This is a genomic window from Roseateles sp. L2-2 (assembly GCF_050613215.1).
In the GTDB taxonomy this organism is placed as follows: domain Bacteria; phylum Pseudomonadota; class Gammaproteobacteria; order Burkholderiales; family Burkholderiaceae_C; genus Roseateles; species Roseateles noduli.
The window spans coordinates 2646281-2700658 of record NZ_CP192509.1 but is presented as its reverse complement, the minus strand read 5'-3'; the positions used below and the strand labels follow the sequence as shown (position 1 = coordinate 2700658).

Here is a 54378-nt window from a genome sequence, read left to right as displayed (position 1 = left end):
CGTCCGGGAGCGCCTGCACCTCGTCGATGCCGACGGCAGGCTCCAGGCGGGCGCGCCGGCGCTGCTGACGACGTGGTCGCTGCAGCGCCGCTGGGGCTGGCTCCTCAAGCCGCTGGGCCTTCCCGGGCTGCGGACCCTGACCTCGTGGGCCTACATCGCCTTCGCTCGCCTTCTCTATCTCTGGAACCGCCGGCAACGGCACTGGTGATTCACTCAAGACAAGGACAACAAGATGACCACGCACACCAATTTCGATGCCGCAGAGCTCGACAAGTTCCAGGCGCTGGCTTCCCGCTGGTGGGATGCCGGATCGGAGTTCTGGCCCCTGCATGCGATCAATCCGCATCGGCTCGAATGGATCGATCGGCTGGTTTCGCTACGGGACAAGGGCGTCCTGGACGTCGGCTGCGGCGGCGGCATCCTGGCCGAATCGATGGCGCACCGTGGCGCGGACGTGCTCGGCATCGACCTCGCGGACAAGGGGCTGAAGGTCGCGATGCTGCATGCGGCGCAGAGCAAGGCCTCCGTGGCCTACCGCCACATCGCCGCGGAGGACCTCGCGAGCGAATGCCCCGGCAGTTTCGACGTCGTGACATGCATGGAGATGCTGGAACACGTCCCGGATCCCGCGCAGGTGGTGGCCGCCTGCTCGGCGCTGGCGAAGCCGGGCGGATGGGTGTTCTTCTCCACGATCAACCGCTCGCCGCTGGCTTGGCTGATCGCGATCTTCGGCGCGGAGCGGGTGCTCAAGGTGCTGCCGCGCGGCACGCACGACTATGCCAAGTTCATCAAGCCCGCCGAGCTGAAGGCGATGGCGGCTGCGGCTGGCCTGGTGCTGCGAGAGGAAAAAGGGTTGCGCTACAACCCGATCACGAGAACCTTCCGTCTCTTCGGATGGACGGGGGTGAATTACATGCTGGCGATGCAGAAGGTGTGAGAGCGCGGCTCCGTCAGACCTCGCGGACCGGACGAAGGCCAACTCCTGCGAGCCAGTGCGAAGTCACTCGCAGTTGGCCAGCTCGATGATCGCGAAGCCCTCGCGCGCAATCTCCTCGACGACCGGGTCCGGCGCGATTTCCATGTGGCAGAAGCGGCACTCTTCGGCTGACAGCTGATGCGCAGGCAAGCCTCGTGCTGCAAGGTATCTGCGGCCGAAGGCCAGCACCTGCTCCTGCTCGCGGGACGCGTCCGGCACGAGGATGTCGAAATGCATCAGGCGGCCGTCGGGACGGGTGACATAGGTGTCGAACACGGCGATCTTCATGGGGTCCACATCGGGGAAGTTTTTCGATGGCCCAGTGTGGAAGACCGCGGCGCGGCGAATGCCACTGAACGTCCAGCACCCGCATCAGATCGTCCGGGCGTTCAACGTTGTCACGGAGCGGATCTACTCGACGATCTGGTCGGCTGGCGCGTGGCCAGCCAATCGATGCGCATGCACCTGCTTCAACCCCCGCTCCAGATGACGGGTGAAAGCGACGGCGTCGAACAATCTGCCCGCCGCCCTCCCTTTCCGGACCGACTCTTTCACCTTGGCAAACGCGTCCGCGTCCCGCGCCAGTTCGATCGCCTTGGCGACATAGGCTTGCGGATCTGCGGCAATCAGGTGTTCGCAGCCGATCGCGCTCAGCACGCTCGCGGCCATGCGCGCCGGGAAGCTCTTGCCCGCCACCGTCAACACGGGGACACCCATCCACAACGCATCGCTCGCTGTGGTGCCGGCGTTGTAGGGCAGCGTGTCGAGGAACAGATCCGCGAAGGCAAGACGCTCCAGGTACGCGTCGCGCGCGACTCTCGGCGCGAAGACGATGCGCTCGGCGGAGAGCCCGCTCGCCATCGCATGCCGGCGGAGGTTGGCGGCGGCGACGGCATCCTCTTCCAGGACCCAGAGCACCGCGTGGGGCGCGCCATGCAGGATCGCCGCCCATCGCTCCCACTGCTCCGGCAGGATCTTGCAGGGGTTGTTGAAACAGCACAGGACGAACGCGTCCTGCGGCAGGCCGACGTGATCGCGGGTCAGGCCGGTCGCGGGCACCGGGCGCTGGCGATCGTTGGCCTGGTACCAGGGCAGCAGAAGCAGCCGTTCGTCGTAGAAGGACCGTGCCTCTTCCGGGATAAGGACCTTGTCCGCGATCAGATAGTCATACGCGCGCGAGCCGGACGTTCCGAGGAACCCGAGGTAGAGCAACTGGAGAGGCGCCGCCCGTGCGGCGAAGATGCCCGGTCTCGCACCGTCGGTGAATCCCGTCAGATCGATGGCGATGTCCACCTCCAGTCGCCGGCAGAGGCTCGCCACCTCCAGGTCCGAGTACGAAGCGACATCGTGGAAGACATCGAACGCCGCGCGGAGTCGATGCTGCATGGTGTCGTCCTTCGCGTGGCCATAGTTGATCGCCACCACCTCGAAGGATTCGCGGTCGTGAAGCTCGATGACTTCGGCCATCAGGTACGAGACCGGGTGGGACCTGAAATCCCGGGAGACATACGCGATCCTGAGGCGACGGGATGACCTGGGGGACTCGATGCTGTCGTCGTCAGAATGCCCTTGCCGTTGCCCTTGCCCTTGCCCTTGCGCTTGCATCCACAGCCGGGACGCGCGCTGTTGCAGCGCGGGGTCGTCCAGGACCGTCTGGACGATCAGCGGCTGGATGCGTGGCCTGCCGTCGGCGAGGTCCTGCACCAGGCGGTGCAAGCCGTCGTCCCACTGCCGCCAGTCGAAGACGTGCATCGCCGCATACAGCCGGATGCTTCGCAGCCCCTCCAGGTCCGGTTCAATCGCCAGCGCGCGATCGAAGTCCGAGATCGCTTCCGAGAACCGACGGTTCAGCAGCAGCAGGCTGCCGCGGTTGTTCAACGCGGCGACCTGTCGGTCGTCGATGTCCAGCGCCTGGGTGAAGGCCGCGAAGGCCTCGTCGGCGCAACCCAGTTCCTGGAGCAGCACGCCGCGCGAGGTGTTGACCGCGGCATCCCGCTCGAATCGCGTGCCCATCCGGCCCAGCGTTGCCAGAGCCTCCTCGCGCATGCCCGCGTCGATACGCGTCCGGACGGCCTCCCCCAGCGGCCGGGCGTCTTCGGGCATCGTGTCCGCGGCGACGTCGAAGGCCATCAACGCGGCTTCGGCCGCCCCGATCAGGCGATAGGTGAGGCCGAGTCCGAGGAAGGCCGGTCCATACGCCGGATTCATGGTGGCGAGGTTTTCAAAGGCCTGGATGGCTTCTTCGTGACGACCCGCCTCGCGCAAGGCGGTGCCCAGGTTGAAAGCGATGTCCGCGTTGTCCGGTCGCAGTTGCACCGCTGCCGCGAAACAGGTGGCCGCGCCCTCCCAGTTCAGATGCTCGGCGAGCAGCGCGCCCAGTCGCGTGTAAGGCCGCCAGTCATCGGGAAACCGCTGCGTGGCCTGGTGCAGAGCGTCCGCCGCACCGGCGGCATCGCCCAGCCTCTGCCGGACTGATGCCAGCAGCACGAACACTTCAACCGTCGCATCGCCGGCGCGCGCCGCCTCGTCGAGGACGGTCCGGGCTTCGGCCAGCTTGCCTTGCTGCGCCAAGGCGCCGCCACGTGCCGCACGCGTGGACAAGGCGCCGGGCACCCGACCACGAACATTGCGCTGCGCACCCCGCGCCCCTTTCGAGCTCATCGCGTTCGCGCCTTGCTTGAGTGACTCACCCGGAAGGACATGCCGGCGAAGAGAACCAGTGCTGCCACGATCTTCATCACACGCCTCCCGTTGTTGCGTTCAATTCCTCCAGCACCCTCAGCGCGATCGCACCGGCGCCGGCGCCGAATCCCCTGTTTTGCGACGACAGGTTCTGCTCGTCCGTCACGTCGTTCCACTCGACGTCGCCCTCGACAACGAGGTGCCGGGCATCCGTCTCCATTTCGAAGCGGATGAAGCGGACCTCCGAGGTGAGCAGTTGACCGAACAAGCGAGGCATGCCGGGGAAGTCGATCTCCAAGCGGATCACGATCGCCCGATCGCAGTCCACGCCACGCTCTTGCGCCACCTGGCGCAATGCCACCGGCCACGGGGTCGCGCGCCAATGACTCGCGATGTCCCGGATCCGGAACTTCGCGAGCGCATTCTGCTGCTGGACGTTCTGCTGTCTCGACATGGTCAATGGTCGCCGGGCAGGACTTCCACCGATTCGCAGATCACGAACTTGCGGTCGAGCGTCAGGACCATCTTTGTGCCTGGCAGCGAATGTGAAGCCACCGTGCGAACGGTCAGGAGAGGGCTGACAGCCGCCGCCACGGCCTCCATCGCGACGTGGGGGCCGTGGGCCAACAGGCCGTAGCCTCCGGTCAAGTGACCGCGCAGCACCTCGGGTGAGCCGTTCAGATAGGTCGCGGGATCTCTCCAGCCACGCAGCTCCTTTGAGAGCACCGCGTGGGCGAGATAGAACACCTGTTCCGGCGATGCCGGGGCGGAGGAAAAGAACAATTGCGACTGCGGTCCCTGATGGTCCAAGAGCAGGACATGGTCCTTGGACTGATTGATCGATCCGAAATGACCTACGGCGACATTGAATTCCTTGGGCTGCAAGCACCTGAGCTCGAAGCGCTGCAGTCCTTCCGGCAGAAGAAGGCTGTCGTATTCAATCTGCAGACGAAGACCGCCCGCGTCGTCCAATGACACCGCCCTCAAGCAGGCATCAAGGTCTTCATGCACCGTGTCGATGAGCGTCTTCAGTTCCATGCCCGATAGCCTAGCCCAATGCATCTGGTCGCATGTCAGCGATCGCGCCAGCTCAGGACGTACTCGGATCGACCTGCTCCACCAGCGCCTGCCTCCATTCCCTCGGCGACTTCCCCACCCGCTGCGTGAAGACGCGCGACAGCGCCGAGGCATTCGCGTAGCCGAGCTGATCGGCGATCTGCTTGATCGAGCGGCCCAGCCGCAGCTGCTCCTGCGCCAGGCTCAACCGCCAGTCGGCGAGGTACGCCGCCGGCGTCTGCCCCACCAGCTCGCGGAAACGCGCCGCGAAGGCGCTGCGCGACATGCCCGCACGCTCCGCCATACGCTCCAGCGACCACGCCTCGCCCGGCGCTTCGTGGACCGCCGCGAGCGCAAGCGCGACGCGCGGGTCCGACAGGCCCGTCACGAGACCCGGTTGCACGCCCGCCTCCACCGGATGATCGATGAGCCAGCGCAGGAGCTGGATCAGCACAACCTCGAAAAGGCGGTCCGCCAGGACGCGTTGACCGCAGCGCAGCCGCTCGGTCTCCGAGAACAGCAGCTGCAGCGACATCTCCAGTCCCTCCACGCGCGCCAGCGGGAGCAGCACCAGCGGCGGCAGCGCGCGCACCAGCGGGTTGAGCGGACCACCGTCGAACTCCAGTTCCGCGCAGGTGAAGTCGGAGCCCTCACGCGGCGGATTGCGGAACTCGTGCGCGACCGGACGCGGATAGAAGAGCAGCGAGGGCTCGTCCACGCGCAGCTTGCGCGGCAAGCCCGCGCTCGCAGGGTGGCGCAGCTCCATCTCGCCACGCTTCATCACATGCAGGAAGCCCCGGCCCGGCAAGGGATCGAAAGGGTTCACCCCGCACAGCGGCCCGACGTGGAACAGCCGCGCACGAACGCGGAAGTGCTCCAGCAACGAAGACAGGCGGTCGATCGGCGGAAGCGATGCGGTCGATGAATCGGACTTTGCAGCCATGGACGTTTGGATGCGTTTGATGGATGAAACGCGGCCAATGGTACTCCCGCGAGGACCACACTGACGTCCAGCAGCAGACGAACACCACGCCACTGCCTGACGTCTCCAACGACGTCATCGCCATCCACCGACATCCACCGACATCAACCGCTGAAAGGAAACACCATGTCCACCACTTCCCGCGTCGCCCTCGTCGATCCCAAGCAAGCACAGGGCGACGCCAAGGTCGCGCTCGACCAGATCCAGGCCGCCTTCGGCGCCACCCCGGCGATGTTCCGCGCCGTGGCCAACTCGCCGGCCGCCATCAAGAGCCTGTGGGGCAGCTTCGGCGCACTGGGCGGCGGCGTGATCCCCGCCAAGCTCGGCGAGCAGATCGCCGTCGCCATCGCCGATCGCAACGCCTGCGAGTACTGCCTGGCCGCGCACACCGCGCTGGGTCGCAAGGCCGGCGCCACCTCCGACGAGATGGCCGCCGCGCAAATGGGCGAATCCGCCGATCCGAAGACCGCCGCCGCGCTGCGCTTCGCGCTCAAGGTCGTCAACGACCGCGCCCAGGTCAACGACGCCGACGTGCAATCGCTGCGCGATGTCGGCTTCGACGACGGCGCCATCGTCGAGATCCTCGCGCACGTCGCGCTCAACCTCTTCACCAACTACGTCAACGTCGCCTTCGCCGTGCCGGTCGACTTCCCGTCGGTGAAGCTGCGCCGCGCCTGAGCGCGCAGCCCCGACCGGCCCGCGCCCGTCGCAGGTCGGTCGGTCAAGGCAAGGCGGCGACGGGCCGGCGTGGCACATCCCTTGCAAACCCGCGAGGCATGCCCACGTCGACCGCCCTGCCCCCTCCCGCCGCGACCGCCGTTGCGGTCGACGACCAGGCCTCGCCCGACGAGGCCGCCCGCCGTCTCGCGCTGCTGCTGGCCAGCACCGGCGAGGGGATCTTCGGCATCGACATGGACGGGCGATGCACCTTCGTGAATCGCGCCGCCTGCGACACGCTGGGCTGGCGCACCGACGAGGTGCTCGGGCGCAACATGCATGCGCTCATCCATCACTCGCATGGCGACGGCAGCGGCTATCAGGAGTGCGACTGCCCCATCTTCAACGCCTTCCGCCGCGGCGATCCCTGCCGCATCGACGACGAGGTCCTCTGGCGCGCCGACGGCAGCGCCTTCCCGGCTGAGTACTCCAGCTACCCGCTCTTCGAGCACGGCCAGGTCCAGGGCGCCGTGGTCACTTTCGTCGACATCTCCAAGCGCAAGCTCGCCGAGGAGCAGCTGCGCGCCAGCCACGACCAGCTCGAACGCCGCGTCGCCGAGCGGACCTCGCAGTTGCGCGAGCTCGCCCATCACCTCGAAGCCGTCCGCGAGACCGAACGCAAGCGCATCGCGCGCGAGATCCACGATGAACTCGGCTCGCTCCTGGTCGCGCTGAAGATGGACGTCAACTGGCTGGAACGCCGCGTCGGCGACAACGTCCAGCGCGACGCCATGGTCGCGAAGTGCCACCGTATGGGCGGTCTCGTCGACACCGCCGTCGACGCGGTCGGCCGCATCATCACGGACCTGCGCCCCAGCATCCTCGACCACCAGGGCCTCTGGGCTGCCCTGGAATGGCAGGCGCAGGAGTTCCAGCTCGCCGGCAGCGACGAGCGCGAGGTTCGCTTCCGTATCTTCGTCGCCGCCGACGTCGTCCCGCCCGAGGGCGGGCTGGCGATCGCGGTCTTCCGGATCTTCCAGGAGGTGCTCTCCAACGTCGCCCGCCACGCACAGGCCTCGCGCGTCGACATCCGCATCGACGTCGACGCGCCGCCGCATCCGGTGCTCTACCTGCAGGTCAGCGACGACGGCATCGGCGCGCGCGACGAGGCGCTCAACGACGCGCGCAGCTACGGTGTGCTCGGCATGCGCGAGCGCGCGGCGCAGTTCGGCGGACGGCTCGGTATCGCCAGCGCGCCGGGGCGCGGCACGACGGTGCGGCTGGTCATGCCGCTCGAAGGCGCATCGCCGGAGGGCGTCTCGTCATGACGATCCGCGTGCTGATCTGCGACGACCATCGCATCGTCCGCGAGGGCATCAAGCAGATCCTCGCCGAGGCCAGCGACCTGCGCGTGATGGGCGAGGCGGCCAACGGTCCCGAGGCGATCCAGCAGGTCCGCGCGGGTTCGGCGGCCGACGCCGGGCCCGACGTCGTCCTGCTGGACATCGCCATGCCGCAGCGTGACGGGCTCGACATCCTCAAGGCGCTGCGCAGCGAGTTTCCGAAGCTGCCGGTGCTGATGCTCTCCACCTACCCGGACCGGCAGTACGCGGTGCGCAGCCTCAAGCTGGGCGCGGCGGGCTACCTCAACAAGAGCGCCGACAGCGAGCAGATGATCGATGCCGTGCGCACGGTCGCCAAGGGACGCCGCTTCATTACGCCCAGCGTCGCCGAACATCTGGCTGCTGCCATCGGCGACGGCTTCGCCGCGGATGACGGCGTGCCGTTGCATGAGGTGCTGTCGCACCGCGAGCATCAGGTTTTCCAGATGCTCGTCGCAGGACGGAGCGTCGGCGAGATCGCCGAGCAGCTCGTCCTGTCCTCCAACACCGTCTCAACCTACCGCGCTCGCATCCTGGAGAAGACCGGTGTGCGCAACGATGTGGAGTTGACGCTTTTCGCCGTGAGGCGCGAGTTGCTCGCGCCTTGAGACCCGCCGTGTAGTTCCAGCCCTACACAAGAACCACGACGCGCACGATGCCGCGATCGTCTGCGCCTTCCTAGAGTGGAGTCCTCCGTCCACCGACCTGGAAAGCAGCGATGAGCGACCTCCGCCACGACCCTTACGACGCTGATCGACCGTTGCTGATGCGCTGCGCGTGCGGACGGCATGGCAGCGAGGCTGAGCATGCGCGCGAGCTGGACCGTGACCGCGCTGCGGCAACGTTGCGCCGGCGTGCCGATGCGATGGACATGACGGACATCGAGGCCGAGTCCAACCAGTTCGTCGAAGCCGCCTTGGTGAAGGCGCTGTTCCCGCAGGACGCGCTTCGGCGTCGTTTCCTGCGCGCCGTCGGTCGAGGCAGCGCGATGGCCGCCATCGGCAGCGTGCTGCCGATCGCCCCGCTGCAGGCGATGGCGCAGGAGCGCGGCGCGCTCGAGAAAAAGGATCTCAAGATCGGCTTCATCCCGATCACCTGCGCGACGCCGCTGATCATGGCGCACCCGCTGGGCTTCTACGCCAAGCAGGGTTTGAACGTCGAGGTCGTGAAGACCGCCGGCTGGGCGCTGATCCGCGACAAGATGATCAACAAGGAGTACGACGCCACGCACTTCCTGAGTCCGATGCCTCTGGCGATCAGCCTCGGCCTGGGCGCGACGGCCACGCCGATGAACGTGGCGACGATCCAGAACACCAACGGCCAGGCGATCACGCTGGCGATGAAGCACAAGGACAAGCGCGATCCGAAGTCGTGGAAGGGCTTCAAGTTCGCCGTGCCCTTCGAGTACTCGATGCACAACTTCCTGCTGCGCTACTACGTGGCGGAAGCGGGACTCGATCCCGATCGCGACATCCAGATCCGCGTCGTGCCGCCGCCGGAGATGGTGGCCAACCTGCGCGCGGGCAACATCGACGGTTTCCTCGGTCCTGATCCGTTCAACCAGCGCGCCGTCTTCGAGGAGGTCGGCTTCCTCCACATCCTCTCCAAGGAGCTGTGGAACGGCCATCCCTGCTGCGCCTTCGGCACCAGCACGGAGTTCATCCAGAAGAATCCGAACACCTTCGCGGCGCTGTACCGCGCCGTGCTGACCTCCGCCGCGATGGCGCGCGAGGCGCGCAACCGCGAGCTGATCGCCAAGGTCATCGCACCGCAGGCCTACCTCAACCAGCCGGAGACGGTGATCGCGCAGGTGCTCACCGGCAAGTTCGCCGACGGTCTCGGCAATGTGCGCGTCGTGCCGGACCGCGCCGACTTCGACCCCATCCCCTGGCAGAGCATGGCCGTGTGGATGCTCACGCAGATGAAGCGCTGGGGCTATCTGAAGGGCGACGTGAACTACAGGCAGATCGCGGAGAAGGTCTTCCTGCTCACCGACGCGAAGAAGCAGATGAAGGCGCTCGACCAGGCCGTGCCGGACGGCGCGTATCCGAAGTTCAGCATCATGGGCAAGACCTTCGATCCCGCGCAGCCCGATGCCTACGTGGCCGGATTCGCGATCAAGCGTGCTTGAGCGGAGATCGTCGATGACTTCGCTGAACGCGCGCGCCGCCCTGCTCTCGCTGCTGCTCTTCGGGCTGCTGATGGGCATCTGGCACCTGGCGACGATGAGCGCCGGGACCACCTCGTCCACGACCTCCGCCGGAGCCCCGGCGATGACGCCCGAGCAGATCGAATACGCGAAGCTGATGGGCAAGCCGGTGTCCGCCGACGGTGGAGGGAGCGCCTCGTCCGTGGCGACGAAGAGCGGCTTCCCCACGCTCGCGCAGATGGGCGCCACCGTCGTCCACCACCTCGCCGACCCGTTCTACGACAAGGGGCCCAACGACAAGGGCATCGGGCTGCAACTGGTCTACTCGCTGGGACGCGTCGCGCTGGGCTACCTGCTCGCGGCGCTCGTCGCCATCCCGCTGGGCTTCGCGATCGGGATGAGCCCGCTGATCCACCGCGCGCTCGATCCCTTCATCCAGGTGCTCAAGCCGATCTCGCCGCTGGCGTGGATGCCGCTGGCGCTCTACACGATCAAGGACTCCGCGGCGAGCGGCATCTTCGTGATCTTCATCTGCAGCGTCTGGCCGATGCTGATCAACACGGCCTTCGGCGTCGCCGGCGTGCGCAAGGAGTGGCTCAACGTGGCGCGCACGCTCGAAGTCCGGCCGCTGCGCCGCGCCCTCGAAGTCATCCTGCCCGCCGCCGCGCCGACCATCCTCACCGGCATGCGCATCAGCATGGGCATCGCCTGGCTGGTGATCGTCGCGGCGGAGATGCTGGTCGGCGGCACCGGCATCGGCTACTTCGTCTGGAACGAGTGGAACAACCTCAGCATGCCCAACGTGGTCTTCGCGATCCTCGTGATCGGGCTCGTGGGCATGGCGCTGGACGGGCTGTTCGCCCGCGCGCAGAAGGCGGTGACCTATGCGGATTGATCCCATGGAACACGGCGCCGCGGCGGCGGTCGATGCCGCGCCCGTGCTGGTGCGCGTCGAAGGCCTGGCCAAGCGCTACGGCGACACGACCATCTTCGAGGACGTCAACTTCACGCTGCGCCAGGGCGAGTTCGTCTGCATCGTCGGTCACAGCGGCTGCGGCAAGACGACGATCCTCAACACCCTCGCCGGCCTGGAGCGGGCGAGCGACGGTCACGTCATCGTCGACGGTCGCGAGGTCGTGGGACCGGGTCTTGACCGAGGCGTCGTCTTCCAGGGCCATGCGTTGATGCCCTGGCTCACCGTGCGGCAGAACATCGCCTTCGCGGTGCGCAGCAAGTGGCCGGATTGGTCGAAGGCGCAGGTCGACGAACAGGTCCGCAAGTACGTGGCCCTGGTGAGTCTGACGCCGGCGCTCGACAAGAAGCCGAGCCAGCTCTCCGGCGGCATGAAGCAGCGCGTCGGCATCGCCCGCGCCTTCGCGATCGAGCCGCGGATGCTGCTGCTCGACGAGCCCTTCGGCGCGTTGGACGCGCTCACGCGCGGCACGATCCAGGACGAGCTCCTCAAGATCTGCGCCGCGACGCGGCAGACGGTCTTCATGATCACGCACGACGTCGACGAAGCCATCCTGCTCGCCGACCGCGTGATGCTGATGTCGAACGGCCCGAATGCGCGGGTCGCCGAGATCGTCGTGAACACGATGCCCCGCTCGCGCCAGCGCGCCACGCTGCACCACGATCCCCAGTACTACCCCATGCGCAACCACCTGATGGACTTCCTGGTGGAGCGCAGCCATCCCCTCACCCCTGCCAGGAGCAACGCATGAGCCGACTCGACGTCACCGAAAAGATCATCGCCACCAAGGTGGCCAAGGGCCTGAAGTGGTCCGACGTGGCCGAGGCGGTCGGTCTGAGCAAGGAGTGGGTCACGGCCGGGTGCCTCGGCCAGATGACCTTCGACGACGCGCAGGCCGCGACGCTGGCGGGGATCTTCGACCTCACCGAGGCGGAGACCCAGTGGCTCAAGGTCGTGCCCTACAAGGGCAGCCTGCCGACTTCGGTGCCCACCGATCCGCTGATCTACCGCTTCTACGAGCTGATCAGCGTCTACGGCACGACGTTCAAGGAACTCATCCACGAGGAGTTCGGCGACGGCATCATGAGCGCGATCGACTTCCGCATGGACCTGCAGCGCGAACCCAACCCGATGGGCGATCGCGTCAGCATCGTGATGAGCGGGAAGTTCCTGCCGTACAAGACGTACTGAGGCGTCAGTCGGCGCGCAGGGCCGTCACGGTCCTGCGGGCGGTCGACGCCGCCGTTCTGCGCCAAGCCACGAGGACGAAACGGCGCAGCACGTAGCCCCAGGGGACGGCCAGGGCAAACGCGGGCGCCGCCAGGAAGATGTAGGTCAGTTCCTCCGCAGAGGAGCCGGCCAGCCGCCCGGCCTGCCACAGCGGGTAAGCGACCACGGCCAGCCACAGCGTCTTGTAGAAGATCATGAAGAGCACCACGGGCAGCATCCGCAGCGGATGCAGCAGCCCGAGCAGCGACAACGTGCCGTAGGCGGCCCACACGCAGACGGCCATCGCGCGATACGGCTCCCAGTCGCCTTGATGCTGGAAGATCGAGGTCCAGGCGGTGAACGCCATCAGGCTGCACATCAGCAGGTAGATCACGCGCAGGCAGGCGACCTGGACCGGACGCACGCCGTCGTGGCGCGCGGGGTCGCTGGTGAAGAAGGTCTTGAGAGTCATGGGAGCGGTCCTCGGAGCGTGGTTGCTTTTCTTCAGGCCGATCCGGAACCGCAATCGACGCGGAGCCAATGTTCCACGCCGGGCACGTCCCCGCGAGCTGAAGCCGATGGTCCGCCGTCCCGGCGGGATGAAACGCAGGCGAGGCCGATGGGGCGTTGTGCTGCCGGTTGGACAATGTCGCCAAGACCCTCATCGGTGAGACGCATGACGCGCTGGAAGATTCGAAGTTGTTTGGCCACGGCGCTTGCCGTCATCGCAGGCGCTGCTGGCGCCGATACGGGCAATGCCGTCGATGCAGCGCGGATCTTTGACGGCTACGAGGCTTTCTACGCGACGCTGCCGGATCCGCTGTTCACTGCGGGCGATGCGCGCAAGCGCAGTGCCGAAGGACCTGGGCAGCCTGCTGGGGACTTCTGGAAGTGGAGCGCGCAAGGGAGGCGCCACGTGCTTGCGCTCAAGGGTCCGGATGCGGTTGTCGATGGCCGTCGCCTGCCGGCGTCGCGCGCACGACGGTTCGACGGTGAAGGCCTCGCCCCCGCCCTGGGGCGATCGGCCACGGTGTATGCGAACGACGAGGCCGTGTGCATCGAGGGCGTGCCGGCCAGTGCCAGCGGCACCGCCGTCCGCCATGTGCGGGTGACGCTGATCACGCGGCCCTACGGTGCTGCCGCGAAGCGCTTCGAACTTCCGAGCCTGTTCGCGAGTTGCCTGGGCCTGACCCGCATCCGAAGGGACGTCACCACGGGCATCGCCGCAGGCATCGGTTTCTTGCGCGTGAGCTACCGGTGGCCGGAAAACGCACCAGCGCCGGAAGGCGTGACGTTCGAGGCCTTCGGGTTGAAAGGCCATGCCTTCATTCCCATGCCGCACACCATCGCAGCGACTTTCGTCGAGACCGGGAACGTCTACCGGTTCACGACGCCTTGAAGCAGCGGCCCCGAATCACGCTACTTCGCCAACAGGTCGATCGCGTCGTCACGGCTGCCGGCCCTCAGCCGGTTCACATGCAACGCGACCAGCCTGTCCTCCGGACGGCTCGTCGCCAGGACCTCGAACGCTGCGAGTGCCTCATCGCTGCCATCGCGCATCAGCGCGAAGGCGTGCGCGTAGTCGAGGTCCGCTTCGACGGAACCTCCGTCCGCCGCCAAGGCCTCGTGAACCCTCAGGTAGGACGAGCGCCCTGCCAGCCGCAAGCGCCCGATGGGTCGTGTCACGGCGCCCGGGCAGCCCCGCAGCGTCTCCTCCGAGACGCAGAGCGAGGTCCCCAGGAACTTGTTGGCGCCTTCCAGACGTGCAGCCGTGTTCACCGGATCCCCCAGGGCGCGGTAGTCGAAGAGCGTCGCTCCGCCGAAGTTGCCCACGGTCACTTCGCCGCTGTGCACGCCGATGCGCGTGTCGCAGAACGCGATGCCCTGCCGCCCCAGCACGTCGACATGCTCCCGCGCGAACGCCTGCATCTCCAGTGCGCAACGCAGCGCGCGCGCTTCGTGGTCGGCCTGCGGCACGGGCGCGGAGAACATGATCGCGACCGCGTCTCCCACGATGCGGTCCAGCGTGCCGTCGTGCTTGAACGCGATGGCGATCATCCGGTCGAGGTAGGTGTTCAGCACCGACACCGCGACCGCCGGATCCATCGATTCCATCCTCGCCGTGAAGCCCTGCAGGTCGGTGAACACGAAGCTGCACCGCTGGCGACGACCGCCCAGCTCCAGCGCCTGCGGGTTCGCGACCAGGTAGTCGATCAGGTTGGGCGAGACGTATCGCGAGAACGTCGTCTGCATCCAGCGCTGGCGTCGCTCCGCCCACCGATGACGCATCAGCATGGTCGGGGCGAACACGAGCGCCATCGCGAGCACGGGCGCACCCGGATCCAGCAGCAGACGTTCGAAGCGGAAGGACGTCCATGCCCCCAGTCCGATCGCACCCACGAGCCCCAGGAACAGGAGACTCGACCGACCCGGACGCGCCCTCATCGCGACGATCCCCACCGCGATGCAGCCGAGCAACGCGACGATCGCCTCCGTGGCGGGCACCCAGCCGGGTCTGCGCAGTTGTTGGCCGGACACGATCTGCTCCAGCGCCTGCGCATGAACCTCGACGCCCGGGATGACGCCTCCGAGCGGGCTGAACCGAAGATCCAGCAGGCCTTGCGCCGACGTCCCGATCAGGACGAGGCGACCCTTCAGCGACGCCGGCGGAACGCGCCCCTCCAGCAACTGCCACGCCGGCAGGTAGCGCTCGGCCTGCGGACGCGCGAAGTGCATCCACAGGGCGCCGGTCTGATCGGTGTCGATCCGATGCCCGCCGATGCGGAGGTCGACGACACCGCCCGCGTCCGCGGCGCTGTGGACGACGTAGGCGTCCGCGCCGGCAGCCAGGCGCAACGCCTCCGCGGTCAGCGATGGCACCGGCCGCCCCTGCAGGCTGAACAGGAGCGGCACGCGGCGTACGACGCCGTCCACATCCGGCATGAAGGTCATCGCGCCCTGCCCCGCCGCGGCCAGCTGCAGGTCGCGGAGATTGGATACGCTGCTGGAGAACGCCGGCACCGAACGGGTCGGCTCGCCGCCGACGGCGATGAAGCCGGCCTTGGACAGCAATGTCCCGCCGGCGGCCTGCGCTGCGTCGCCCCCCAGCCGCGGCCCGGTCAGCGCGACGCCGAGGGCGACCCGCCCGCTTCGCAGCGCCTGCGCCAGCGACTGGTCGGGATCATCGGAAGCGTTGCCTCCCGTATCGGCGCGCGTCTGCCCCTCCGGTTCGGGAAACATGATGTCGAGCGATACGGACGCGGGTTCGAGCTGCTGCGCGGCGTCCAGCAGGCGCGCCACCTGGGCCCGGGACCACGGCCATTGCCCGAAGCGTCTCAGGCTCTCCTCGTCGATGTCGACGATCCGCACGGACGGCGCCAGATAGGGTCGCGGGTACCAGCGCTGGAACTGGTCGAACACGGCGTTGCGCGCCACGCGCAACGGGACAGGATCGTGCACGAGCAGCGTCATCGCCGCCAGCATCGCCACGATCGGCACCAGCCAGGCCACGCGCGGCAGGCGGGCGCCGGTCTCAGCCATGGGTGCCGGCAGCCTGGTAGGCGCTCGCGTCCTCCACGTCGATCTGCGACGGGTCCAGGTGCTTGCGCGCGAACTCGAGATAGACGCCCGAGGTCAGGAAGAGGTTGAAGATGTCCGGATCGACGTGCGGCCCCGCCATCCGCTGCAAGACTGCCAGGGCCTCGGACAGCTTCTTGGGCTTCTTGTACGGCCGGTCCGACGCCGTCAGCGCTTCGAAGATGTCGGCCACCGCCATGATGCGGCTCGGCACGGACAGCCGGTCGGGTCCGAGCCGACGCGGATAGCCCTTGCCGTCCATGCGCTCGTGATGCGTGCCGGCGTACTCCGGCACGCGGCGCAGGTGCTTCGGGAACGGCATCTGTTCGAGCATGGTGACCGTGTGCACCATGTGCTCATTGATCTTGTAGCGCTCCTCCGGCGTCAGCGTCCCGCTGCGCACGCCGAGGTTGTGCAGCTCGCCCCGGTTGTAGAGATGTTCCGGGACGTCCATGCGGAAGCCGTAGGCAGGATCCGGCCGGTCTTCCGCCGGCCGCGGCACGATGTCGCGCAGGCGGTCCGACAACAGAGGTTCGCTGCAGGGCAGCTCGGCTGCGGCCTCGCCGCTGCGGCTGGCCAGCTCCGCCCCCGACAGGCCGAGACGGTCGTCGAAGTGCCTCGTCCAGCGGCGGGCGCCGACGCGATGCAGTCGATCGACCGCCTCATCGTCCATCGTCTCCGTGCCCACGTTGCACTTGGCCACGAATTCGAAGTCCTCCTCCAGCTGCGCGAGCGAGGTCTCATGCGCCGCCTGCGCCTGCGCAGTCCACTTGTCGTCCAGACGCGCCTGCAACGCGGCGATCTCCAGGTCCCGCCGCAGGACCTCGAAACGCATCCGGACCTCATGGATGCGGTTGTGGATGGTCTCCAGCTTGGTCGCCTTGTCGATCACGTACTCGGGCGTCGTCACCTTGCCGCAGTCGTGCAGCCAGGCCCCGATGCGGAACTCCTCCCACTCTTCCTCGGACCGGAAGGCGAAATGCCTGAGCGGTCCGTCGGTGGCGTCGCTCGCCGCCCGCGCCAGCATGATCGCCAGCTCCGGCACGCGCTCGCAATGGCGGCCGGTGTAGGGGCTCTTCGCGTCGATCGCGTTCGCCAGCACGCGGATCAGGCTGCCCATCAGGTCCTTCTGCGACTCCACCAGCGACAGGTTGTCCAGCGCCACCGCCGCCTGCGCCGCGATCGCCTCCACCAGGGTCACCGTCTCGGGATCGAACGGCACGATGGCGCCGGTCGCCGGATCCAGCGCGTTCATGAACTGCAGCACCCCGATCGGCGCGCCGCCCCGCGGGGCGATCGGGACCGTCAGCATGGACACGGTGCGATACCCCGTCGCGACATCGAAGGCGCGCGTGCCGGTGAGGTCGAACCGGCTCTCCGCATACACGTCGTCGATCAGCACGGCGCGGTTGTGCAGCACCGTGTAGACGGAGACGAAGTTCTCGTTGGGACGGCCGGTGTGCTCGTGGTACAGCGGGATCTGCTGGGAAGGCAAGGGATCGCTGCGGGTGCGCAGCTCGAAGCGCAGCGTCTGCTGTTCCGTCACCATGTACATCGTGGCGCCGTCGCAATGCAGCAGCCGGCGGCCTTCGCCGAGCAGCTGCTGCAGCAGCGCCTGCCGGTCCCGGCTCATGGACATCATGATGCAGGTCTCGATCAGGCCCTTGAGCCGGACCGCGTCGACGGAGCGTCGGGAGTGGCGGGGGTCGGGTGAGGTCATCGGTTCAACGCTTGAAGATGATCACGCCCGACACATTGCCGATGCGGCTGTCGAAGCCGTAGGCCACGCCGGCCCGCGTGCCCGCCGCGCCCGCGATCTGGCCGATCACCGAGACGTTGTTGCCCAGGCTGCCGGTGCATCCGCCCAGGCATCCGGACCCGGTGCTGGAGATCAGCGAGACGCCGGAGAAGCCGGACGCCGAGGTCTGCGTCGCCACGCCCACCAGCGAGAAGGTCTGGCCCGCCACCGGCACCGTGAGCGAGTAGCTCGCCTTGCCGCCGAGCTGCAGCTGCAGCGACGCGTTCAACGACCCGCCGGCACCGTTCACGACGCCGACGGCCACCAGCTTGCCGTCGGATTGCACCGTCGGCGCGGTGGATGCCATCGACGAGAAGGTGCCGTTCACCGGCCCCGTCGGTGTCTCCGCGATGGCGAAGTAATGCAGGGTGGACAGGTTGCCGTTGCCGACGCCCTTGCCGTTGGAGGTGCCCTTGACCTTGCTCTGGCCGTCGGTCCAGCGTCCCCAGCCGATGACGCCGTCGACGCCGACATCCGTCGGCCGGCCCTTCTCGAGCATCGATTTGCCGGTCCCGGGGTTGTCCGCGTCCAGCAGGCCGCCCGTCGGGTTGAAGTGCGCCTTGGCCTGCGTCAGTCCGGAAGCGACTTCGCCCTTGTCGGTGCTCCACACCAGACCGAGCGTGACGTTGCCGTCGGGCAGCGGCAGCGGCATCGGCCCCGGTCCGGGGCCCGGCCCCGTTGGCGGTCCGGGCGGCGCCGGAGGCGCTGGAGGCGCTGGAGGCGTCGGTGGAGGCGGCGGCCCAGACGGGCTCGGTGCCGGTGCCGGTGCCGGCGACGGCGATGGCGATGGCGATGGCGATGGCGATGGCGATGGCGACGGCGACGGCGACGGCGACGGCGACGGCGACGGCGAAGGCGAAGGCGAAGGCGATGGTGATGGCGACGGCGACGGCGACGGCGAAGGCGAAGGCGAAGGCGATGGCGATGGCGAAGGCGAGGCCGCGGGAGGCGCCACCACCACGATCGGCGCGTTCTGGCCGCCTGCGCCGGCGCCGGAAGGGGCTCCGACGGGCGCGGAGCCCGGCAGCGGAGGCAAGGCGTCCTCGTCCACCGGCGCGCTGCCTCCCGGTCCGGGTGCCGCGGCGACAGGCGGCGTCATGATCGCGACCAGGAACTGCGACACCTGCTCGCCCGAAGACGGCGTGTTGCGCACGGCGGGGACTTCCGCGGCGGGCTTCGCCGCTTCCGCCGGGGTGTCCGCGACGGCGACCGCGCCCGCGTTGGCCGGCTGCAGGAGCACCAGCGGTTTCACGCTGACCGCGGGCTTCACGGACCGGTTGGGCGTCAAGGCCGTGAAGCCCTTGGGCACGTCGACGCAACCGCCGTCGTTGCAGACCGCCACGCGGCCGCCGATGACGCCCACCTCCAGGGCGCCGTCGCCGCCGACGGCCGCCGTGTACTCGGTCCCGCGGATCCCGATGGTGCCCGACGGCGTGTCGAGCCGGTACTCCTCGGCGCGCGGATGGCCGATGCTGCCGCTGATCGTGCGCAGCGCACCGCGGACCAGGCTCATGAAACCGCGCTCCTCACCGTCCGGTGCATTCGCCACGCGGTAGTCGTCCAGTCGCAGCGTCGTCTGCTCGCTGAGCGCCATCATCGCGCCGTCGACCATGCGCAGCTGCACGCGTCCCTTGCCCGTCTGCACGGTCTCGCCGGATTCGACCTGGGCCCCTGTCTTGAGCTCGCGCACCTCGCCCTTGGCGGACACCGCGCGCACCTCGCCGCTGGAGAACAGCACGGTCGCCGACGGGCTCGACCAGGCCAGCCCGGAGACCGCGCACAGCGCGGCCGTCGCCACCAGACGGCGCAGGCCGGGCCCGGAGGCGGTGCCGACGCGACGGTCGGAGGGACGTCGTGCGTCGAGGGTCATGGGAAGCTCCTGTGGAGGGTGATCTGGAAGGTCGTGCGCACGTAGTCGTAGAGGACGACGTTGGACGCGGCGCGCGTGAAGCGCAGCTGGCCGGTGAGTTCCCACCGGTCGGCGACCCGGTAGCGCAGACCGGTGGACACGTCCTTCTGCCGGTCGCGCCGGGCGGTGTCGAAGAACGGCTCCTCGCCGCCGTAGCGTCGATCTTCGAATTGCGCGTCGCCGACCAGGTCGAGCTTGTCGGTCAGGCGCCGTTCAACGCCGATCCGCACGCCGCGCCCGCGATGCCCGAAGGATGCGAAGTCGGCGTCGGTGTCTTCCCGCGCGACGTAGACGCTGGCGTACGCGAGCGTCGCGCCGCTGCCGAAGCTGCGCGCCAGACCCAGGCCCAGCACCGACCGGTCGTTGTCGCGGCCGACCTCGCCGGGGAAGTCCTGACGCGACCACTGGCCGAAAAGACTGCCCTGGAAGTTCTCGTCGAACTGCGACTGCCACTGCGCGGTCACGCCGCCGACATCGCGGTAGCGCCGCGATCCGACGCGGGCGGAGCCGGCCTGCAGCGCGAGGGTCTGGCTCTGGGAGCCCGCCGTGTGACGGACGCCGGCGGTCGCGTCGGCCAGCACCGTGTCCATGTCGTGGACGTCGCGATTGGCCGTGTGGCGGAGGTTGGCGGCGACCATGAGGCTCCAGTCCGTCGCCAGCGGCAGCTCGGCGAGCGCGCCGGCCGCGACGCTTCCGAAGAGTGCCCCCTGACGTCGGTTCTCCGGCGCGGTCTGGAAGAGGATGCCGCCGAACGCGGGGATCGCGAATTCCCCCTGGTTGGTCGCGCTGTTGACGTTGCTGTCATGGCCGGCGCCGACTTCCACATAGCCGGACACCCGCGTCCCACGCCGCGGGACGACCTGGTCGACCACGCCCAGCACGCGATCGATGGCGGCGGCGGCCTCGGGCGGCGTGTCGCCGGCGCGCGCGAGCAGCAGCTGCTCACGCGCCCGTCCGGCATCGCCGGCAGCCAGGTAGGCCCGGCCCAGTTCGGCCCGCGCGAGCCGATCGTCCGGGCGCGCGTCCACGGCGCGCTCCAGCGCAAAGATGGCGCGCGTCACATGACCGGCGTCCAACGCGGCGATGCCGAGGAGATAGTCGAAGTCGGGGTCGCCGGCGCGGCTGGCTTCCGAGGTCACCAGCAGCGCATACGCGGCAGCGGCCTCACGGCGCGCGAGCAGCGACGAGGCCTGGTCGAGCAAGGCGTCCTTGGCCAGGAGGCCCGTGCTGCAGCAGGCGATCGATGCGGCCAAGGCGAGATGCCGCAGGCCGGCCTTTCCACAACGAGCGAAGAATCTTGTTTGTCGGGAACTCAAGGTCACCTCATTTTTTTATCGTGAATGCGCGAACGCACCCCAACGGACCATCATCGGCGGCGCGTGGATCAATTGAAGGCAGAGCGCCGACCGCGCTGTGATTTCCTGCGCGCAGCGAGAGAGCCGCGCGACGCAGGAATCGCGGATGTTCGCGATGCAGTCACGCTAAGTTCGATGCCGCACATTGCCCGGACGCCCGTACGCTGTGCTGCGCAGGGGTGGACGCGAGCGCCGCAGGCACCTTGTCGACGAGGGTCGGGTCTTGTCTGCCCGGCGCGCCGGTGGCGTCCCGTCATAGAATTGCCCGCATGCATCCGACGCGGACCTCGACCAGGCGCTGGGCATGGCTCGTGAGTCTCACGATCCTGCTCGCGGCGATGCTGCCGTCGTTGTCGCATGCCATGCTGGTCCATCAAGGCGCCACCTTCGCGGAGATCTGTTCCGCGACCGGCGCCAAGCTCGTGGTGATCGATGCCGCCGGCAATGCCGACACGAGCCGCGAGAGCCCATCGCTGATGAACTCGTCGATGAACTGCCCGTACTGCGCCATCCACCATGGCGCGCCGGACCTGCCGCCCGCCACCGTGCAATGGGCGCCGCCCGATGCGTTGAAGTTCGAGCACCCACAGCTGTTCTTCACCGCGCCGCGCCCGCTCTTCGCCTGGGCGCCTGCGCTCGCCCGCGGACCTCCCGCCGTCGCCTGATCGCCGCCTCGCGGCCGATGCGCACTTCGCTCCGTTCCGGACGCGAAGCACTTTCCGACTGACCTGTCCGCCCTCGCGCGCGCTGGCGCTCATGCGCGCGTGCGCCACGGCGCGCCACGGTCGGTCCACGCCTTCTCGATCATGCGACACCCTTCCCTCGCACCGCGCGCGCCCGACGCGCGCCGCCGTGCCCTGACCATCGCCACCTGCCTGCTGCCGTTGACGGCCTGCAAACCCTCCCCGACCTTCCACGGCATCGATCTCTCGCTCGTGAGCTACGCGAGCGGCTTCGCGCTCCAGGGCGCGGACGGCCGCCCGCATCGGCTGGCCGATTTCCGCGGCAAGGTCGTGATGATCTTCTTCGGCTTCACGCAATGCCCCGATGTCTGCCCGACGGCGCTCACGCGCGCCGCGGCTGTGCATCAGATGCTGGGCGAGGACGCCAAGGACTTCCAGGTCCTCTTCGTGACCATCGACCCCGAGCGCGACACCGCGCCGGTGCTCGCGGCCTACACCGCCGCGTTCAACCCGAGCTTCCTCGGGCTCTACAGCGACCTCGCGGGCACGGCCGCCGTCGCCAAGGAATTCAAGGTCTATTACGGCAAGGTGCCCACGGGCAGCAGCTACACGATGGACCACTCGACCTTGAGCACCGTCTTCGACCGCAACGGCAAGGTGCGCCTGGCCATCAAGCACGAGATGAGCGCCGCCGACCTCGCCGAGGACGTGCGGCAGCTGCTCAACGCCTGACCCCACTCAACCCACATCTTTCAGAGAACCGACATGACTTCCAAGATCCACACGCTGCTGCTCGTCGCAGGCTCGCTGTTCGCTTCAATCGCACACGCCCAGGTGAAAGTCGACGACGCCTGGGTGCGCGCGACGGTCCCGCAGCAGAAGGCCACTGGCGCGTTCATGAAGCTGACCGCCGCCAAGGACACCCGGCTCGTGGCCGTGGCCACGCCGCTGACGCCCAAGGCCGAAGTGCATGAGATGGCGATGCAGGACAACGTGATGCGCATGCGCCAGATCCCGGCGATCGAACTGCCGGCGGGCAAGACGGTGGAACTCAAGCCCGGCGGCTTCCACCTGATGTTCCTGGACCTGCCCGCGCAGGTGAAGGCGGGCGATCAGGTGCCGCTGACGCTGACCTTCGAGGATCGAAGCGGCGCCCGCCAGACCGTCGAGGTGAAGGCGCCGGTGCGCGCGCTCAATGCGGCGATGCCGGCGAAGGACGACAAGGGCGGTGGTCACGGCGACCACGCGCACTGAAGAAGCTTCCGTCTGGAAGGATGGCGGCTCAGTCCGCCATCCACGCGCTGTTGGACAGCGTGCAGAGCTCGCCGACCAGGCGCTCGAAGTCGCAGGCCTTGTCGTAGAAGCCGTCCGCGCCGCAGGACAGGACGCGGGATTCATAGGCCGAGCGGTCTTCCGAGCTCAGCACCAGGATGCGTCCGCGGAAGCGCGCGGCGCGCAGGCGTTCGATCACGCCCAGGCCGGAACCGCCGTCGATGCTCAGGTCCACCAGCACCACGTCCGGCGCGCTCAGCGCGATCGTGCTGATCGCGGCGTTCTCGCTGGAGGCCTGGCCCACCACGGTGATGGACGCTTCGGACTGCAGACGCGACACCATCAGGCGTCGCAGCAGCGCGTTGTCCTCGATCAGTGCAACCTTCATTTTTTGTCTCCCTGGTATGACTCAATGATGAGTCACGGGTGACAGTTTTTCGAGGCTGGCCGGCCCCCAGCCGGGGTGGGGACGCTGGCCGACATCGGGTCAGGCGAAGGACTACAGAGGCATGGGATTCCCGCACACCCCGGAAGAGCCATGGCGCAGTCGCGCCATCGCCCTCCAGAGAGGACTCAGCCCCGGCGCCGCGGGGCCCTGCGCCGCTGATGCACGATCAGGGCGACGAACACGACGCCCGCCGCGAAGCTGGTGTGGCCGCTGTAGCTGACCAGGCCCACGCCCCAGCCCTGCACGGACACGACGAGCGCCAGGCTCGCCAGCAAGAGCGCCCAGCCGGCGCTGCGCAGCGCCTTCGACTGGGAAGCCGGGAGCTCACGGCCGAGGACGTCCGATTGCGCCCGGTCCGTCGCCATCGCGAGCGCCGCGAAGGCCGCCACGCAGATCAGCAGGCTGAGGACGTGCATCATCGCGCGCCCTCCCCGCCCGAACGCAGCGCCATGCCCGCTTCGCCGGAAGGCGGCGGCGGGGGCATCCTCGACGCCTTGACGGGCGCCCTGACCGCTGCGTTGGCTGGCAGCCCGTCCTGCGCGGACGGCACAGGCGGCTCGGCGCGTTTCGCCTTCGTCACCGGCCTGCCCTTGGGCACATGGCGCGCCGTGCGGATCGCCAGGTAGGCCAGCAGCGCCGCGAAGGCCCAGAACATCAGCTCGACCGCCGCGAAGGTCCAGTCCCCTTGGGCAATGCTGTGCCACAGCGGTCGGTCCGTCGTCAGCGCGTTGCCCACCGGCAGCAGCGCCAGCGAGGCGGCACCCAGCCAGAACAGCTCGATCCAGGCGCGCTTGGGCGGTCGGACCAGCGCATGCAGCAAGGTCACCGCCCAGACGATGAACATCACGTGGACTTCCCATTCCGCGCGCTTGTCCAGCCCCATCGGCAGCAGCCGGTTGGCCCACAGCATGCCGCTCATCGCCAGCGGCAGGCCCGCGATGGCGGCGATGTTCAAGCGCTCCACCACCATGAAGCCGATGTACGGCTTGTCGGGATCGGGCAGCTTCTGGCGGCGCTTGACCGTCCACATCACCAGCCCGCTGCCGACCATCGCCGTGCCCGCGAGGCTGACGATGAAGTACAGCCAGCGCGTCGCGTCGTCGCCGAAGCGGCCCAGGTGCAGCCCGTACATCACGCCGCGCGTCTCGGCTGCGGCGCCGACGCCGCTGCGATCCTCCAGCAGCTTGCCCGAGACCCCGTCGAACAGCAGGTACTGCGGGCTCATCGACACGCGGCCGCCCTCGCCGCGCGTGATCGCCACGCGCGCCGCGGCGTCGCCCGGATTCGTCGCGGTGACGCGCGCCACGTTGCCCGCGCCCCAGCGGCTTTCGGCCTCGCGCACCATCGCCTCGACGGACGCCAGCGGCGCCTTTTCACCCGAGGGCTTGCCGGGCTGGATGAAGGCGCTGAGTTCGGAGGTCAGCTGCTTCTTCAACGCCGGCGAATTGATGCCGGCCTGCTCGCCCCAGGGCATGTAGAGCGCCATCAGCGTCACCAGGCCGGTGTACGTGATCATCAGGTGGAAGGGCAGCCCGAACACCGACAACGCGTTGTGCGCGTCCAGCCACGAGCGCTGGCCCTTGCCCCAGCGGAAGGTGAAGAAGTCGGTGAAGATCTTCTTGTGCGTGATCACGCCGCTGACGATGGCCACCAGCATGAACATCGCCGCCAGTCCCGCAAGCCAGCGGCCCCACAGCACCGGCATGTAGTGGAACTGGAAGTGGAAGCGGTAGAAGAACTCGCCGCCCAGGGTCTCGCGCGCGTTGACCACCTTCTCGCCGGTCTGCGGATCGAAGACCGCCGACTTGAACGCGCGCCGCGCGCCCTCCTTGGCCGGCAGCCGCCAGAAGGCGTCGGCCACGCTGTGGCGGTCGTCGGTCAGGCGCAGGCTCCACTGCGAGGTGCCTTCGGCCAGCGTCCCCAACTCCTGCGCGATGCGGCGGGCCACGACGGCCGGCTCGGGCGTCACGGCCTGATGCGCGATCTCCGGTCGCATCCACTGCGACAGCTCTTCCTTGAAGTAGCTGACCGTCCCGGTGAGGAACATCGCGAACAGGAACCAGCCCAGCAGCAGGCCGGTCCAGATGTGCAGGTCCGACATCGTCTGCCGGATGCCGCGCGGCTGCGGCGCGGTCTTGCCGGAAATGGCGTCGGTGGAAACGTCGTCGGTCATGGCGAAGCGGCGGGGGCGGCGGCGGTCCACACGGACCAGGCGAAAGGCAGGAGCGGCAAGGCGGCGACGATCAGGCCGACCCAGGCCCGCGTGGCGCTGCGCACCGCGAAGACCCAGACGACGGCGCCGGCGTAGACGGCGAAGCTGCCGAGCATGCCGCCGATGACGGCCTGCGGCCGGCTCACCGGCAGCGCGAGCACCGCGACGCTGAGCAGCGCCGCCAGCACGTAGCCGCCACCGATCGCCGCGACGATTCGCGAGAGCAGCGGCAGCACGCCCAGGACGCGGGTCGCCGCGACGGCGACCCGGGATGTGCGGCCCGACGGGGCGCTGACGGCGTTCATCGCGGCGCTCCTCCCCCGGCTCACTTGTTCGGCGTGGCCGCCGGGCCGGCCGCGATCGGCTCGACGCCGTCGGCCTTCAGCACGGTCAGCGAGGTCACGTAGTTCACGCCGTCGTACTTCTCGGCGCCCTTGGGGCTCTGGCGCTCGCCGGCGGTCTTGTCGTTGTGCGCGACCTCGGCCACGTACTGGCCCTTCCACGGCAGGTCGAAGCGCACCAGGCCCTGCTCGTCCGAATGGGCTTCCTTGGCCCAGCCCGACTGCGTCACCAGCGACACCTTGGCCTTGGGCAACGGCTGGCCGCGGAAGAACACCTTGAACTGGCCCGGCTGGCCCGCCGGCACCACGTCCAGCGTCAGCTTGGGCGGCAGCGCGGCGGTCCCCGTCACCAGGCGCGCGGCCGGGCGATACCAGTTCGTCACCTGCCTGTCGCCCTGCTTGAAGCTGTAGAGCGGATAGGACGCGTCCTCGGCCAGCAGCGACTCGCCGGCCTCGGCGCGGAACGGCAGCGCGTAGCCGTCCTTGCCCTTGACCGCGTCGACCGGCTGCTCGCCCTTGCCGTCCAGGCGGATCGCGCGCACCTGGCCGAACTTGTCCAGCAGACCCGGCGAGGCCTCGCGCAGGTTCTCGCCGAATTCGCCGAAGCGCACCACCGCGCGCTCATTGGCGCCGGCGGGCTGCTCGATCCAGATCTGGTGCGCCTGCGCGGCGCCGGCCGCGGCCAGCAGCAGCGACACGACAGACAGACGCGAGGTCAGGTGCGAAGACGGGCGCAGGGACGGACGGAAGCTCTTGTTCATGAGGTCTCCTGGGGGACTCGGATGATGAACGGGATGACAGCGAGGAATCAGAAGTCGAAGGACGCCGACAGCACGACCGTGCGGCCCGTGGCCACCGTCGCGTACGAGCCGCTGAGCAGCCAGTAATGGCGGTCGAAGACGTTGTCGATGTTGGCGCGCAGGACCGTCGGCACGCCGGCGATCCTGGTGGTGTAGCGGGCGCCGATGTCGGCGCGCGTCCAGGCGGGCACGGCCAGCGTGTTGGCGTTGTCGATCCAGCCCGAGGACGTGTAGATCACGCGGCCGCTGATGCCCAGGCCCGGCAGGTACGGCACGTCCCAGTCGGCGCCGATGCTCGCGGTCTTGTCGGCCACGCCGGTGGCGTCCTTGCCGTCGAAGGCGCCGCCGGCGGTGCGCTGCTGCTTGGCGTCGGTGTAGGACGCGCTGGCCAGCCAGCGGACGCTGCGGATGATCTCGCCCTGCGCCGACAGCTCCACGCCGCGGTTGCGCTGCTCGCCGTCCGCGGCGAAGCGGAACAGGGCCGTGCCGGGCACGGGCACGTTGATCGAGTTCGCCTTCTTGATCTGGTAGACGCTGAGCGAGGTCAGGAAGCTGCCCCAGTCCTTCTTCACGCCCGCCTCGATCTGCTTGGAAACGAAGGGCGGCAGCGCCTCGCCGGGGTTGACGATCGTGGCGTTGGTCGGCGCGATGGCGCCGCGGGTCAGGCCCTCGGCGTAGTTGGCGTAGACCGACAGGTCCTCGGTCGCCTTGAAGACGACACCGCCCAGGCGCGAGAGGTTGCTCTTGTTGTAGTAGTTGGTCGCCGTCTTGGGATAGGCGGTGAGCTCGGCGGTCTGGTCGCGCAGGCCGACGGTGACGAGCAGGCGCTCGTTCAGGAAGGACAGCGTGTCGGCGATCGCCACGCCCGACAGACGGGTGTCCGAGGACTTCGTCGGCGTGCCGCGCACCCCGATCACCGCGGGCATGGGCACCGGGTTGTAGATGTTGGACGGCACCGAGGTCGTGGTCGGATTGGCCAGGTAGAAGAAGCCGGTCTCCTGCTCCAGCCGGCTGATGCCGACCGACACCGAGTGGCCGATGCCGGCCGTCTCGAAGCGGGCCCGGGCGCCGGCGTCGGCGCTCTTGGTCTTGAAGTAGGCGTCGTACCAGGCGCCGATCAGGCGGAAGTCGCCGTTGGCGTCGGCGCGCGTGCTCGCGGTCGGGAAGTCCTGCATGGACCAGCTGTCGCGCCAGCCGGCGCCGGCCCAGACGGTCACGCGGTCGTTGACGTCGTACTCCAGCTTCGTCGCGAACATCTCGTCGTCGATCGCCAGCGCGGCGTCGGGGCCGTAGATGTTCTTGCGCGGATCGGGCGTCTTGGGCAGGCGCGTCAGGCCGGTCACGAAGGCCGGCTGCGAGCGGAAGCCGCGGATGTTCTCGTGCTGCTTGAAGACGTCCGTGGTCCAGCGCAGCTGCGTGCCGCGGAAGTCCAGCGCCAGGGCGGCGAAGCGCTGACGCGCGTTGCCGTCGTCGATGCTGGCCTCGCCGTCGCGGTAGCTGCCGTTGAAGCGGACGCCCCACTCCTTCTTCTCGCCGAAACGGCGGCCCACGTCGACCGCCACGCCGAGCTGGTCGCCGCTGGAGAAGCTGGTGGTCACGCGTGTGAGGTTCAGGTCCGCGGCGCGCTTGGGGATCACGTTGATGCTGCCGCCGACGCTGCCGCCGGGCGGCATGCCGTTGACCATGGCGTTCGGGCCCTTGAGGACCTCGACGCGCTCCATGACTTCCGCCGGCATGCGATTGGCCGACGCGAGACCGAACAGGCCGTTGAAGCCCACGTCGCCGCTGGGCACGGCGAAGCCGCGGATCTGGAAGTCCTCGCCGAAGCCCTGAGCGGCCGTCATCACGCGCACCGAGGCGTCGTTCTGCAGCACGTCGGCCAGCGTGCGCGACTGCTGGTCGCGCATCAGCTGCTCGGTGTAGTTCAGCGTGCTGAACGGGATGTCCATCGCGTCCTGCGAGCCCAGGATGCCGACGCCGCCGCGCGAGCCCAGACCGGCCTTCTGGCGCTCGGCCTTGCCCTGGACGGTGACCTTGTTCAGCGCGGTGTTCGCCGAGGTCGCCGAGGTCGCCGACGTCGAGGCAGCGGAAGCCGCCTTGGCCGGAGCCTCGGGCGCCTGCGCGGCTTGTGCCAGCGCGCCGGCGGCGCCGACGGCCAGGCCGGCACCCAGCAGCGATTTCAGGGCCGACGACAGGGGCGTCAGCAGAAGGGACGAGTCAGGGCGGACGGACATGTGGAGGCGTATTGTTGCAAATGAGAACTCTTCTCATCATAGGGGTGCAACATGTTGGCGCCGTGAATGACCGTGCGATTGATGGAAAGGATGGCAGCGCTACCACCCGTTCCGTCAAGCTTTGGAGCGGACGCTAGGCCGCGTCGCCCGTCGAGCCTCGCAGCACCAGCTGGAAGCCGACATCGACGATGGCCGGCCCGGAGTCGCCGCCCTGGCCGCGTGCGATCAGCACGTCGGCGGCGCGGCGGCCGATCTCGGCGCCGTCGATGTGGACCGTCGACAGCGACGGATGCAGCGAGGCCGAGAACTCCGCGCCGCCGAAGCCGATCACCGCGAGGTCCTCGGGCACGCGCAGGCCGCGCGCGAGGGCCTCGGTCAGGACGCCTTCGGCCATGCCGTCGGAGCTGCAGAAGACCGCGCGCAGGTCCGGCGCCTGCGCCAGCAGCGTCGACAGCGCGCGCCGACCGTGCGGCACGCCGGCGGGCACCTCGGTGACGGCGGTGGGGACGTCCTTGCCGATCACCGACAGGAAGCCGGCGCGCCGCTGGCCGGCGCGCTGGTCGCCGCCGGTGGCCAGGCCCACGCGGGTCCATCCCCGCGCCATGAAGTGCCCCGCCACCGCGGCGCCCACCTGCACGTGCGAGAAACCGACCACCGTGTCGAGCGGCCGCTCCGTCATGTCCCAGGTCTCCACCACCGGCACGCCCAGGCGCGCCAGGCGGCGTGCGGTGTCGCCATGCTGCAGCAGCCCCGCCACCACGATGCCATCGACGCGCCGGCCGATCATGGTGTTCAGCAGCGCCTCCTCGCGGGCGTGGTCATAGCCGGTCTGGCCGAGCAAGACCTGGTACCCGGCGCGGTCGAGCTGCTCGGTCAAGACCTGGATCGTCGGCAGGAACTGCGGCACCGAGATCACCGGCACCAGCGCCGCCACCGTCATGCTTCGCCGCGACTTCAGGCCGCCTGCCAGCAGGTTGGGGATGTAGCCGGTCTGGGCGACGGCCTGCATCACCTTCTCGCGGGTGGCGGCGGAGACCACCTCCGGCGTGCGCAGCGCGCGGGAGGCGGTCATCAGCGACACGCCCGCCGCAGCGGCGACGTCATGCAGGGTCACGGCTCCAGCGCCAGGGCGGACAGGCGGCATCGATGAGGGCGGGTCTGAAAGAGGGGCGGAAAGAGGGGGGCGGCACGATGGGTCGGCGGCGATTGTCCGAGCTTTGCAGATGGAATCTTGCAAACACGTCGATGTTACCGTTACCATCATTCATCGCGGCGCTGAACAGTCACGGGCACCGACTGCCCATTCTTTCAGCGCCTTTTCATGAACCTGAATGTTAACGTTAACAGCCATGTCAGACATCAGTTCCAACGACCGCATCGAGTGGCTCCGGATCTCGTCGTGCTACCTCCCGCTGGCCACGCCGATCAGCGACGCGAAGGTGCTGACGGGCCGGCAGAAGCCGATGACCGAGATCGCCCTGCTCTTCGTCGAGCTCGTCACGCGCGACGGCCACGAGGGACTGGGTTTCAGCTACTCGAAGCGGGCCGGCGGGCCGGGTCAGTTCGCCCATGCGAAGGAGATCGCGCCCGCGTTGATCGGTGAGGACCCGAGCGACATCGCCAAGCTCTGGAACAAGCTCTGCTGGGCCGGCGCGTCGGTCGGGCGCAGCGGGCTGTCGACGCAGGCGATCGGGGCCTTCGACGTCGCGCTCTACGACTTGAAGGCGCGTCGTGCGCGCCTGCCGCTGGCCAAGCTGCTGGGCGCGTATCGCGATTCGGTCGCCTGCTACAACACCTCGGGCGGCTTCCTGCATACGCCGCTGGAGCAGCTGCTGGTGAACGCGTCGGCCTCGATCGAGCGCGGCATCGGCGGCATCAAGCTCAAGGTCGGGCAGCCGGACGGCGCGCTCGATCTGAAGCGCGTCGACGCGGTGCGGCGGCATCTGGGCGACCACGTGGCGCTGATGGTCGACGCCAACCAGCAGTGGGACCGGCCGACCGCGCAGCGGATGTGCCGCACCTTCGAGCCGCTGCGGCTCGTGTGGATCGAGGAGCCGCTCGACGCCTACGACCACGAGGGCCACGCGGCGCTGGCCGCCGCCTTCGACACGCCGATCGCCACGGGCGAGATGCTGACCAGCGCGATGGAGCACGGCGATCTGATCCGCCACCGCGCCGCGGACTACCTGATGCCGGACGCGCCGCGCGTCGGCGGCATCACGCCGTATCTGAAGATCGCCGCGCAGGCGGAACAGGCGGGTCTGATGATCGCGCCGCACTTCGCGATGGAGCTGCATGTGCACCTCGCGGCGACCTATCCGACCGAGCCGTGGGTCGAGCACTTCGACTGGCTGGAGCCCCTGTTCAACGAGCGCCTGGAAATCGCCGGCGGCCGGATGTTCGTGCCCGACCGGCCCGGCCTCGGCCTGAGCCTGAGCGAGCAGGCGCGCGTCTGGACGCGCGAGCAAACGGAGGTCGGCAAGCGCCCCTGACGCCTGCAGCCGTGCCACGACCGCAGCCCTCACCCCCCGCCCTCTCCCGCGATGCGGGAGAGGGAGCCTCGAAGCGCTCTGGTCTTACTCCCTCTCCCGCTTGCGGGAGAGGGTGGGGGTGAGGGCCAGCGACGGCAGAAATACTGAAGCCTCTTTCCCCGATCCATCGCTCAAACAACGACACCAGGAGACAACGATGACTCGATTCCTTCGCCCCTTCACGGTGGCGCTCGCACTGCTGAGCGCCTTGCCGATGACCGCGGCCCTCGCGCAGAACTGGCCGGCCCGTCCGGTCACGCTGCTCGTGCCCTTCCCGCCTGGCGGCTCCACGGACATGGTCGCGCGCACGCTCGGCGTGAAGCTGCAGGAGAAGCTCGGAGGCACCTTCGTCGTCGACAACAAGGCCGGCGCCGGCGGCATGATCGGCGCGGCGGCGGCCAAGCGCGCGACACCGGACGGCTACACGCTGTTCGTGTCCTCGCTCGGTCCCTTCGTCATCGGCCCGCACCTCACGAAGACCGCGGGCTACGACCCGATCAAGGATTTCGACTACATCACCATCGCCGTGCAGGCCCCCAACGTCCTGGCGGTGCCGGCGGGATCGCGCTTCAAGACGCTGGCCGAGGTGATCGCGTTCATGAAGGCCAACCCCGGGAAGATGACCTTCGCCTCCGCGGGTCCCGGCACTTCGGACCACCTCACCGCGGCGCTGTTCTGGCAGGAGACCGGCACCACCGCCACCCACGTGCCCTACAAGGGCGGCGCGCCGGCGATCACCGACCTGCTCGGGGGTCAGGTCGACACGACCTTCATGAACATCAACACCGCCCTGCCCCACATCAAGGCCGGCAAGATGCGCGCGCTGGCCATCACGAGTGCGAAGCGCTCGCCGCTGCTGCCGGACGTGCCCACGATGGAGGAACTCGGCCACAAGGGCGTGACGGTCTACTCCTGGCAGGCTGTGGCCGCCCCCAAGGGGCTGCCGACGGACATCAAGACCAAGGTGCGCAACGCCGTCGTCGAGAGCCTGAACGATCCGGCGGTCAAGCCCAAGCTGCTGGAGCTGGGCTTCGAGATCGTGGGCAACACGCCGGAGCAGTTCACCGCATTCCAGTCCGCGGAGTTCGCGCGCTGGAAGCAGGTGATCGAGCAGGGGAAGATCAGCATCGATTGATGCTGGGCGGCCGGTCCTTCAAGCGGCCCGCGGCTTGCGCGTGTCGGGCAGGAAGGCGGTCGCCAGACCGAGCAGCGGAAGGAAGGACGTGAGGGTGTAGACCCACACGATGCCGTGCACGTCAGCGAGATGGCCCAGGCCGGCGGCGCCGATGCCGCCGATGCCGAACATCAGTCCGAACATCACGCCCGACACCATGCCCACGCGGCCGGGCACCGCCTCCTGCGCGTAGACGACGAGCGCGGCGAAGGCCGACGACATCACCAGCCCGATCGCGACCGCGAGCACGGCGGTGAGCGTCAGCCCCACATGCGGCAGCGCCAGCGCGAACGGCGCCACGCCGAGGAAGGACACCCAGATCACCGCCTTGCGGCCGATGCGGTCGCCGACCGGTCCCCCGGCGAAGGTACCGGCGGCGACGGCGGCCAGGAAGATGAACAGGTAGACCTGGCTCTGCTGGACGCTGAGGCCGAAGCGCTGGATCAGGTAGAAGGTGAAGTAGTTGGTGAAGGACGCGATGTAGACGAACTTCGCGAACATCAGGATCGCGATGACGACGACGGCGCGGATCACCTCGCGACGGCCCAGGCCGCCGACCGCGCCGCGGGCGAGGCTGTTCACCTTCGCCTGACCGTGCCGCAGCGTCCAGCCGGTGATGCGCGACAGCACGAAGATCGCGAGCGCGGCGACCAGCATGAACCAGGCGATGGCCGACTGGCCGTGCGGGATGACGATGGCGGCGGTGAGCAGCGGCCCGACGGCGGAACCCGCGTTGCCGCCGACCTGGAAGCAGGACTGCGCGGTGCCGAAGCGCCCGCCCGAGGCCATGCGCGCGACGCGCGAGGCTTCCGGGTGGAAGGTCGCCGAGCCGATGCCCACGACGCCCGCGGCGACGAGCAGCATCTCGTACGAGGTGGCGAACGCCAGCAGCCCGACGCCGATCAGCGTGGCGACCATGCCCATGGGGAGCAGATAGGGCTTGGGATGCTTGTCGGTGTAGAGGCCGACCCAGGGCTGCAGCAGCGAGGCGGTGATCTGGTAGACCAGCGCGATCCAGCCGATCTGGCCGAAGCTCAGCGCGTAGTTGGCCTTCAGCATCGGGTAGATGGACGGCAGGACGGCCTGGATCAGGTCGTTGAGCAGGTGCGCGAAGGCGGCGGCGCCGACGATCGGCAGCAGGAAGCCGTGCACGTGGGGGGCGGCGGATGAGGCGGTCGCAGCCGGTGCGGGGGCGGCGGGAAGCGCCGCGTCGGCGCGTGCGAGGGACGCGGAATCGGTGGTCATGCGGGGTACTGCCGGAAGGTCGCGATGGCGGGATCGCCGAGCCTAAAGGACTTCGCGCCGTTTTCCGGTCGTCAGCGGATCGATGCGACCGCTCTGCGCGCAGCGCCGGATGACCGATCATCCGTACGGTTCCGACTTCCATCCACGATCTTCATGCTTCATCACATCTCGTTCCCCGCAAGCTCGCTGGATGTCAGCGGCAGGTTCTATGACGCCGCCATGGCGGCGCTGGGCTTGCGCCGCGTCTTCGAGGACGACGAGGCCATCGGCTACGGCCTGGAGGACGACAAGGACCTGTTCTGCCTCAAGCTGCGCTCGCCGGTCGTTGCGCCTGGGCCGGGCTTCCATCTGGCGTTCGCGGCACCCAGCCGCGCGGCGGTCGACGCCTTCCATGCGGACGCGCTGGCGGTCGCCGGCACGGACAACGGCGCCCCGGGCCTGCGTCCGGACTACGGCGCCACCTATTACGCCGCCTTCCTGATCGATCCCGACGGGCACCGCATCGAGGCCGTCTTCAAGGGCGCCGCCTGAGGTCGCATCGACGTCGGCTCGCTCCAGACACAGCGCCCGGCCCTGCCGGGCGCTTTGCATTTGGGGGCACCACAGGCTCAGTCGATTGTTGCGAGTCGCACAACAACCCATTCGTTCCTGGGCCATTTATGTGATCGGGGCCCGCATCTAACCTTCAGTCATCGGCAAACGAAGCCGGCCCAAGACCCCAGACACCCCGATCCAACGCTCTCTCAAAGGAACCCATCATGACCGCCAAGACCCTGATCGCCACCGCCCTGATCGCCCTGTCCGCCGCTGCCGTGCCGGCCTTCGCGCAGAACTACAGCCACCTCGACCCGATCACGCAGAGCCAGAAGAGCCGCGCTGAAGTGCTGGCCGACCTGGAGATCTATCGCGAATCCGGCCTCGCCGCCGTCGATCGCACGGAAGACACCTCGCTGGAACTCAACCAGCGCGCGAAGGCGGAGGCCCGCTACGCCGAGCTGAAGGCCTCGCCGAAGTACGCCGCACTGGTGCAGCGCTTTGCGACGAAGGACGCCAAGGGCTCGACGACAGAAGGCGTCTCCGCCCGCTGAGCGCCCTCTCCTGGGCCCTGTTTCCCGCCGCCCTGTCTCCCTCCTCCTCTGACTCCCCTGTCTCCCCGACCTCCAAGCGCCGACAGGACTTCGGTCCTGTCGGCGCTTCGCCTTTCTGGGGCTTCAGGTCCGACGGTTCATCCGCCGCGCATGCAGTTCACGCCGCCGCGGCGAGGGTTCGTCGCTAGGCGCTCGAAACGTCGGGCCTCGATGACGACACTGACTCCATCGACACAGCAAACGCCTTCAGGAGATCGACATGAACACCGCCCGCCTCAGCATCACTTCCGCCACCAACACCACCGTCAAGGCCGTCGCCTTCGGTGCCATCGCGGCGATGGTCCTGGGCCTCGGGTTCGCTCATGCACAAGGCCAGCGCGAGATGCGCGCCTCGATCGTGACGCTCGACCCGGTGGTGATCACTGTGAAGCGCGAGCAGTTGCCGACCGTCTACATCACGGGCCGCCGCAGCGCCGACACCGTCGACACGCAAGTCGCCTCGGCCGAGTGAACGCCCCAGGTCGCGCTGCATCGGCGGAGCGATCCACGGACTGACGCCCTTCGGTTCGCTCCCAAGCAAGACGCCCGGCCATGCCGGGCGTTTCGCATTTCAGACCTCCGGTTCTCGATCAGACGCAGGCGCGCCGGAAGACCCAGTCGCCTTCGTCGTAGGTCATCAGGTCGGGCGCGGCGGCAGGGTCGACCCGCTCGTAGCCGCAGGCCGAGAGCAATCGGCTGCTTCGCACATTGGCAGGCAGCGTCGTGGCCCAGCACTGCGCCTCGGGGCTCACGCGCGACAGCTCGTCATGCAGCCAGGCCAGTCCCTCCGCAGCGTAGCCATGGCCCCAGGACGACGGCGCGAGGAGGAAGGCGACCTCCGCAATCCCTCCGTGGACGGTCGCTTCCAGTCGCCCGATGAGCTGATGGTCCGCGCGCAGCCGCACGGCGTAGTTGAGCCAGCGCTCCGACGCCCGATCGGCTGGAGGCCCGATCAACGCCCTTCGCAACCCCAGCGCCACCTCATCGGCGTCAGAAGGCAGACCGCCGATGTGCTCGTACACGCGCTCGTCCCAGAGCCGGTCCGCCAGCGCATCGATGTCGGCATCGACGAGCGGGGACAAGGTGAGGCGGGCAGTCTGCATGGATCGGAGAACTCTCGGATGTCGATGGTGGCCAGGATTATTGCGGCCACCACAACGAGGCATTGCGGCGCAGACCGTTTATCCAAGCAGGGGCCGCGCCTAACCTTCAGTCATCGGCAAACGAAGCCGGCCCAAGACCCCAGACACCCCGATCCAACGCTCTCTCAAAGGAACCCATCATGACCGCCAAGACCCTGATCGCCACCGCCCTGATCGCCCTGTCCGCCGCCGCCGTGCCGGCCTTCGCGCAGAGCTACAGCCACCTCGATCCGATCACGCAGGGCCAGAAGAGCCGCGCTGAAGTGCTGGCCGATCTGGAGATCTATCGCGAATCCGGCCTGGCTGCCGTCGACCGCACTGAAGACTTCGCGCTGAACGCCAGCCAACGCGCCAAGGCACAGGCCCGCTACGCCGAGCTGAAGGCTTCGCCGACGTACGCGGCGCTGGTACAGCGCTACGCGGCCAAGGAAGCCAAGGGCGCCGTGACCGAAGGCGTCGCCGCCCGCTGAGCACTGTTGAGCTCCGCTCGGGCTGCGAAGCCCGGATCGTCGAACGCCGAGAGGACACCGTCCTGTCGGCGTTCTCGCTTTTGATCGGTTGAAACGGCGATCGGAGCGCAACGGCTTGTCAGCCGTCCTTGCAGTTCACGCCATCGCCATGCGGCTTCGTCGCTGAGCGCTCGAGACGCGAGGCCTCGATGACGACACTAACTCCATCGACACAGCAAACGCCTCAGGAGACCGACATGAACGCCACCCGCCTCAGCATCACTTCCGCCACCAACACCACCGTCAAGGCCGTCGCCTTCGGTGCCATCGCGGCGATGGTCCTGGGCCTCGGGTTCGCTCATGCGCAAGGTCAGCGCGAGATGCGCGCCTCGATCGTCACGCTGGATCCGGTGGTGATCACCGTGAAGCGCGAACAGCTGCCGACCGTGTACATCACCGGCCGTCGCAGCGCCGACGCGGTCGACACGCAAGTCGCCCTGGCCGAATGACCGCCTCAGGTCGCGCTGTTTCGGTGGAGCGATCCACGGACTGACGCCCTTCGGTTCGCTCCCAAGCAAGACGCCCGGCCATGCCGGGCGTCTTGCTTTGCGATTGTTGCGAGCCTCACAACGACCCATTCGTGTGCCAGTCATTTATCAGAAAGGGATGCGGTCCTAACCTTCAGTCATCGGCAAACGAAGCCGGCCAAGACCCCAGACACCCCCGATCCAACGCTCTCTCAAAGGACACCATCATGACCGCCAAGACCCTGATCGCCACCGCCCTGATCGCCCTGTCCGCCGCCGTGCCGGCCTTCGCGCAGAGCTACAGCCACCTCGATCCGATCACGCAAGGCCAGAAGACCCGCGCCGAAGTGCTGGCCGATCTGGAGATCTACCGCGAATCCGGCCTGGCTGCCGTCGACCGCACCGAAGACTTCGCGCTGAACGCCAGCCAACGCGCCAAGGCGCAGGCCCGCTACGCCGAGCTGAAGGCTTCGCCGACGTACGCCGCGCTGGTGCAGCGCTACGCGGCCAAGGAAGCCAAGGGTGCCGTGACGGAAGGCGTTGCCGCCCGCTGAGCTTCGCTCGGGCCTTCTGGCCCGTGTCGACGAACGCCGAGAGGATACTGTCCTGTCGGCGTTCTCGCTTGTGGATGCCGGCTCATGCGGGGCGCTCTGCATTGCGCGGACCATCGGTGCCGGATGCTTCTAGCCTTGCTGCCGCATCGACGACCGCTCATGACGACCCTCTCCCCGCTCCACGCCCTCGCCCTCGACAGCTCGCGCTGGCACGAACTCGAACACGCGTATGGGACCGCGTCGGACATCCCCGACCTTCTGAGGCAGCTCGACAGCCTCCCGGCCTCGCACGCCGAGCAGGACCCCTGGTTCTCGCTCTGGAGCGCCCTGGCACATCAGGACGACGTGTTCCCCGCCTCGTTCGCCGCCGTGCCTCACGTCGTGCGAGCATTGGCGCAATCGCCTTCAACCGCGGACGCCACCTATTTCCAGTTTCCAGCAGTCGTGGAAGCCTTGCGGCAGCGGAACGCCGTGGAGATCCCCGACGACCTGCGGACAGCGTACTTCGCGGCTTTGGCCGCGCTGCCGGGATTGGTGGCGAAGGCCGCCGACCGCGCGTGGGATGAGGGCTTCCTGGCTTGCGCGCTCTCAGCGGTCGCCGCCGCAAAAGGCTTCGGCAGCGTTGCGGAAGCCGCGCTCGAACTGACGCCTTACGTCGCGGACGAGTTCATGGAGTGGTTCCATTCGCGCTGAGGCGTCTGCAGACGCTGCGCGAGCAGCGCCTGCATCGCCATCTCGGATCGACCCGCAGCGATCAATGATGTCCAGCCCGCGCCTCCGCATTGCGCTTGCGCGTCACCGCAGCCTTCTTCGCGGAGGCCGATCGCTCAGCCGCCGTGCGGCCGGCCGCGGCCTTGCCGCCCAGATGCCCGCCCTTGCGGGAGGGCTCGTGGTTCTCCGGCTGGCCGCGTCCCGAGCCGGACTTCTTGCCCCCGCCGGTCTCCTTGTTGACCGTCGCCCAGGCGCGCTTCTCCGCTTCGGACTTGGGAACGCCGCGATCCTCGTAGCCACTCTCGATGTGCTCGGCCTGCCGCTTCTGCTTGTCCGTGTAGGACGACTTGTCGCCTCTGGGCATGGGGTACTCCAGTCGGGATGGATGCCTTACTTCATGCGCACTTCGCCGGTCTCGGCCAGGCCTGTAGGCGGCTTGCCGGTCACCGCCGCCTTCGCCATCGCGTAGAGCTGCGTCAGCTTCGACGCCTTCACGTCCCAGTAGCTCGCGTGGCTGATGCGCACGCGCACCACCGCGAGATCGGGATCGTCGACGCCCTTCGTGAACCAGGCTTCCGCGGCCTTGTTCCAGAGCTCCTGGCGCTTGGCGCGGTCCTCGTTGAGCTCCGCGATGCCGGACACCGAGACATACGTGTCCTCGCTGCGATCGGCGAAGCCGACGTTCACCTGCGACGACGCGACGATGTCGCTGAACGGCTCGCCGCTGCGGGACATGAAGAACCACAGCGATTCGCCCTCGTCGAGGTCCTTGTTCTGCAGCGTCATCGGACGCGAATGCAGATGCCCGTTCGCATGGTGGGTCGTGAACAGTCCGACCTTGACGTCCTTGATCAGGTCCCAGAGCTTCGCGCGGCGCTCGGTGTCGGAGAGGGGCTTGTCGGTCATGGGAAGACTCCTTTGAAGAGGGTTTGCCTCTTCAACAGCAAGCCCCGCTCCCGGTCCGATGCCGCCTGCGAAGCGAGCACGCCACCGATCGCACGAGGGCCTCGTGATCAGGCGGGGCCCTGGCTCCGCGCCGGGTCGTGGATCGGGCAGCGGTTGAAGGCCGAGCGGAACTCGCGCGAGGCCGCCATGACGATCTTGCGCGCCCGGTTCACGCCGCCCAGCGGACGATGCGCGGCGAGCGCATTCCAGGGACTGAAGGCCAGCGCATCCTCTTCGGCCTGCGTTGCATCGCCCTGCCAGCTGTCCTGCGGCGCCACCGACAAGGTCGCCACCGTGACCCAGGGGCTCATGTCCTCGGGCCATTCGACCGAGGCGTCCTCGATGGGCATCTCGTCGGTGTTCACGCAGAGCTGCACGCGCAACGCCCATTCCACCGCCGCCGTCTGCCCCGACATGAACCGCGCTACCGACACGCGCTGCGCATCGTCGCCATCGGCGTCCATCGACTCACCGGTCAGCGCAGTGAGCGCCGGTGACACGGGCTGCAGGGAGAACTTCGCGATGTATGGTCCGAAGAGGTAGGGCGTCTGCGAGAAGTAGGTGTCGCCCAGCGGGTGGACTTTCGGATGTCCGCCGAGCGACTTCAGCTTGCCGCTCTCCGCGCCGACCGCTTCGAGCACGTGTTCCGCGCCGCGCAACACCGCCGACAGCACCTCCTTGCCGCGCGGCGACTTCTCCGTCGTGGACGCCAGCAGCTTGACGTCGTTGAGGAAGCCGCGCGGATCGGGGCGCGAGAAGGCCGGCCCGTTGACCATCAGGAAGTCCTGCGCGTCCGGGCCGAGCGCCTCGGGCAGGCGCTCGCCGGGAACGCCCAGCACCTTGAGCGCTAGTGCGCGCGGCGTCGAGACGCTGTCGGGGAGCTGCTCCGCCGGCGGTGACGACAGGCGCACCAGCGTGTCGTAGGTCGCCGGCTCGGCGAACAGGCCTTGCGCGAAGATCGCAGGCAGCCCGCCCGACACGGTGAGCTTCCCGCGCAGCAGTCCCTGGCCCTTGGCGTGCACGGCGCGGAACGCGTGCCCTTCCGTGTCCGCCACCGTCCTGGCCATGCCGACGAAGGTCTTCACCAGCTCGTCGATGGTCGTGGCTTCGCTGGGTTCCACGCGTTCGAGCGACGGCTCGAAGGTGACGGGCATCACATCGGTAGAAAGGTTCATGGCGGCGGCTCTGAAGTGGATCCTTCCAAAGGCAACGGCCATGCCCGTCGCGGCGGTCGCTCGCACCGCCGTGGCCATCGACATCCATCCCATCGGCGCGGTAGGCATCCAGCTTGCTGGACAGCGGCATCGACCGATACTTCGCACCCGCCGCTCCGGCGCCTGTCGCATCGATCACCCGAGGTCCCCTCTTGGTCAAACGTCCAACCGCCAGCCCGCAGCCCCCGCCGTCACGCGCCGCCTTCGTCCAGGTCCGCGGCGCGCGCGAGCACAACCTCAAGAACGTCGATGTCGACGTGCCGCGCGACGCGCTCGTGGTGTTCAGCGGCGTGTCGGGATCGGGCAAGTCCTCGCTCGCCTTCGGCACGATCTACGCGGAGGCGCAACGGCGCTATTTCGAATCGGTCGCGCCGTACGCGCGCCGGCTGATCGACCAGGTCGGCGTGCCCGCCGTCGATTCGATCGACGGACTGCCGCCCGCCGTCGCGCTGCAGCAGCAGCGCGGCACGCCGAGCGCGCGTTCGTCCGTGGGCAGCGTGACCGGACTCTCGTCGCTGCTGCGGATGCTGTACTCGCGCGCCGGGCGTTATCCGGCGAAGCAGCCGATGCTGTACGCCGAGGACTTCTCGCCGAACACGCCGCAGGGCGCCTGCCCGCATTGCCATGGACTGGGGCGCGTGTACGAGGTCACCGAGGCCTCGATGGTCCCCGACGACACGCTCACCATCCGCGACCGCGCCGTCGCCGCATGGCCGCCGGCCTGGCACGGCCAGAACCTGCGCGACATCCTGGTGACGCTGGGGATCGACGTCGACAAGCCCTGGCGCGAGCTGCCGCGCAAGACGCGCGACTGGATCCTGTTCACCGACGAGCAGCCCACCGTGCCGGTGTACGCCGGCTTCACGCCCGCCGAGACCAGGGACGCGCTGCGCCGCAAGATGGAGCCCAGCTACCAGGGCACCTTCAGCAGCGCGAAGCGCTACGTGATGCACACCTTCGCGACCACGCAGAGCGCGCTGATGAAGCGCCGCGTGTCGCGCTACCTGATCGGCGGCGCCTGCCCGGTCTGCGACGGCAAGCGGCTCAAGCGCGAGGCGCTGTCGGTGACCTTCGGCGGGCTCGACATCGGCGCGCTGTCGCAGTTCCCGCTGGCGGAACTGGCGGAGCATCTCGGCGACGCCGCCACCGACGGCCTCAGCGAGGAGAAGCGCCTCGCCGCCCGGCGGCTGGTCGACGACGTGCTGATGCGATTGCGGCCGCTGCTGACGCTGGGACTCGGCCATCTGTCGCTGGAGCGCTCGACGCCGACGGTCTCGCCCGGCGAGCTCCAGCGCCTGCGCCTGGCCACGCAGATCTGCTCCAACCTCTTCGGCGTCGTCTACGTGCTCGACGAGCCGTCGGCGGGCCTGCATCCGGCGGACGGCGAATCGCTGCTCGCGTCGCTGCGCGCGCTGAAGGCGGCGGGCAACTCGATCTACGTCGTCGAGCACGACCTGAACCTGATGCGCGCCGCGGACTGGATCGTCGACGTCGGCCCCGCCGCCGGCGAGCTCGGCGGCCGCGTGCTCTACAGCGGGCCGCCGGACGGCCTGCGCGGCGTCGCGGAATCGCGCACCGCGGCGTACCTCTTCCCGGACGCCACGCGCCGCGCGGGTGATGCCGGCATCGCGCGTGAAGCCGGCAATGCACAAGTCCGTCCCGTTCGCCGCGAGCCCAAAGACTGGCTGCGCCTCGAAGGCATCACGCAGAACAACCTCGTCGACGTGGACGCCGCCTTCCCGCTCGGCGTGTTCACTGCGGTGACCGGGGTGTCGGGCTCCGGCAAGTCGTCGCTGGTCAGCCGCGCGCTGGTGGACCTGGTCGGCGCGCATCTGGGCCATGAGCCCGTCGCCGTCGAGGACGAGGACGACCCCGAGGCCGGCACCGATGTCCAGGCGGTCTCCGGAGGCCGGATCGCCAGCGGCGCCGAGACGATCCGACGCCTCGTGCAGGTCGATCAGAAGCCGATCGGCCGCACGCCGCGCTCCAACCTCGCCACGTACACGGGGCTGTTCGACCACGTGCGCAAGCTCTTCGCCGCCACGCCGGCGGCGCGTGCACGCAAGTTCGACGCGGGGCGTTTCTCCTTCAACGTCGCCAAGGGCCGCTGCGAGACCTGCGAGGGCGAAGGCTTCGTCAGCGTGGAGCTGCTCTTCATGCCCAGCGTCTTCGCGCCCTGCCCCGCGTGCCACGGCGCGCGCTACAACGAGGCGACGCTGAAGGTCCGCTACCGCGAGCGCAGCATCGCCGAGGTGCTCGGCATGACGGTCGACGCCGCGTTCGAGTTCTTCGCGGAGGAAGCGGCGCTGGCGCGGCCGCTCGGATTGCTGAAGGGCATCGGCCTGGGCTACCTGCGGCTGGGCCAGCCGGCGACGGAGCTGTCCGGCGGCGAGGCGCAACGCATCAAGCTCGTCACCGAGCTGCAGCGCACGCAGCGCGGCCACACGCTGTACGTGCTGGACGAGCCCACCACCGGTCTGCATCCGTCGGACGTCGACAAGCTGATGGTGCAGCTGCGCGACCTGGTCGAGGCCGGCCACACGGTCGTCGTCGTCGAGCACGAGATGCGCGTCGTCGCGGCGGCGGATTGGGTCATCGACCTCGGTCCGGGCGCGGGCGGCGCGGGTGGTCGGGTGGTCGTGGCAGGAATGCCCGACGAGGTCGCGGTGAATGCCGAGTCACGCACGGCGCCGCATCTGAAGGCGGCGATCGACGAACAAGTCTGAAAGCGCGGTCTGAACGCGCGGTTTGAACGCGCGGTTTGAACGCGCTCAGCGGCTCGGCTGGAAACCTTCGGGATCCAGCGCGAACTGCCACGCGCTGGAGCGCTGCAGCGCCGCCTTCAACTCGCGCGAGTTCGGCCCCACGAGCGCGGACAGCTCTTCGCTGAAGAACTCGCAGCCGAGCGCGTGGGCGACGTCGCAGACGACCTCGATGAAGCGGTCGGTCTCGTTCGCGCAAGCATCCAGGCGCGCATGCAGTTCGTAGTGGCCATCGGGGTCGGAGACCATGTCGATGCAGTTGCCCGCCTCGTTGCCGAAGTAGCGCCAGCCTTCGAGCATCGGCGTGCTCGGCCCGACGCGGCTCACGAGGTAGTGCATGACGTCGGAGCGCGAGGACGGCAGCCAGGACGCCGCGGAGCCGCCTCGCGCGAAGGCCAGATCGAATTGCCAGACGGACATGACGGGGGAGGCATGAGTCCGAGGAGACTCGATGCTACGCCCCCGTCCGTGGCCTTGTCATGCTGCGGCGCGGCAATGCCGGCCATAGCCTCACTGGTGAGCAGGCTCCGGCTGCAGAACGAATTCGAAGGGCCGCAGCAGCCGGTTCACGGCTTCGGCGAACAGCGCCGGCGGTCGGTCCTCGTCGGCGAGCAACTGGCTGCGATGCGCGGCCAGCGCGGTGCGCTTGTCACTCAGCGCGCGCGCGTTGAGCGGCAGGCGACGCATCCGATGCCACGGCACCGCGGCATCGCCGGGACGCGCCCAATGCCAGGCCCAGATCGGGATCTCGATGAGCGTGGCGCCGGTCAGCAATGCGGCACGCGCGCAGGCGCGTCCGGTGGCTTCGTGGTCCGGATGGCCGTCGAGTCGCCACGAGGTCAGCAGCACGTCGTCCGGCCGCAGGCGCCGGCACAGTTCGAGCACGAGGTCGTCCTCGTGAGCGGACACCTGGCCGTCCGGAACGCAGAGCGAATGCACGGGCACGTGCAGGCCCAGACGGCGCAGGCCGGATGCGCGTTCATGGCGACGCTGCACGGCGAGCCGCGCCGGCGTCCAGCGCTCGGAGCCGGGATGACTGGCTTCGCCGTCGGTGACGGCCACCAGCTCGACGGGCGGCGCGAGCACGCGATCGGGCGGCAGTCCGGCGCGATGGCGCGTCACCAGCAGCGACAGCAACCCGCCGCAGCCGAGCACCTCGTCATCGGGGTGCGGCGCGACGACGACGGCGCGCCGGCCTTCCGGCACCAGTTCGTCGAGCGAGGTCAGCGGCGCGCCCCACAGCGGCTGCCATTGGCGCCAGGCCCACTCGGGGGTCCCGTCGCCGTCGATGCGGCGGTCGGAAGGCGGTCGCTGCGGCGACTCCGCGGGAATGAGTCCGACGGGCATGCCTTCGTTCACGGTCCGGAACGGGCGTCGATGCATCAGAGCGTCCATGGCGTGGCGGTTCCTTCCTGGTTTCGGTATCCCCGGCGACCGGCGTGCGGTCGCCATGGGCTTGTGGAAGGACAGTGGCAAAGGGCCTGCCAGCCTCGTGAAACGGTTTGTGTCGCGAATGGGCGGCGCCACGACCGCACCGTCGGACTTCTTTACAGCGCCAACCGACCGTGTCACCCGGCGTCCCGGAAAGCGTTGTCAATCAAGGTCTTGCGTGGCGGGCCCGCAATATGCATGCGGGGTCTGCACGCTCACGGCGACTTGCCCGTGTCCGGGCCGGGACTGGACGAGCGACAGGGAGAACAACATGTGCACCCTCAAGCAATGGGCCGCGGTCGCGGCCCTGGCGCTCTCCGGCGCCTGCGCCCAGGCCGTCCCGATGTTCGGGAGCACCTTCGACTACCAGGTGTATTGGCCCGACCTTGATTCGCCGGTCGCCACGCCGGGTTCCGGCCATGTCGTGGTCGGCAACGGCGTGGAGGTCCCCGACGTCACCGGTATCGGCGGCGCCAGCCTGGACATCACGGCCACCCAGATCATCTTCGACTTCAGTCTGCCGAATTCGACGCTGAACTTCTCCTCGGGCACGTTCAACGGCATCGTGCTGACGGACGTGTTCGGCACCATCGACGACTTCGTCGGCGTGAGCATCGACGCGTCGTCCAACTGGGCCGCGTTCGAACCGTCGCGGCTGACGTTCACCGGCGATTCGATCGCGATGAACTTCCAGTCGCTCAGCATGGCGGATGGTCAGCGGCTCGTGCTGAATGTGGAGACGGCGGCCGTCGAGCTGCCCGAGCCGGGAACCTTGGCGCTGGCGGCGCTGGCGTTGATGGGGATTGCGGCGAGTCTTCGGGGCCGAGGTCGAAGGACGGCGTCAGCTCGTCGTTGATCTCTGCAAGCACGACGGCGCGGCGTGCGCGGTCGTGCTGTCGCCACTCGATCACATGCAGTCCCAGCCAAGCCGGATGGCGCCGCAGTGACGGTAGATGAATCGCGGGAGGGCGTCGTTTGTCATCGGCTTGTTTGTCGGCGGGAGGTTTGGATCCCCGAAGTCATTTCGGCGAATCCGCCATCAGATCAACCAAAGAAAAAGGGCCCGGACGAAACGTCCGGGCCCTTTCAGGAAGATGGTGGAGCCGGCGGGAATTGAACCCGCGTCCGCAAGCCTTCATCGGGCAGTTCTACATGCTTAGCTCTCTGATTTGGTTCTCACCTGCCCGGTCGCGCAGGAGCACGCTACCGGACGAGCCAGCACCCTAAATCTCGCCGTCACCCAAGGTGCACGAATGACAGCCAGCCAATGTGAATAACCTCTCTGTGTCAGGACTTGCGTCCCGTCACCCGGCCCATCGGCCAACCGGTGAGAGGTCCGCGGGGTTTAAGCCGCGAGAGCGTACGTTTGATCGTTCGCAGTTGGTTTGTTCCAGATGGATTTACGAGGTGCCTGGCCCTCGGCATGCCCTACTCCAACTCCGTACCCACGTCGAAACCAGGTCGGCCCCAGAGAGAGAAGTCTCACATTATGCCTGCCGCCCAGACTTCAAGAGCCCGATCTCGTCAAAGTCATCAAAGAGTCTTCCATGACTTCGCTCGAAGTTCGACAGGCGCCTGAATGAGCGCGCTCAGCGCGACGTCCTCAACCACTCGATGAGCTGCGACGGGGTGTCCACCACCACGTCCGCGCCCCAGGCGTCGATGAGCTCGCCATCGCCCAGGTAGCCCCAGCGCACCGCCACCGTCGGCATGCCCGCCGCCCGGCCCGCGAGGATGTCGCGCGCGTCGTCACCGACGTAGACGCATTCGTGCGGCGAAACACCCGCGCGTCGCGCCGCTTCCAGCAACGGCGCCGGATGCGGCTTGCTGTGCGGTGTCGTGTCGCCGCCGACCACCGCGGCCGCCTGCGTCTCCCAACCCAGCCCGCGCGTCAGCGGCAGCGCGAAGCGCTCGGACTTGTTGGTCACGATGCCCCAGCTGAGGCCGTCGTCGGACAGCGACTGCAACATCGCTGCGATGCCGTCGAACGGGAAGGTCGCACGCAGCAATCGCTGCTCGTAGCGATCGAAGAATTCGTCGCGCAGCGCGGGGAACGACATCTCCATCGGGGACACGCCGAACGCCACACCCATCATTCCTCGCGCCCCCGTGCCGACCATCGGCCGCAGGCGCTCGTACGGGACTTCGGGCAGGCCGCGCGCCACGAGCATCTCGTTGGTCGCGCCCGCCAGGTCGGGGGCGCTGTCCACCAGTGTGCCGTCCAGATCGAACAGCACCGTCCGGATCGTCGTGCGCGCCGGCACGCCGGCCGGCGAGTTCAGCATCACCGTGCTCATGCGGGACGTCGGCAGGCCAGCAGGTAGTTCACGTCGGTGTCCGCATTCAGCGCGTACCGCTGCGTGATCGGATTGAAGGTCAGGCCCCTGGCACCCTGCACTTCCAGACCCGCATCGCGGCACATCTGCGCCAGCTCCGACGGACGGATGAATCGCGCGTATTCATGCGTGCCGGCGGGCAGCATGCGCAGCACGTATTCGGCCCCGACGATCGCGAAGAGGAAGGACTTGGCGTTGCGGTTCAGCGTCGACAGGAAGACCCATCCGCCCGGCTTCACCAACTGCCCCAGCGCGGTCACCACCGACGCGGGATCGGGGACGTGCTCCAGCATCTCCATGCAGGTCACGACATCGAAGGACGCGGGCCGCTGAGCCGCCAGATCCTCGACCGCGATCTCCTGGTACTCGACGTTTTCGGTGCCCGCCTCCATCGCGTGCAGCTCGGCCACGCGCAGCGACTTCGTCGCCAGGTCGATGCCCAGGACCTTCGCGCCCTTGCGCGCCATCGCATCGGTCAGGATGCCGCCACCGCAGCCGACGTCCAGCGCCGTCTTGCCTTGCAGGCCGCACAAGCCGTCGATCCAGTTCAATCTCAAGGGATTGATCTGGTGCAGCGGCTTGAATTCACTTTCGGTATCCCACCAGCGGTGGGCCAGCTCGCTGAACTTCTCGAGCTCTTTTGCATCGACATTCGCCATGGTCGCAATGGTAGCCGAGCACGACACCCGCCACCGCCCGCATCGCGCAGATTGCCGATGCCATGCACCCCTCCAGGCATCTCACGCAGACCGCTCGATATGACGCCGCCATGAAAAAACCCCGCGAGCCTTGCGGCTGGCGGGGTTTGTCGATTGGCGACCGGAGTCGCCAATTCCTCGTCGCTTACTTGACGGCGCGAGTACCGACCACTTCGATTTCGACGCGGCGGTTCTTGGCGCGGCCTTCCGCGGTCTTGTTGTCGGCGATCGGCTGCTTCTTGCCCTTGCCTTCGGTGTACACGCGGTTCTTTTCCAGACCCTTGGACACCAGGTACTGCTTCACCGATTCAGCACGCTGAACCGACAGTTTCTGGTTGTAGGCGTCGGAACCGATGCCGTCGGTGTGGCCGACTGCAATGATCACTTCCAGGTTGATGCCGCCGGTCTTGGAGACCAGGTCATCCAGCTTCGCCTTCGCTTCAGGCTTCAGGACAGCCTTGTCGAAGTCGAAGAAGGCGTCAGCAGCGTAGGTGACCTTCTCGCTCGTGGGAGCGACCGGCACCGGCACGACGGCCGGAGTCGGCGGCTTCGCCGCCGGAGTCGACGGCGTCGAGGCGGCCGGAGCCACCGGAGCCACCACCGGCTTCAGCGCGCCGTCGCAGTCCTTGGCAGCCGTGGCCGGCGTCCAGAATGCATCGCGCCAGCACAGCTCGTTGGTACCGTTCTTCCAAACGGTGCCATCGGTAGCGCGCCAGTTATCCACGGTTTGGGCCATAGCGCCCGAGGTGGCGACGGCGGCGACAGCGAAGAGCGCTGCCACGCGGTTCAATTTCTTCATGATTCTCCTCTCAAGGAAAGCCGCAGTTGCCCTGCGAAACGTCCAATGTCGGAACTAAAACCTCAGGAGTCTCCCCGACCAAGGGTTTCTCCTAGGGACGAACCGATTGTGCCATAGGGCAACAGGACGTCTGCATTCTCACGGCAGGCGCGTCTTCTGTTCATGAACCTGTTGCAGAAGCACGACAAGCGCGCGCAATTAGAATCACCGTCTTCCGATCTCACCAGAGGCCGCGCACTTCCGTGCGCGCCCCACGCGCATGACCCAGTTCGCCAAGGAAACCCTGCCGATCAGCCTCGAGGAGGAGATGCGCCGCTCCTACCTCGATTACGCGATGAGCGTGATCGTCGGCCGCGCCCTGCCCGACGCCCGCGACGGCCTCAAGCCGGTGCATCGCCGCGTGCTCTTCGCGATGCACGAGCTGAACAACGACTGGAACCGGCCCTACAAGAAGTCGGCCCGTATCGTCGGCGACGTCATCGGTAAATACCACCCGCACGGCGACAGCGCCGTGTACGACACCATCGTGCGGCTGGCGCAGGACTTCTCGCTGCGCCACATGCTGGTCGACGGCCAGGGCAATTTCGGTTCGATCGACGGCGACAACGCCGCCGCCATGCGATACACCGAAATCCGCCTGTCGAAAATCGCCCATGAAATGCTGGCCGATATCGACAAGGAAACCGTCGATTACGGTCCGAACTACGATGGCAGCGAGAAAGAACCGCTGGTATTGCCGGCCCGTCTGCCGAATCTGCTGATCAACGGTTCCTCCGGTATCGCGGTCGGCATGGCCACGAATATCCCGCCGCACAACCTCAATGAGTCGGTCGACGCCTGCCTGCATGCGCTGAAGAATCCGGACTGCTCGATCGACGAGCTGATGGAGATCATCCCGGCGCCGGACTTCCCGACCTCCGGGATCATCTACGGCCTGAACGGCGTGCGCGAGGGCTACCGCACCGGCCGCGGCAAGGTCGTGATGCGCGCCAAGGTCCACTTCGAGGACATCGACCGCGGCCAGCGCCAGGCGATCATCGTCGACGAGATCCCCTACCAGGTGAACAAGAAGACCCTGCTCGAGCGCATCGCCGAGCTGGTCCAGGAAAAGAAGATCGAGGGCATCAGCCACATCCAGGACGAGTCCGACAAGGACGGGATGCGCGTGGTGATCGAGCTCAAGCGCGGCGAGGTCCCTGAAGTCGTCCTGAACAACCTGTACAAGCAGACGCAGCTGCAGGACAGCTTCGGCATGAACATGGTGGCGCTGGTCGACGGCCAGCCCAAGCTGTGCAACCTGAAGGACCTGATCACGGTCTTCCTGGAGCACCGCCGCGAGGTCGTCACCCGCCGCACCATCTTCGAGCTGCGCAAGGCGCGCGAACGCGGCCACGTGCTGGAAGGCCTGGCCGTCGCGCTGGCCAACATCGACGACTTCATCGAGATCATCAAGCGCAGCCCCAGCCCGCCGGTCGCCAAGGCCGAGCTGATGGCCCGCGCCTGGGACTCGTCGCTGGTGCGCGAGATGCTGTCGCGCGCCGAGACCGAAGCCGCCGGCGGCCGCAACGCCTACCGTCCGGAAGGCCTGCCGGCGCAGTACGGCATGCAGGAAGACGGCCTGTACAAGCTGTCCGACGACCAGGCCGGCGAGATCCTGCAGATGCGCCTGCAACGCCTGACCGGGCTGGAGCAGGACAAGATCGTCGGCGAATACCGCGACGTGATGGCGCAGATCGCCGACCTGCTCGACATCCTGGCCACGCCCGCCCGCGTGACGACCATCATCGGCGAGGAGCTGGTGTCGGTGCGCACGGAGTTCGGCCAGACCAAGCTGGGCGCGCGCCGCAGCGTGATCGAGCACAACGCGCAGGAACTCGGCACCGAGGACCTGATCACCCCGACCGACATGGTGGTGACGCTCTCGCACACCGGCTACATCAAGAGCCAGGCGCTGAGCGAGTACCGCGCCCAGCGCCGCGGCGGCCGCGGCAAGCAGGCCACCGCGACGAAGGACGACGACTGGATCGACCAGCTCTTCATCGCCAACACGCACGACTGGATGCTGTGCTTCAGCAACCGCGGCCGCGTCTACTGGCTCAAGGTCTGGGAAGTGCCGCAAGGCTCGCGCAACGCGCGCGGCAAGCCGATCGTCAACATGTTCCCGCTGCAGCCGGAAGAGAAGATCAACGTCATCCTGCCGCTCACCGGCGAGTTCCGTTCCTTCCCGGAAGACCACTTCATCTTCTTCGCCACCGCGCTGGGCACCGTCAAGAAGACCTCGCTGAAGGACTTCAGCAACCCTCGCAAGGCCGGCATCATCTCCGTCGACCTGGACGAGGGCGACTACCTGATCGGCGCCGCGCTGACCGACGGCCAGCATGACGTGATGCTGTTCTCCGACGGCGGCAAGGCGGTGCGCTTCGACGAGGACGACGTCCGCCCGATGGGCCGCCAGGCCCGCGGCGTGCGCGGCATGATGCTCGAACCGGATCAGCGCCTGATCGCCATGCTGGTGGCCGAGGACGAGACCCAGAGCGTGCTGACCGCCACCGAGAACGGGTACGGCAAGCGCACCAACATCGCCGAATACACCCGCCACGGACGCGGGACGAAGGGCATGATCGCCATCCAGCAGAGCGAGCGCAACGGCAAGGTCGTGGCCGCGACGCTGGTCCGCCCGGAAGACGAGATCATGCTCATCACGGACACCGGCGTGCTGGTGCGCACGCGGGTTGCCGAGATCCGCGAGCTGGGTCGCGCCACGCAGGGCGTGACGCTGATCTCGCTGGACGAGGGCGCGAAGCTCTCGGGCCTGCAGCGCATCGTGGAAAACGATGCGGTTGAATCGACAGAACCTACAGAATCGCCCGATGCGGACGCCACCGGCGCCGACGGTTCCGATGCCGGCGATGCCGGCGACTCCACCCCCGACGTGAAGGAATGACCTTGTTGCTGAAGTCCATCCAAGCCGGCGCCATCGCCGCCTCGCTGCTGGCGAGCCCCGTCGTCTTCGCGCAGAAGGCTGACAGCCCGCAGTCCAAGAAGGACGTCATCGCGAAGATCCTCAAGATCCAGCAGCCCGCGATCGAGGCGCTGACCATGGGCGTGCTGAGCCGCCCGGTCAACGAGCTGGCCGCCAAGGCCGCCCCGGCGCTGCGCAACGTGCCCGAGGCCAAGCGCGAAGCCACCGCCAAGCAGATCGACGCCGACCTGCGCAAGTTCCTGGAAGACAATGCCAAGCCGCTGGTCGACAAGGGCATGAAGCTGGCCCCCTCGACCATGGGCGTGGCGCTGGACGAGAAGTTCACCGAGGACGAGCTCAAGCAGCTGCTGGCCTGGCTGGAATCGCCGGTGAGCAAGAAGTTCGCCGAGTCCTCGCAGGAACTGCAGAGCCTCTACACGAAGAAGCTGATCGACGACAACGGCAAGCAGCTCGACGAGAAGTTCACCGCGCTGCAGCAGAACGTCGCCAAGCAGCTCGGCCTGGACGCCGGCCCGCCGCCCGCGGGCGGCGCTTCGGCCCCGAAGCTGAACACCAACAAGCCGGCGACCACGCCGAAGAAGTAAGTCCCGCATCGCGGACGGACGAGGGGCCCGCCCCCGTTCCGCCCGCATGCCCGAGCCGGCGCTTCGTTGCGCCGGCTCGTGCCATTGCAGTTGTCATTGCTGTTGTCATTGCTGTTGCCATTGCCCCCTTTGCGGTTCGCGTCCTGTCGCCCTCCCGTCCTCTGACCACGCCTCCATGCAAGCTGTCCGCCCGTTCAACTTCTCCGCCGGTCCCGCCGCCCTCCCGCAGGAGGTCCTGAGCCTGGTGGCCGAAGAGATGCTCGACTGGCACGGCTCCGGGATGAGCGTCATGGAGATGAGCCACCGCGGACGCGAATTCATCTCGATCTATGAAGCCGCCGAGGCCGACCTGCGCGAGCTGCTGCAGGTGCCGGCGAACTTCCGCATCCTCTTCATGCAGGGCGGCGGCCTGGGCGAGAACGCCATCCTGCCGCTGAACCTGTCGCGCGGCGGCGCCGTCGACGTCGTCGTCACCGGCTCCTGGTCCAAGAAGAGCGCCGGCGAGGCGAAACGCTACGCCGACGTCCGGATCGCCGCGAACGCGGCCGAAGAGGCCGGCGCCGGCGGCCGCTACCTCGACATCCCCGATCCGTCGACCTGGCAGCTCCGCAAGGACGCCGCCTACGTCCACGTCTGCACCAACGAGACCATCGACGGCGTCGAGTTCCAGACCCTGCCCGACCTCCGCGCGCTCGGCTGCGACGCACCGCTGGCGATCGACTTCTCGTCGCACGTCGCCTCGCGCTCGGTCGACTGGTCCCGCGTCGGCATCGCCTTCGCCGGCGCGCAGAAGAACATCGGTCCGGCCGGCCTGACGCTGGTCATCGTCCGCGAGGACCTGCTGGGCCACGCGCTGCCGATCTGCCCCTCCGCCTTCGACTACAAGATCGTGGCCGAGGCGCAGTCGATGTACAACACGCCGCCGACCTTCGGCATCTACGTCGCCGGCCTGGTCTTCCAGTGGCTCAAGCGTTTCGAGTACGCCGGCAGGACCGGCCTCGCGGCGATCGAGCAGCGCAACATCGACAAGGCCGCCCTGCTCTACCAGGCGCTGGACGGCTCTTCGCTCTATGAAAACCGCGTGGCGGCACATTGCCGCTCGCGCATGAACGTCCCCTTTTTCCTCCGCGACGAGCGTCTGAACGACGCCTTCCTGGCCGGCGCCAGGGAACGCGGACTGCTGCAACTCAAAGGCCACAAGTCGGTGGGCGGCATGCGGGCATCGATCTACAACGCGATGCCGCTGGAGGGCGTACAAGCCCTGGTGAGCCACCTCCAAGACTTCGAGACCCGACATGGCTGACACGCCGCTCTCCCCTGAGCCGATCGATCCGGCCGGCACCCCGGTGCCGCCCGCGCCGGTCGCCGATCCCGAGCTGCTCGCGCTGCGCGACCAGATCGACGCGCTCGACTCGCAGCTGCTGACGCTGCTGAACCAGCGCGCCCACGTCGCCGAGCAGGTCGGCGAGATCAAGCGCCGCGACGGCACGCCCTTCTTCCGCCCCGACCGCGTCGCACAGGTCATCGCCAAGATCAAGGGCGCCAACCCCGGCCCGCTCAAGGGCGACCATGTCGCCGCGATCTGGCGCGAGATCATGTCCGCCTGCCTGGCGCTGGAGTCGCCGCAGCGCGTCGCCGTGCTGGGCCCGTTCGGCACCTTCTGCGAGCAGGCCGCGATCGAGTACTTCGGCGGTGCCGCCGACCTCATCTACTGCAACAGCTTCGACGAGGTCTTCCACGCCACCGCCTCCGGCAGCGCGCAGTACGGCGTGGTCGGCGTCGAGAACATGACCGAGGGCGTGGTGACGCGCTCGCTCGACCTGTTCCTGCACACGCCCACGCACGTGGTCGGCGAGGTCAGCCTGCTGATCCGCCACAACCTGCTGCGCAAGGAGAACACGCTCGAGGGCGTGGAAGCCGTGCTGGCGCATCCGCAGGCGCTGGCGCAATGCCAGAACTGGCTGTCCAAGCACCTGCCCAACGCCGAGCGCCGCGCCGTCTCCAGCAACGCCGAAGGCGCGCGCCTGGCCGCGCAGAACCCGGCCTACGCCGCCATCGCCAGCGAACGCGCGGCGACGCTCTTCGGCCTGCACATCACCGCCCACGCGGTGCAGGACGAGGCGTACAACCGTACCCGTTTCGCCGTGATCTGCCTGCCGCAGACCATGGCTACCCCCCCGGCCACGGGGCGGGACTGCACCAGCCTCATCGTGTCCGTGGCGAACCGCCCCGGCGCGATGCATGATCTGCTGGTTCCTTTGAAGAAGCATGGCGTGTCGATGACACGCCTGGAATCGCGCCCGGCCCGCACCGGTCAGTGGGAGTACTACTTCTACATCGACCTGGACGGCCACCCGTCGCAGCCGCACGTCGCGGCCGCACTGGCGGAGTTGCGGGAGCTGTGCGCGTTCTACAAGGTCATCGGCGCCTACCCGCTGAAGTCCTGACGCTGACGTCCTGAGCGAAAGAGGT

General features: G+C 68.2%; 55 protein-coding genes and 1 other RNA gene (1 of these 56 running past the window's edge). 28 read left to right on the top strand and 28 right to left on the bottom strand.

Features of this window, described 5'->3' with window-relative positions; all coding sequences use genetic code 11:
- A protein-coding gene (locus tag ACQZ13_RS12105; protein ID WP_431052218.1) for a thiol-disulfide oxidoreductase DCC family protein crosses the window boundary here: on the top strand, positions 1-208 show its 3' portion. 203 nt of this gene lie to the left of the window's left edge; 208 of the gene's 411 nt are visible here — the last part of the coding sequence; the start codon falls outside the window, past its left edge; it ends in the stop codon at positions 206-208.
- Positions 209-232: 24 nt separating this feature from the next.
- Positions 233-937 carry a bifunctional 2-polyprenyl-6-hydroxyphenol methylase/3-demethylubiquinol 3-O-methyltransferase UbiG gene (gene ubiG, locus ACQZ13_RS12100; RefSeq protein WP_431052216.1) on the top strand — a complete coding sequence of 235 codons (705 nt, stop codon included), beginning with the start codon at positions 233-235 and terminating at the stop codon, positions 935-937.
- Positions 938-1000: 63 nt separating this feature from the next.
- On the opposite strand, the gene ACQZ13_RS12095 is transcribed toward ubiG (ACQZ13_RS12100), so the two are convergent.
- The 5 genes from ACQZ13_RS12095 to ACQZ13_RS12075 all read right to left on the bottom strand — a co-directional run bounded on the left by ACQZ13_RS12095 (position 1001) and on the right by ACQZ13_RS12075 (position 5657).
- A complete protein-coding gene (locus ACQZ13_RS12095; protein WP_431052214.1) occupies positions 1001-1264 on the bottom strand; it encodes a DUF2024 family protein in 264 nt (87 codons plus the stop codon).
- Positions 1265-1387: 123 nt separating this feature from the next.
- Positions 1388-3637 (bottom strand): tetratricopeptide repeat protein, encoded by a 2250-nt coding sequence (locus tag ACQZ13_RS12090; protein WP_431052212.1) that lies wholly within the window; start codon positions 3635-3637, stop codon positions 1388-1390.
- A 76-nt stretch (positions 3638-3713) separates the two neighbouring features.
- A complete protein-coding gene (locus ACQZ13_RS12085; protein ID WP_431052210.1) occupies positions 3714-4112 on the bottom strand; it encodes a hypothetical protein in 399 nt (132 codons plus the stop codon).
- 2 nt (positions 4113-4114) lie between these two features.
- Positions 4115-4696 carry a hypothetical protein gene (locus tag ACQZ13_RS12080; protein ID WP_431052208.1) on the bottom strand — a complete coding sequence of 194 codons (582 nt, stop codon included), beginning with the start codon at positions 4694-4696 and terminating at the stop codon, positions 4115-4117.
- 52 nt (positions 4697-4748) lie between these two features.
- A complete protein-coding gene (locus tag ACQZ13_RS12075) occupies positions 4749-5657 on the bottom strand; it encodes an AraC family transcriptional regulator (protein WP_431052206.1) in 909 nt (302 codons plus the stop codon).
- A gap of 165 nt (positions 5658-5822) precedes the next feature.
- Here ACQZ13_RS12075 and ACQZ13_RS12070 point away from each other — a divergent pair, with 165 nt between their 5' ends.
- The 7 genes from ACQZ13_RS12070 to cynS all read left to right on the top strand — a co-directional run bounded on the left by ACQZ13_RS12070 (position 5823) and on the right by cynS (position 12048).
- A complete protein-coding gene (locus ACQZ13_RS12070) occupies positions 5823-6374 on the top strand; it encodes a carboxymuconolactone decarboxylase family protein (protein ID WP_431052204.1) in 552 nt (183 codons plus the stop codon).
- A gap of 98 nt (positions 6375-6472) precedes the next feature.
- Positions 6473-7681 (top strand): PAS domain-containing sensor histidine kinase, encoded by a 1209-nt coding sequence (locus ACQZ13_RS12065; RefSeq protein WP_431052202.1) that lies wholly within the window; start codon positions 6473-6475, stop codon positions 7679-7681.
- Positions 7678-8343 carry a response regulator gene (locus ACQZ13_RS12060; RefSeq protein ID WP_431052200.1) on the top strand — a complete coding sequence of 222 codons (666 nt, stop codon included), beginning with the start codon at positions 7678-7680 and terminating at the stop codon, positions 8341-8343. Before ACQZ13_RS12065 ends, ACQZ13_RS12060 begins: the two co-directional genes overlap by 4 nt.
- Before the next feature lie 110 nt (positions 8344-8453).
- Entirely contained in the window at positions 8454-9866 is a 1413-nt protein-coding gene (locus ACQZ13_RS12055; protein ID WP_431052198.1) for a CmpA/NrtA family ABC transporter substrate-binding protein, read from the top strand.
- A gap of 13 nt (positions 9867-9879) precedes the next feature.
- The gene (gene ntrB / locus ACQZ13_RS12050) at positions 9880-10779 is read left to right on the top strand and encodes a nitrate ABC transporter permease (RefSeq protein WP_431052196.1); all 900 of its coding nucleotides are present in this window, start codon (positions 9880-9882) and stop codon (positions 10777-10779) included.
- A gap of 4 nt (positions 10780-10783) precedes the next feature.
- On the top strand, positions 10784-11608 hold the full coding sequence (locus ACQZ13_RS12045; RefSeq protein ID WP_431052194.1) for an ABC transporter ATP-binding protein: 825 nt from the start codon (positions 10784-10786) through the stop codon (positions 11606-11608).
- Positions 11605-12048 (top strand): cyanase, encoded by a 444-nt coding sequence (gene cynS / locus ACQZ13_RS12040; protein ID WP_088403890.1) that lies wholly within the window; start codon positions 11605-11607, stop codon positions 12046-12048. The genes ACQZ13_RS12045 and cynS overlap by 4 nt, the downstream gene beginning before the upstream one ends.
- A gap of 4 nt (positions 12049-12052) precedes the next feature.
- Here cynS and ACQZ13_RS12035 read toward each other — a convergent pair whose 3' ends face one another.
- Positions 12053-12538: a hypothetical protein gene (locus ACQZ13_RS12035; RefSeq protein ID WP_431052192.1), complete on the bottom strand. Its 486-nt coding sequence runs from the start codon at positions 12536-12538 to the stop codon at positions 12053-12055.
- A gap of 204 nt (positions 12539-12742) precedes the next feature.
- Between ACQZ13_RS12035 and ACQZ13_RS12030 the strand changes: the two genes are divergently transcribed.
- Positions 12743-13465 (top strand): hypothetical protein, encoded by a 723-nt coding sequence (locus tag ACQZ13_RS12030; RefSeq protein ID WP_431052190.1) that lies wholly within the window; start codon positions 12743-12745, stop codon positions 13463-13465.
- Positions 13466-13485: 20 nt separating this feature from the next.
- Here ACQZ13_RS12030 and ACQZ13_RS12025 read toward each other — a convergent pair whose 3' ends face one another.
- From ACQZ13_RS12025 to ACQZ13_RS12010, 4 genes are read right to left on the bottom strand one after another with little or no spacing between them, the layout of a single operon-like run.
- A complete protein-coding gene (locus tag ACQZ13_RS12025) occupies positions 13486-15606 on the bottom strand; it encodes a CHASE2 domain-containing protein (protein WP_431052188.1) in 2121 nt (706 codons plus the stop codon).
- Positions 15599-17362: an HD-GYP domain-containing protein gene (locus tag ACQZ13_RS12020; protein WP_431052186.1), complete on the bottom strand. Its 1764-nt coding sequence runs from the start codon at positions 17360-17362 to the stop codon at positions 15599-15601. Before ACQZ13_RS12020 ends, ACQZ13_RS12025 begins: the two co-directional genes overlap by 8 nt.
- A gap of 4 nt (positions 17363-17366) precedes the next feature.
- Positions 17367-19310 carry a FecR family protein gene (locus ACQZ13_RS12015; protein ID WP_431052184.1) on the bottom strand — a complete coding sequence of 648 codons (1944 nt, stop codon included), beginning with the start codon at positions 19308-19310 and terminating at the stop codon, positions 17367-17369.
- On the bottom strand, positions 19307-20602 hold the full coding sequence (locus ACQZ13_RS12010) for a surface lipoprotein assembly modifier (RefSeq protein WP_431052182.1): 1296 nt from the start codon (positions 20600-20602) through the stop codon (positions 19307-19309). The genes ACQZ13_RS12015 and ACQZ13_RS12010 overlap by 4 nt, the downstream gene beginning before the upstream one ends.
- Before the next feature lie 371 nt (positions 20603-20973).
- Between ACQZ13_RS12010 and ACQZ13_RS12005 the strand changes: the two genes are divergently transcribed.
- The 3 genes from ACQZ13_RS12005 (at position 20974) to ACQZ13_RS11995 (ending at position 22641) form a co-directional block, all read left to right on the top strand.
- On the top strand, positions 20974-21369 hold the full coding sequence (locus ACQZ13_RS12005; protein WP_431052180.1) for a DUF2946 domain-containing protein: 396 nt from the start codon (positions 20974-20976) through the stop codon (positions 21367-21369).
- Between the two features lie 141 nt (positions 21370-21510).
- Positions 21511-22119 carry an SCO family protein gene (locus ACQZ13_RS12000; RefSeq protein ID WP_431052178.1) on the top strand — a complete coding sequence of 203 codons (609 nt, stop codon included), beginning with the start codon at positions 21511-21513 and terminating at the stop codon, positions 22117-22119.
- 33 nt (positions 22120-22152) lie between these two features.
- Positions 22153-22641, top strand: coding sequence for a copper chaperone PCu(A)C (locus tag ACQZ13_RS11995; protein ID WP_431052176.1), 489 nt, complete (start codon positions 22153-22155; stop codon positions 22639-22641).
- 28 nt (positions 22642-22669) lie between these two features.
- Here ACQZ13_RS11995 and ACQZ13_RS11990 read toward each other — a convergent pair whose 3' ends face one another.
- From ACQZ13_RS11990 to ACQZ13_RS11960, 7 genes are all read right to left on the bottom strand, one after another.
- On the bottom strand, positions 22670-23047 hold the full coding sequence (locus ACQZ13_RS11990; RefSeq protein WP_431052174.1) for a response regulator: 378 nt from the start codon (positions 23045-23047) through the stop codon (positions 22670-22672).
- 185 nt (positions 23048-23232) lie between these two features.
- Complete coding sequence (locus tag ACQZ13_RS11985; RefSeq protein WP_431052172.1) at positions 23233-23526, bottom strand: DUF3325 domain-containing protein; 294 nt, start codon at positions 23524-23526, stop codon at positions 23233-23235.
- Positions 23523-25280, bottom strand: a complete 1758-nt coding sequence (locus ACQZ13_RS11980) for a PepSY-associated TM helix domain-containing protein (RefSeq protein ID WP_431052170.1) — start codon at positions 25278-25280, stop codon at positions 23523-23525. The genes ACQZ13_RS11985 and ACQZ13_RS11980 overlap by 4 nt, the downstream gene beginning before the upstream one ends.
- Positions 25277-25624, bottom strand: a complete 348-nt coding sequence (locus ACQZ13_RS11975; RefSeq protein WP_431052168.1) for a DUF3649 domain-containing protein — start codon at positions 25622-25624, stop codon at positions 25277-25279. The genes ACQZ13_RS11980 and ACQZ13_RS11975 overlap by 4 nt, the downstream gene beginning before the upstream one ends.
- 20 nt (positions 25625-25644) lie before the next feature.
- Positions 25645-26421, bottom strand: a complete 777-nt coding sequence (locus tag ACQZ13_RS11970) for a DUF4198 domain-containing protein (RefSeq protein WP_431052166.1) — start codon at positions 26419-26421, stop codon at positions 25645-25647.
- Between the two features lie 47 nt (positions 26422-26468).
- Positions 26469-28694, bottom strand: coding sequence for a TonB-dependent receptor (locus tag ACQZ13_RS11965; RefSeq protein ID WP_431052164.1), 2226 nt, complete (start codon positions 28692-28694; stop codon positions 26469-26471).
- A 133-nt stretch (positions 28695-28827) separates the two neighbouring features.
- On the bottom strand, positions 28828-29838 hold the full coding sequence (locus tag ACQZ13_RS11960) for a LacI family DNA-binding transcriptional regulator (RefSeq protein WP_431052162.1): 1011 nt from the start codon (positions 29836-29838) through the stop codon (positions 28828-28830).
- Between the two features lie 205 nt (positions 29839-30043).
- Between ACQZ13_RS11960 and ACQZ13_RS11955 the strand changes: the two genes are divergently transcribed.
- Both ACQZ13_RS11955 and ACQZ13_RS11950 read left to right on the top strand, forming a co-directional pair.
- Positions 30044-31186, top strand: a complete 1143-nt coding sequence (locus ACQZ13_RS11955) for an L-talarate/galactarate dehydratase (protein WP_431052160.1) — start codon at positions 30044-30046, stop codon at positions 31184-31186.
- Positions 31187-31382: 196 nt separating this feature from the next.
- Positions 31383-32360 (top strand): Bug family tripartite tricarboxylate transporter substrate binding protein, encoded by a 978-nt coding sequence (locus ACQZ13_RS11950; protein ID WP_431052158.1) that lies wholly within the window; start codon positions 31383-31385, stop codon positions 32358-32360.
- An 18-nt stretch (positions 32361-32378) separates the two neighbouring features.
- On the opposite strand, the gene ACQZ13_RS11945 is transcribed toward ACQZ13_RS11950, so the two are convergent.
- The gene (locus ACQZ13_RS11945; RefSeq protein WP_431052156.1) at positions 32379-33644 is read right to left on the bottom strand and encodes an MFS transporter; all 1266 of its coding nucleotides are present in this window, start codon (positions 33642-33644) and stop codon (positions 32379-32381) included.
- Between the two features lie 153 nt (positions 33645-33797).
- Between ACQZ13_RS11945 and ACQZ13_RS11940 the strand changes: the two genes are divergently transcribed.
- From ACQZ13_RS11940 to ACQZ13_RS11930, 3 genes are all read left to right on the top strand, one after another.
- Positions 33798-34175, top strand: a complete 378-nt coding sequence (locus tag ACQZ13_RS11940; protein WP_431052154.1) for a VOC family protein — start codon at positions 33798-33800, stop codon at positions 34173-34175.
- 227 nt (positions 34176-34402) lie between these two features.
- Positions 34403-34732 carry a DUF4148 domain-containing protein gene (locus ACQZ13_RS11935; protein WP_431052152.1) on the top strand — a complete coding sequence of 110 codons (330 nt, stop codon included), beginning with the start codon at positions 34403-34405 and terminating at the stop codon, positions 34730-34732.
- Between the two features lie 259 nt (positions 34733-34991).
- Positions 34992-35243 carry a hypothetical protein gene (locus tag ACQZ13_RS11930; RefSeq protein ID WP_431052150.1) on the top strand — a complete coding sequence of 84 codons (252 nt, stop codon included), beginning with the start codon at positions 34992-34994 and terminating at the stop codon, positions 35241-35243.
- A gap of 118 nt (positions 35244-35361) precedes the next feature.
- Here ACQZ13_RS11930 and ACQZ13_RS11925 read toward each other — a convergent pair whose 3' ends face one another.
- Positions 35362-35874 carry a GNAT family N-acetyltransferase gene (locus ACQZ13_RS11925; protein WP_431052148.1) on the bottom strand — a complete coding sequence of 171 codons (513 nt, stop codon included), beginning with the start codon at positions 35872-35874 and terminating at the stop codon, positions 35362-35364.
- Positions 35875-36053: 179 nt separating this feature from the next.
- On the opposite strand from ACQZ13_RS11925, the gene ACQZ13_RS11920 reads away from it, so the two are divergent.
- The 4 genes from ACQZ13_RS11920 to ACQZ13_RS11905 all read left to right on the top strand — a co-directional run bounded on the left by ACQZ13_RS11920 (position 36054) and on the right by ACQZ13_RS11905 (position 38136).
- The gene (locus tag ACQZ13_RS11920) at positions 36054-36383 is read left to right on the top strand and encodes a DUF4148 domain-containing protein (RefSeq protein ID WP_431052146.1); all 330 of its coding nucleotides are present in this window, start codon (positions 36054-36056) and stop codon (positions 36381-36383) included.
- A 236-nt stretch (positions 36384-36619) separates the two neighbouring features.
- Positions 36620-36871 (top strand): hypothetical protein, encoded by a 252-nt coding sequence (locus ACQZ13_RS11915; protein ID WP_431052144.1) that lies wholly within the window; start codon positions 36620-36622, stop codon positions 36869-36871.
- Between the two features lie 245 nt (positions 36872-37116).
- Positions 37117-37443, top strand: coding sequence for a DUF4148 domain-containing protein (locus ACQZ13_RS11910; protein WP_431052142.1), 327 nt, complete (start codon positions 37117-37119; stop codon positions 37441-37443).
- Between the two features lie 159 nt (positions 37444-37602).
- Complete coding sequence (locus ACQZ13_RS11905; protein WP_431052140.1) at positions 37603-38136, top strand: hypothetical protein; 534 nt, start codon at positions 37603-37605, stop codon at positions 38134-38136.
- A gap of 61 nt (positions 38137-38197) precedes the next feature.
- On the opposite strand, the gene ACQZ13_RS11900 is transcribed toward ACQZ13_RS11905, so the two are convergent.
- The 3 genes from ACQZ13_RS11900 to ACQZ13_RS11890 form a co-directional block, all read right to left on the bottom strand.
- On the bottom strand, positions 38198-38518 hold the full coding sequence (locus ACQZ13_RS11900) for a plasmid stabilization protein (protein WP_431052138.1): 321 nt from the start codon (positions 38516-38518) through the stop codon (positions 38198-38200).
- 26 nt (positions 38519-38544) lie between these two features.
- Positions 38545-39060 carry a pyridoxamine 5'-phosphate oxidase family protein gene (locus ACQZ13_RS11895; RefSeq protein ID WP_431052136.1) on the bottom strand — a complete coding sequence of 172 codons (516 nt, stop codon included), beginning with the start codon at positions 39058-39060 and terminating at the stop codon, positions 38545-38547.
- A gap of 107 nt (positions 39061-39167) precedes the next feature.
- A complete protein-coding gene (locus ACQZ13_RS11890) occupies positions 39168-40274 on the bottom strand; it encodes a catalase family protein (RefSeq protein WP_431052134.1) in 1107 nt (368 codons plus the stop codon).
- Between the two features lie 191 nt (positions 40275-40465).
- Between ACQZ13_RS11890 and ACQZ13_RS11885 the strand changes: the two genes are divergently transcribed.
- Positions 40466-43039 carry an excinuclease ABC subunit A gene (locus tag ACQZ13_RS11885; RefSeq protein WP_431052132.1) on the top strand — a complete coding sequence of 858 codons (2574 nt, stop codon included), beginning with the start codon at positions 40466-40468 and terminating at the stop codon, positions 43037-43039.
- Between the two features lie 45 nt (positions 43040-43084).
- Here the strand turns inward: ACQZ13_RS11885 and ACQZ13_RS11880 are convergent, their stop codons facing one another.
- Complete coding sequence (locus ACQZ13_RS11880) at positions 43085-43495, bottom strand: hypothetical protein (RefSeq protein WP_431052130.1); 411 nt, start codon at positions 43493-43495, stop codon at positions 43085-43087.
- A 90-nt stretch (positions 43496-43585) separates the two neighbouring features.
- The gene (locus tag ACQZ13_RS11875) at positions 43586-44470 is read right to left on the bottom strand and encodes a PIG-L deacetylase family protein (protein WP_431052128.1); all 885 of its coding nucleotides are present in this window, start codon (positions 44468-44470) and stop codon (positions 43586-43588) included.
- A gap of 307 nt (positions 44471-44777) precedes the next feature.
- Here ACQZ13_RS11875 and ACQZ13_RS11870 point away from each other — a divergent pair, with 307 nt between their 5' ends.
- On the top strand, positions 44778-45362 hold the full coding sequence (locus tag ACQZ13_RS11870; RefSeq protein WP_431052126.1) for a PEP-CTERM sorting domain-containing protein: 585 nt from the start codon (positions 44778-44780) through the stop codon (positions 45360-45362).
- 239 nt (positions 45363-45601) lie between these two features.
- Here the strand turns inward: ACQZ13_RS11870 and ssrA are convergent.
- The 4 genes from ssrA to ompA form a co-directional block, all read right to left on the bottom strand.
- Positions 45602-45975, bottom strand: a transfer-messenger RNA (tmRNA) gene (gene ssrA, locus ACQZ13_RS11865).
- A gap of 120 nt (positions 45976-46095) precedes the next feature.
- Positions 46096-46803 (bottom strand): phosphoglycolate phosphatase, encoded by a 708-nt coding sequence (gph, locus tag ACQZ13_RS11860; RefSeq protein WP_431052124.1) that lies wholly within the window; start codon positions 46801-46803, stop codon positions 46096-46098.
- Positions 46800-47501, bottom strand: a complete 702-nt coding sequence (gene ubiG, locus ACQZ13_RS11855) for a bifunctional 2-polyprenyl-6-hydroxyphenol methylase/3-demethylubiquinol 3-O-methyltransferase UbiG (protein WP_431052122.1) — start codon at positions 47499-47501, stop codon at positions 46800-46802. Before ubiG (ACQZ13_RS11855) ends, gph begins: the two co-directional genes overlap by 4 nt.
- Before the next feature lie 184 nt (positions 47502-47685).
- The gene (gene ompA / locus ACQZ13_RS11850; protein ID WP_431052120.1) at positions 47686-48339 is read right to left on the bottom strand and encodes an outer membrane protein OmpA; all 654 of its coding nucleotides are present in this window, start codon (positions 48337-48339) and stop codon (positions 47686-47688) included.
- A gap of 259 nt (positions 48340-48598) precedes the next feature.
- Between ompA and gyrA the strand changes: the two genes are divergently transcribed.
- The 4 genes from gyrA (at position 48599) to pheA (ending at position 54353) form a co-directional block, all read left to right on the top strand.
- A complete protein-coding gene (gene gyrA, locus ACQZ13_RS11845) occupies positions 48599-51283 on the top strand; it encodes a DNA gyrase subunit A (RefSeq protein WP_431052118.1) in 2685 nt (894 codons plus the stop codon).
- A 5-nt stretch (positions 51284-51288) separates the two neighbouring features.
- A complete protein-coding gene (locus tag ACQZ13_RS11840) occupies positions 51289-51906 on the top strand; it encodes a DUF2059 domain-containing protein (protein ID WP_431052116.1) in 618 nt (205 codons plus the stop codon).
- Between the two features lie 175 nt (positions 51907-52081).
- Entirely contained in the window at positions 52082-53209 is a 1128-nt protein-coding gene (serC, locus tag ACQZ13_RS11835) for a 3-phosphoserine/phosphohydroxythreonine transaminase (RefSeq protein WP_431052114.1), read from the top strand.
- Positions 53202-54353, top strand: coding sequence for a prephenate dehydratase (gene pheA / locus ACQZ13_RS11830; protein WP_431052112.1), 1152 nt, complete (start codon positions 53202-53204; stop codon positions 54351-54353). Before serC ends, pheA begins: the two co-directional genes overlap by 8 nt.
- Positions 54354-54378 lie beyond the last annotated feature (25 nt).

Excerpts from the sequence above, each read along its gene's own strand:
- pheA (WP_431052112.1), top strand. The coding sequence starts at position 53,202 with ATGGCTGACACGCCGCTCTCCCCTGAGCCGATCGATCCGGCCGGCACC.
- ACQZ13_RS11900 (WP_431052138.1), bottom strand. The coding sequence starts at position 38,518 with ATGCCCAGAGGCGACAAGTCGTCCTACACGGACAAGCAGAAGCGGCAG.
- ACQZ13_RS12095 (WP_431052214.1), bottom strand. The coding sequence starts at position 1,264 with ATGAAGATCGCCGTGTTCGACACCTATGTCACCCGTCCCGACGGCCGC.
- ACQZ13_RS11875 (WP_431052128.1), bottom strand. The coding sequence starts at position 44,470 with ATGGACGCTCTGATGCATCGACGCCCGTTCCGGACCGTGAACGAAGGC.
- ACQZ13_RS11945 (WP_431052156.1), bottom strand. The coding sequence starts at position 33,644 with ATGACCACCGATTCCGCGTCCCTCGCACGCGCCGACGCGGCGCTTCCC.
- ACQZ13_RS11880 (WP_431052130.1), bottom strand. The coding sequence starts at position 43,495 with ATGTCCGTCTGGCAATTCGATCTGGCCTTCGCGCGAGGCGGCTCCGCG.
- ACQZ13_RS11905 (WP_431052140.1), top strand. The coding sequence starts at position 37,603 with ATGACGACCCTCTCCCCGCTCCACGCCCTCGCCCTCGACAGCTCGCGC.
- ACQZ13_RS11870 (WP_431052126.1), top strand. The coding sequence starts at position 44,778 with ATGTGCACCCTCAAGCAATGGGCCGCGGTCGCGGCCCTGGCGCTCTCC.
- ACQZ13_RS11990 (WP_431052174.1), bottom strand. The coding sequence starts at position 23,047 with ATGAAGGTTGCACTGATCGAGGACAACGCGCTGCTGCGACGCCTGATG.
- ubiG (WP_431052216.1), top strand. The coding sequence starts at position 233 with ATGACCACGCACACCAATTTCGATGCCGCAGAGCTCGACAAGTTCCAG.
- ACQZ13_RS11920 (WP_431052146.1), top strand. The coding sequence starts at position 36,054 with ATGACCGCCAAGACCCTGATCGCCACCGCCCTGATCGCCCTGTCCGCC.
- gph (WP_431052124.1), bottom strand. The coding sequence starts at position 46,803 with ATGAGCACGGTGATGCTGAACTCGCCGGCCGGCGTGCCGGCGCGCACG.
- ACQZ13_RS11985 (WP_431052172.1), bottom strand. The coding sequence starts at position 23,526 with ATGATGCACGTCCTCAGCCTGCTGATCTGCGTGGCGGCCTTCGCGGCG.
- ubiG (WP_431052122.1), bottom strand. The coding sequence starts at position 47,501 with ATGGCGAATGTCGATGCAAAAGAGCTCGAGAAGTTCAGCGAGCTGGCC.
- ACQZ13_RS12080 (WP_431052208.1), bottom strand. The coding sequence starts at position 4,696 with ATGGAACTGAAGACGCTCATCGACACGGTGCATGAAGACCTTGATGCC.
- ACQZ13_RS11960 (WP_431052162.1), bottom strand. The coding sequence starts at position 29,838 with ATGCCGCCTGTCCGCCCTGGCGCTGGAGCCGTGACCCTGCATGACGTC.
- ompA (WP_431052120.1), bottom strand. The coding sequence starts at position 48,339 with ATGAAGAAATTGAACCGCGTGGCAGCGCTCTTCGCTGTCGCCGCCGTC.
- ACQZ13_RS11890 (WP_431052134.1), bottom strand. The coding sequence starts at position 40,274 with ATGAACCTTTCTACCGATGTGATGCCCGTCACCTTCGAGCCGTCGCTC.
- ACQZ13_RS12035 (WP_431052192.1), bottom strand. The coding sequence starts at position 12,538 with ATGACTCTCAAGACCTTCTTCACCAGCGACCCCGCGCGCCACGACGGC.
- ACQZ13_RS11940 (WP_431052154.1), top strand. The coding sequence starts at position 33,798 with ATGCTTCATCACATCTCGTTCCCCGCAAGCTCGCTGGATGTCAGCGGC.
- ACQZ13_RS12090 (WP_431052212.1), bottom strand. The coding sequence starts at position 3,637 with ATGAGCTCGAAAGGGGCGCGGGGTGCGCAGCGCAATGTTCGTGGTCGG.
- ACQZ13_RS11995 (WP_431052176.1), top strand. The coding sequence starts at position 22,153 with ATGACTTCCAAGATCCACACGCTGCTGCTCGTCGCAGGCTCGCTGTTC.
- ACQZ13_RS11980 (WP_431052170.1), bottom strand. The coding sequence starts at position 25,280 with ATGACCGACGACGTTTCCACCGACGCCATTTCCGGCAAGACCGCGCCG.
- ACQZ13_RS12045 (WP_431052194.1), top strand. The coding sequence starts at position 10,784 with ATGGAACACGGCGCCGCGGCGGCGGTCGATGCCGCGCCCGTGCTGGTG.
- ACQZ13_RS12015 (WP_431052184.1), bottom strand. The coding sequence starts at position 19,310 with ATGACCCTCGACGCACGACGTCCCTCCGACCGTCGCGTCGGCACCGCC.
- ACQZ13_RS12020 (WP_431052186.1), bottom strand. The coding sequence starts at position 17,362 with ATGACCTCACCCGACCCCCGCCACTCCCGACGCTCCGTCGACGCGGTC.
- serC (WP_431052114.1), top strand. The coding sequence starts at position 52,082 with ATGCAAGCTGTCCGCCCGTTCAACTTCTCCGCCGGTCCCGCCGCCCTC.
- cynS (WP_088403890.1), top strand. The coding sequence starts at position 11,605 with ATGAGCCGACTCGACGTCACCGAAAAGATCATCGCCACCAAGGTGGCC.
- ACQZ13_RS12060 (WP_431052200.1), top strand. The coding sequence starts at position 7,678 with ATGACGATCCGCGTGCTGATCTGCGACGACCATCGCATCGTCCGCGAG.
- ACQZ13_RS12005 (WP_431052180.1), top strand. The coding sequence starts at position 20,974 with ATGCATCCGACGCGGACCTCGACCAGGCGCTGGGCATGGCTCGTGAGT.
- ACQZ13_RS11930 (WP_431052150.1), top strand. The coding sequence starts at position 34,992 with ATGAACACCGCCCGCCTCAGCATCACTTCCGCCACCAACACCACCGTC.
- ACQZ13_RS11950 (WP_431052158.1), top strand. The coding sequence starts at position 31,383 with ATGACTCGATTCCTTCGCCCCTTCACGGTGGCGCTCGCACTGCTGAGC.
- ACQZ13_RS12075 (WP_431052206.1), bottom strand. The coding sequence starts at position 5,657 with ATGGCTGCAAAGTCCGATTCATCGACCGCATCGCTTCCGCCGATCGAC.
- ACQZ13_RS12085 (WP_431052210.1), bottom strand. The coding sequence starts at position 4,112 with ATGTCGAGACAGCAGAACGTCCAGCAGCAGAATGCGCTCGCGAAGTTC.
- ACQZ13_RS11895 (WP_431052136.1), bottom strand. The coding sequence starts at position 39,060 with ATGACCGACAAGCCCCTCTCCGACACCGAGCGCCGCGCGAAGCTCTGG.
- ACQZ13_RS11970 (WP_431052166.1), bottom strand. The coding sequence starts at position 26,421 with ATGAACAAGAGCTTCCGTCCGTCCCTGCGCCCGTCTTCGCACCTGACC.
- ACQZ13_RS12025 (WP_431052188.1), bottom strand. The coding sequence starts at position 15,606 with ATGGCTGAGACCGGCGCCCGCCTGCCGCGCGTGGCCTGGCTGGTGCCG.
- ACQZ13_RS11975 (WP_431052168.1), bottom strand. The coding sequence starts at position 25,624 with ATGAACGCCGTCAGCGCCCCGTCGGGCCGCACATCCCGGGTCGCCGTC.
- ACQZ13_RS11925 (WP_431052148.1), bottom strand. The coding sequence starts at position 35,874 with ATGCAGACTGCCCGCCTCACCTTGTCCCCGCTCGTCGATGCCGACATC.
- ntrB (WP_431052196.1), top strand. The coding sequence starts at position 9,880 with ATGACTTCGCTGAACGCGCGCGCCGCCCTGCTCTCGCTGCTGCTCTTC.
- ACQZ13_RS12030 (WP_431052190.1), top strand. The coding sequence starts at position 12,743 with ATGACGCGCTGGAAGATTCGAAGTTGTTTGGCCACGGCGCTTGCCGTC.
- ACQZ13_RS11915 (WP_431052144.1), top strand. The coding sequence starts at position 36,620 with ATGAACGCCACCCGCCTCAGCATCACTTCCGCCACCAACACCACCGTC.
- ACQZ13_RS12070 (WP_431052204.1), top strand. The coding sequence starts at position 5,823 with ATGTCCACCACTTCCCGCGTCGCCCTCGTCGATCCCAAGCAAGCACAG.
- ACQZ13_RS12065 (WP_431052202.1), top strand. The coding sequence starts at position 6,473 with ATGCCCACGTCGACCGCCCTGCCCCCTCCCGCCGCGACCGCCGTTGCG.
- ACQZ13_RS11955 (WP_431052160.1), top strand. The coding sequence starts at position 30,044 with ATGTCAGACATCAGTTCCAACGACCGCATCGAGTGGCTCCGGATCTCG.
- ACQZ13_RS12000 (WP_431052178.1), top strand. The coding sequence starts at position 21,511 with ATGCGACACCCTTCCCTCGCACCGCGCGCGCCCGACGCGCGCCGCCGT.
- gyrA (WP_431052118.1), top strand. The coding sequence starts at position 48,599 with ATGACCCAGTTCGCCAAGGAAACCCTGCCGATCAGCCTCGAGGAGGAG.
- ACQZ13_RS11935 (WP_431052152.1), top strand. The coding sequence starts at position 34,403 with ATGACCGCCAAGACCCTGATCGCCACCGCCCTGATCGCCCTGTCCGCC.
- ACQZ13_RS12055 (WP_431052198.1), top strand. The coding sequence starts at position 8,454 with ATGAGCGACCTCCGCCACGACCCTTACGACGCTGATCGACCGTTGCTG.
- ACQZ13_RS11965 (WP_431052164.1), bottom strand. The coding sequence starts at position 28,694 with ATGTCCGTCCGCCCTGACTCGTCCCTTCTGCTGACGCCCCTGTCGTCG.
- ACQZ13_RS11910 (WP_431052142.1), top strand. The coding sequence starts at position 37,117 with ATGACCGCCAAGACCCTGATCGCCACCGCCCTGATCGCCCTGTCCGCC.